We start from the raw sequence: 54,664 nt of genomic DNA on the forward strand, positions 1-54,664 counted from the left end.
AAAACACTTTTTTGTTGGTTCGGCAAGGGTTTCGGGATTTGAGAAGGAATCATCGCGATTTGCGTTAAAACACTTTTATGCCCAAAAAGGGAGATAGCGGGCATAGCGGCTAGAGGTTGATTCGGATTGGTCTGTCTTGATTAAGCCAGCTTCTTTGGTAGCTCCTATAATTAGAGAAACGGTTGCTGCCTGTGACTCACTTAGACTGAATCGATCGCGTAAGGTTTGGTTAGACATTCGTTTATTGCTGACATAGAGCAGACAGCAATGTTGGTAGCAGGCTCGAATTCGGTCTGTTTTGCTCATCTCAGCAAAATCCTGATGAGCAAATAGCACTGTTGTAGTGCGTGTGTCACCTACTCGAAAATCTGGTGCGGGTAGTTGAAACATCTCTGCTGCGCTGACAACTTTGTCAATGCCACTGCCTTTTTCTTCACATATACCGAAACGTCGCATTAGGTTGGCGAGTTGTTCGTTACGGGAGCGATTTTCATCAATAAATCGCTCCACCTTAATGGGCGGGATACCGGGATTAGATATCTCAATGCGATCGCCATACATCTCGATCGTCACCGAAGTTCCTGTAGCTAGAAAATCTTGATGCATCAAAGCATTAGCAATAAGTTCTCTTAGAGCCTGTTTCGGGAACATCTTTACTTCTTCCCGCACAACTTCCTCAATAAAGCGATTTTGCGGTGCTGCTGAGTGAACAAAATCGACTAATCCGTCAAAGCCAACAGCATATCCTCGGTTGTCTGTCTTGTCATCACGGGTTTGCAGCTTATTGATACCCTCATATATCACGATACGGGGTGCTTTACGAGCCAATGCAGGGGAAAAGGCATCCAGTTTTTTTGCCAAAAGGATGGCTGCTAGGTTTGTGATTGTCCAACCCTGTGCTGTTTGTTTGATTAAATGTTGGCTCTGCAATCTTTCAAGGACGGCATCGCGGCTAGTCGGATAGGGAATTTTTAGCAGTTCAAAGTACGTTTGAGTATCTAGTAGGGCAATTACATCGTCAGGGCTAGCGTTACATCGGGCTGGTTGGGAAAACCAATCTTGTTGATCTTCAGCAAAAATGCTCTTGAGTACATCTGGTGTCATCGGCACTAAATCTTCTCCCACTCTCATTAGGTAGGCTCCATCAAATGCCAATGGTTGTCCGACAGGACGGGTTGGCACTTCAAAAACCAACACTCGTCCATCAGGATGCTCCAATTCTGTAACATCTACCCGAAATCTAAGTTTGTCCACAATGCGAGCTTTGATCTCGTTGAGGGCGGTTAAACCTGATATTTCACTCCAACAATTCTGTCTCCAGGAATTTCACCTGCTTGCAGTTGCTCAATTAACGGTTGGAGATCTCTACGAATTGAACGATAACGTTTAGCCAGTTCTTGAAGATCCTTTTTAAACCGAGGAGTCAGAGCAATTTGGATCGCTGATGGTTCACTCTGCATCAATACCTTCCCATATTTCTGAAAGGGGTAGAGTTTGCCCGCTTAATGCTTCTCTGATGCCTTGATGAATGCCTTCAATCACAATTTCAGTGGGTGTTTCTTCATCAGATAATTCTCGCTCTAAGCCTAAGCGAAAGGAGTGAACTATATCATAAATTTCTGCTAGTTTGTCTTCGGGTATATTTTGCAGTTCTTGGATGATTTTATCAATTAGCATAAATCAATCCCTCGGTTTGTTAGTGAATCATCAATAAGTTTAGCTGCATTCATTATGGATCATCTTTAAAATATGATAGTCCGTTCATAATGGAATTTTGAATGTTTCTGTAATCATTCTCTTCAAAGAGATTTATAGTCAATAAACCGATAAATTGAGATTGCTGGTAGATCGGCATGGTGAGCTTTTGAGCCGATTCGGTTATGTGCTGCTTGTTATACCGAGTCGTCATGTCACAAAATTGAATGGCAGTTTAAGGTAACACGAGGGTGCGCTCACCACAACTTAACTTTGCTGTCAGAATGTCCTAACTGTGGGGCAAGGTTTAAGATTCCGGCGTTGTGGGTTGATGGGTGGTGTCAGAGATGTTTTATGAGATTTGGGGAGATAGTGCGGTGGCAGAAATCTGTATAAATTAAGTATAAAAATTTAGTAATACCAGTAATTTCTTAAAACTAAGAGTGATATTAACTTTCACACTCCAAGTATTGTTTAGCCCATTCTTTAGCCTTTGCTTGATACTGCTGATTTACCTCATTAATGTATCTTGCGGCAATTTTACGCATATTGTTCTTATCCGGAGCGGATTTAACGAATTCTTTAAAAGAGCCATTCCCTTTCAAAAATAATTCAATTGCAGATCTTAATTGAACATCATCTAATGTACAGAGTTCATAGTGTAAATAAGCAACTGTTGGTATTGGAAAATTAGTATCTTCAACTTGATTTACCATTACCCCTACATTACTAAAACAAAACTCTTTAAATCCTATCAAGTTTACAGTATCAAGATGCCCTTTCAGCAGTAGCATTCCCAATGCGATTTTCTCTAAATCTTCAGGACATGATGCTAACCATAAGGAGGGGAATCCCTTCCCCTCCTTGATATCTCTTAAATATCTACTAGCGTGTTCTGGAGATGGAATTGCCTGCTGTTGTGTTCCTGCTTTCCACATGGCAAGGCTTTTCACACCCCTGTAATACAATATTTCACTCACACCTTATAATGACTCCAAGTATTCACGTACAAATATACTCTCTTCATTTTTAAGCAAATTTTTGCCTTCTGCAAGTATTTCTTCTGCTATTTGCACTTCACCCAAAGCAAAACTTATCGCCTCTAATGCTGAATATCTGACTTCGGCTTCTGGATGTTTTAATAAAATCTTAATCATTGAAGCCGCATCTTGCGAATATAACTTACTTTCTAAAAGAGCGGCAAGAAGCCGTGCGATAGCTTGTAGACGAAACAAATCTAGCCTTGCTATAACTTGATGCAGTATTTTAATGTCTTCTTTTGACAAAGCTGCATGACCTTCAATTAGTGCATCTCGAATTTCTTCAACTCTGTCTTCAAAGTCACAAATATCTGTACTGGAAAACAGATACATAGACGTACTGTATTTCCATATTATTGACTCTAATCTATGTAGATTAGCAGTTCTTGCTGTCTTTACTATTTTATAGTGTTCAGGACTACTACCACTACTGGATGTAGGATTTAAATACTGACCACTCTTTGGAGCAAGTAACGTACTCATTGAAAAAGCTCCTTTGTTTTTTCTGTAATACTCTTGAAAAATATATCTTCTCTAAAACATTTTAGATTCACTTCAAAGATTTTTCCTATTTCTTCATCATCAGGAGCGAGATTAACTTCTTGAAAAACATCAATATCAAATATTAAAGGATAAGCTTTCTTACTTTCCTGATTTTCAAGCATCTGACCAATTGTTTGATTAATAATTGCTCTAGACGGCTGATATTGTGTATGACTTAAAACCAATTGCATAAAGTAGCCTTCAATTGCTACTGATAAATCACTTGGTATTTCTGGTAATGTTTTTATATATTGTTTTAATTCTATTCCTCCTTCTCTCGGTAGGGGTATATTTATTTGATTTACATAGCGTAAACCAAGACGCACTACTTTTAAAGGGGACGTAATTTCAACATATTTTTGCCATAGTTCATATGCTTCTCCATAAAAATCTTTCCAGCTTTGATAAGGTTTCAATTTACTAAACGTAAATCCCTGTAATTTAGCTTGAATTATTTTTTCTTGGTCATTAGAAATAAAAATATATCCTTCCGGTTGATTGGACATTGAAAATAACCGAGGATTTATTTCTTCCGGCTTTTCTAAATTTAATTCAAAACCTCCTTGAAGCGCTATTTTCTTTTGAATATTCGGGAAAGATTCTTTTATATCTTCTTGAAAAATCAAAAGTTCTTCATAATGAAAATCATCACGAAGATTGACTGTTATATCAAAAATAGCTTCAGTTATGGGTGGATTAGGAAATCTCATGTTTCATTAATTTAGAAACCGTTAAAAACTTATGACTAAAATTTTAGTAGCCATAAATAGTCTACATGACTTTAACGTTATTTTCCGTATCATAGCTGTATACTACATCAAACCTTTATAAGTATTTGTGGTTCTACCCCACAAACCCTTGTAACTTCATCTCCCTTTCCTCCCAATCAGGCCAATAAGCAGATATAAAGCACTTAAACAGCTTCTCGTGGGTAGATATGCTTAAATACTCAGTCAAACTGTTACTACACTACTTGAAGTATAGAGAAATACCTGTACTTAGCTGATTCATCCCACATTTATGCAACGCCAATTTGACAATACGGACACCAATTTGTCAACGCGGTCTAATAATTTGACAATTGACAACAATTAAAAATCGGGATGACTGGATTCGAACCAGCGACCCCTTCGTCCCGAACGAAGTGCGCTACCAAGCTGCGCTACATCCCGGCAATAAAATGCTAATATAAGCATATCACAGCAACTGAATAAATGACAAAACCAGATTGAAAAATTCCGTGCATGGCATCTCATAAACCTTGCTAACATAAATTGTGTATATCTAGAGTGGTAGAAACAAACTGTGACTGTAAAGCCAGACTGGTTGCGGGTAAAAGCGCCTCAGTGGGAGCGTGTCGGCAACGTTAAAGAAATTTTACGGGATTTAGCCCTCAATACGGTTTGTGAGGAAGCGTCCTGTCCGAACATTGGGGAGTGCTTTAACGCTGGTACAGCCACATTTTTAATTATGGGACCGGCTTGCACCCGTGCCTGTCCCTATTGCGATATTGACTTTGAGAAAAAACCCAAGCCTCTAGACCCGACAGAACCAAACCGACTTGCAGAAGCAGTACGGCGGATGAAACTCAATCATGTGGTCATCACCTCTGTTAACAGAGACGATTTACCGGATGGTGGCGCTTCGCAGTTTGTCCGTTGTATTGAAGCCATCCGCACTGTTTCTCCCCACACGACTATTGAAGTTTTAATCCCGGACTTGTGCGGAAATTGGGAAGCACTAGAGTTGATTCTTCAAGCACGACCGGAAGTTCTCAATCACAACACGGAAACAGTTCCTCGTTTATATCGTCGCGTCCGTCCCCAAGGAAACTACGAACGGACAATGGAATTGCTACAACGTTCTCGCGCCTATGCACCTGGGGTTTACACCAAGTCCGGGATTATGGTGGGTTTAGGCGAAACGGATGAAGAGATTCGCCAAGTCATGCGGGATTTACGGGTTGTGGATTGCGATATTTTGACGATTGGGCAATATCTCCAACCGACTCAAAAACACTTACAAGTCTCTCAATTTATCACCCCAGAGCAATTTGATTCTTGGAGAACCTTTGGTGAAGAACATGGGTTTTTACAAGTTGTTTCTTCTCCATTGACAAGAAGTTCTTATCATGCAGAACAGGTTAGAACTCTGATGGAGCAGTATCCAAGGTAAAAGGGTCAGTGGTTAGTAGGGGCGCAATGCAAGAGCGCCCGTACATAGTTAGTGGTTAGTAGGGGCGCAATGCAAGAGCGCCCGTACATAGTTAGTGGTTAGTGGTTAGTGGTACTCTTTGACAACCAACAACTAACAACTAACAAACAACAAATGACAAATGTTGCCATTTTGGGTGCGGGTGCTTGGGGGACAGTCCTAGCGACTCTGGTCAAAGCAAACGGTCATGAGGTGCGCCTGTGGTCGCGACAGGGTGCTGCAACCTTGGAACAGATCGTCCAAGATGCCGATCTGATTGTTTCTGCTATTTCTATGAAGGGTGTCAGAGACGTTACCTCTTCACTCCAGTCTGCTGTGGTTTCACCAAAAACTATTTTTGTCACGGCGACGAAGGGCTTAGACCCAAAAACCACTTGCACGCCTTCGCAAATTTGGCAAGAAACTTTCCCTAATCATCCTGTTGTTGTTCTCTCAGGACCGAATTTATCTAAAGAAATCGAACAAGCATTACCCGCCGCAACAGTTGTCGCAAGTCAAAATATGGCGGCGGTGGAATTCGTGCAATCTATTTTCTCTTCTAGCCGTTTCCGGGTTTATACCAATTCCGATCCTTTGGGTGTGGAATTGGGGGGAACCCTGAAAAATGTGATTGCGATCGCAGCCGGCGTTTGTGATGGTTTGCAATTAGGAACCAATGCCAAAGCTGCTTTGGTCACCCGTGGACTCACAGAAATGGTTCGGATTGGCATTCACTGGGGTGCAAAAATGGAAACTTTTTATGGTTTGTCTGGATTGGGCGATTTGTTAGCGACCTGTAACAGTCATTTAAGTAGAAATTATCAAGTAGGGTATCAATTAGCTGGCAATAAAACACTCGCAGAAATTCTTTCCCATTTACAAGGAACTGCAGAAGGAATTAACACGACTAACGTTTTAGTGGAACGAGCTAGACAGCACAATATTCCTATCCCAATTACCGAACAAGTTTATCGTTTGCTGGCTCGAGAGGTGACACCTCGGCAAGCATTAGAAGAGTTAATGTTGCGGAATGCTAAACCGGAATAGCTGAACTTTTTAACCACATAACTAATTATTTGTGAAGAGGAAATTAGCAAATCTTCAGGAAATTACTTAAGCACTCATGTAGATATGACTATGAAAACGACCTTTAGGACTTTATACCGATATATGGCTATACTTAGCACTCAAAGTAAAAAAACCAAATTATTAAGGTTGAAATCCTAAACAAGGAACTCGCTTTTTCTAGTCCTATTCTGAATTTTCATAGCTATTGGTAAAAGGGAGAAGCTCAGTAACCGAACCTTCGGAAGTACTGTGTCAAAAAAAACCAGTACGGTTTTTTTGAAAAAAAACCTAAAGGTCACCCCTAACCGTGTTATTTCTTCAAAGATCGCGGGAACAATAGCAACAGTTAATTAGCTGACCTAAATCTGTTGTTACCTGGAGCCATTGAGACGAACTTTATGCCAGCAACATTTTCTTACGCAGATGCCACCTACGAGTCAAAACAGTCCAGCCCAGAGTTTGACGCCGATCTCACGGTTGATGAGAGTGAATTGCCGATAGAGGAACTGGAAGAATTGGAAATGGCTGCTTCCGACCCTGTAAGTCTTGGCGCAAGTCCGAACCGTCGCAGTACAGACTTAGTACGTCTGTATCTTCAAGAAATTGGTCGGGTTCGCTTGTTAGGGCGCGATGAAGAAGTTTCAGAAGCTCAAAAAGTCCAGCGCTACCTGCGGATGCGAATCCTTCTTGCCAAAGTGGCGAAGGAAGGGGATGCAATTCTGACTCCATATCTTCGGATTATTGAAGTTCAAGAGCGATTGGTATCAGCACTGGGACATCGCCCTTCTTTGGAACGGTGGGCGCGTGAGGCTGGTGTAGATGTGTTTGAACTCAAGCAATCCTTAGGACAAGGAAAACGCCGTTGGGCTGAAGTTGCCAAAATTACAGTTGAAGAACTCGAGCAAATTCAGTTACAGGGTCTCCAAGCCAAAGAACACATGATCAAGGCGAACCTTCGCTTGGTGGTATCCGTTGCTAAAAAATATCAAAATCGCGGTTTGGAATTACTCGATTTAGTCCAAGAAGGAACTCTTGGCTTGGAAAGAGCTGTTGAAAAATTCGACCCTACTAAGGGTTACCGCTTCAGCACCTATGCTTATTGGTGGATTCGTCAGGGAATTACTCGGGCGATCGCAACTTCTAGCCGTACTATCCGCCTACCAGTCCACATTACAGAAAAACTAAACAAAATCAAGAAAGCTCAGCGCAAAATTGCTCAAGAAAAAGGTCGTACCCCAACCTTAGAAGATTTAGCACAAGAGCTAGATATGACACCTACCCAAGTTAGAGAAGTTTTACTAAGAGTTCCTCGTTCTGTCTCTTTAGAAACTAAAGTTGGTAAGGATAAAGACACGGAGTTAGGAGAATTACTCGAAACCGACGGCGTGACTCCAGAACAAATGTTGATGCGAGAATCTTTACAAAAAGATTTGCAACATCTTTTGGCAGATCTCACCAGTCGGGAACGGGATGTGATATTGATGCGTTTTGGTTTGTCAGACGGTCATCCTTACTCCTTAGCAGAAATTGGACGCGCCCTCGATTTATCACGCGAACGAGTTCGCCAAATTGAATCCAAAGCCTTGCAAAAACTACGTCAACCCAAGAGACGTAACATGATCCGCGACTACTTAGAATCTTTAAGTTAGGAATTGGGCAATGGGGAACTCGGGGTTCCCTCTGGGGACAAGGGGCAATGGGGATTGGTAATATAATTGATTGCCAAAGTATTACAAAAGACAGATGACAAAGAACAAATGACTGTTTGGCTCCCCAGTTCCACATTTCTGAATAGGTTGTGGCACATCATTATCATTTAGGCAAGCTCAAATTTCCCACAACTTTTCTGGATGTCTTTCCATGTGGAGTCGGCAATCAGTTAACTAATCGTCAGGGTACAATTACTCATACTCAATTGATTAACAAATGTTCTCAACAAGCAAGTTTTATTGCAAATTACTCCGAACATTTGCTATATTCTCAATTAATGAGTTTTATTGAGAAAAATAGCCATGACTGTCTACTCAGCAACCTCACTTAAGGCGGAACTAAATGAACGAGGCTGGCGTTTAACTCCCCAACGTGAAACAATTCTACACATTTTTCAAGACCTTCCGCAAGGAGAACACCTTAGTGCTGAAGATCTCTATGAAAGATTGGAAGTAAAAGGAGAAGGAATTAGTCTATCAACCATCTACCGCACTCTCAAGTTAATGGCGCGGATGGGTATACTCCGAGAGTTAGAACTTGGTGAAGGACACAAACATTACGAACTCAACCAGCCATACCCTCACCACCACCATCATCTTATATGTGTAAGGTGTAACATGACTATCGAGTTCAAGAACGATGCAATTTTAAAAGTTGGTGCAAAAACTGCTCAAAAAGAAGGTTATCACTTACTCGACTGTCAATTGACAATTCATGCAATTTGTCCCAAGTGCCAAAGGTCATTAATGCCCCTTTAGCACTCCGGTAGATATGTTCTGGAATTTTAGGTGACAGGCGCAAGCATGAAGACCGGCAAACACCCGAAGCGGATGTTAATTAAAAGCGTCCGCTTCTCACATCACTCAAGCTAATACCATAGAATTCTTGAGCTTGTTTAATCGCTTGCTTTGTTTCATTCCCCATAACACCATTCAGATTGCCTTTGTAGAAACCTCGCGATTGCAATCGTCTCTGTATTTCCAGAGTATCAAAGTCACTTTTAGCACTAGAGCTAACCAAATCGTGTAATTTAGCACGAGTTGTGGGACCAGCAATACCACTAGGTGCTAGGTAATTCTTGGCTTGAAATCTCTTAACAGCATCAGCCGTGTAAGGTCCAAAGTAACCGTTTGGTTCCCCCTGCAAATAGCCCGCTTTGATTAACTGTTCTTGCAGCACTCTGACAGCTTCTCCGCTATCATTTAGGCGTAGCTTGTCTTGACTTATACCTCGTCTGGTAGTCTCTTCACCAGTACCAATACCTGTTGGAGGTAATCTTCTTTGCGTAGCTGGTCCTACGATACCATCAACGTCTAATTTATAAGCTTCTTGGAAACGTTTTACTGCATCTTCAGTAATAGGACCATAAATTCCCGTTGAGTTACCGTAGTAAAAACCAGCAACGCGCAATCTTTCTTGCAAGGTTTTCACCTCTTCACCTTCATCTCCCCGTTGCAGGAGGTTGGTATCGCGACGCTTAGCGGCGACAGTTACCTCACCAGAAGGTTTTTCAGCTTGAGAATTTTCAACACTGGTTTTTTTAGCTTGTGAATTCTGGCGGCTAGGTTTTTTCGCTACAGAACTCTCAGCATTCGGTTTTCTAGCTTGGGGGGTATTCTGGCGGCTAGGTTTTTTGGCTGTAGAACTCTCAGCGCTGGGTTTTTCGGCTTGGGTATTCTCTTGTGTCACTTCCCAACCATCTAACTTTTGTATAGTCACTGGTCCTGCAACACCAGTAACTTCTAAACCAGCTGCTTTTTGGAAGCGCCGGACAGCTTGCTCTGTGGAAACATCATACACTTGTGTGATGGGAGCTTGATAAAAGCCTGTCTTTTTTAATTCGTTTTGTAAATTTCTGACAGAAGGACCCTTATCACCTTGTTGTAATGCTAAAGCACTACTGTACGCATTGAGCACAGACAAGATAAGGGCAAGAGGTAACATATACTTCCACGCCTTACCAGAGAGACGGTTCCAGTCAGGAACTGCTGCCTTGTCAAACAAACTGCTGACAGAGATAATTTCACTGGAAGGCAGATCTTCGTAGACAGAAGCTGCATACAGATACGCAAGATTCTCCATAATTTCTTTCTAAACCACCTATTTTTCTTCTTCTATGGCCGATCGCGGCTTGATGGACTAAGTGTGTTAAATTTTCCAGTGTTGATATACATACATCTTGCCATAAACCGCGCTGATACGCTTGTAGAAATACAATACGGCTGAAACGGTTATGCTTTGCTTGTCACGCTCTTGCCTTCAATCGAGTTAAACCGAATTTTGTTAAAAAATCCGTTTCATAATAGACTTGCGCTGCTAGCGAGGTATGGTTGTCTCTTACGATTACAATTAGAGTAGACCTTTATTACGTCGCACAATCTCCTGCACGACTTCTAATCCATAAGCCCAAGAGCGAACTATGAGAGTGGAGCCTGTTCTAAAAAAATTATCTCTTCTGATTGAGGGTTCCATCCTCTTAATTTTGCATTAATTACGATACATAGTCCCTAACAACCGTTTTAAACTGTTGGTTAGGATACAGTGGCAAATTTTCAAGCAACTGCAAAAACCCTCTCGCGCTAGATTGTAAACAATGTCTATTTCTTCTGATTTGAGCTTCTCTCGTACCATACGCAATAGTACATTTGTTCGGTTTGGGGAGTTGCTGTTGCAAATGGCTCAATCAGTGGGAAAGCCATCTCTACTTCTTACAGAATCCGCGCTTGTTGCGATCAATGTACCTTCGGAATGGCAAGCACAACGTTTTACTGTGTTGGTATCCCAACAGTTTAGTGCGCTTTTAGTAGGAACTTCTTTACAGGACACGGGGGATAAGGCACATCTGACAAGATCTTCACAGCCTATGACTTCCGCAACGTCTTTCTTATCCTCTTCTAGTGATTCTCTACTGAATTGTTATTTAACATTTAATTTAGAAGAAATTGTCTCTTTTCTAGCAAATTTGAAAGGTTTGTTCGACCGAGATTCCCAAACATATCAAACTTTGGAACAGTTCTGTCAACTTCCTATTGCTAATAATGATGCTACATTACAAAGCAAATTCACGTTATTCTTGTTAAGAGAGCTTTTGCCAAAAAATCAAGTGGAGACAGAATTAGCTGTAAATTCCCCTTATGTTTCTGTCTGTCAACCTGTGGAAAAAGCTCTGGAAAAACAAATAGCTCAAGAGAAGTTGTTAAATCAGGTAACAACTCAAATTCGTAAAAGTTTGGACTTACCAGTCATTATGTCTACGGCAGTTGCACAAGTTAGAGAATTTTTGGAATTAGACAGACTGGTGATATATAAATTTGAGTATTCTATTGCTAAAAGTCAAGAGACTATAACTCACGAACAACACTCTCCTTTGTCTCTCCCGAACTATACGCTTTTTTCAACTCCGCATTCTCTAAAGGAAGACTTGGAAAACAATACGGGTTGTGTGGTGTATGAAGTTCGCGCTCATGACGCTATTCCATCAGTTTTGCATTACATGGAAAAAACTTGTTTTATTCAACCAAATCAATGTTGGGAAAAGTACAAACAAGGTTATACGTTGTGTGTGGATGACGTAGAAAAAACATATGTTTTAGAAGAGTGTTTGTTAGAGTTTTTAAGAAATGCTAAAATCCGGGCAAAATTAGCTTCACCGATTGTTTTTGAAGAAAAACTTTGGGGCTTGCTGATTGCTCATCAATGCGATCGCCCTCGTTCTTGGAGTGAAAGTGAAAAAATTCTGTTGACATCTGTGGCGGAACAATTAGCGATCGCAATCTATCAATCCGAGTTAATGCGTTCTCTCACCAAAGAAAAACAAACTTTGGAAGAACGTGTTGTCGAGCGTACAGTCGCTTTACACGATGCTCTCGTTGCTGCAGAAGCTGCTAGTCGTTTAAGAAGTGAGTTCCTCGCCACTATGAGTCACGAACTACTGACACCTTTAACTTATGTTATTGGGATGTCTTCCACTTTACTACGTTGGTCTTTTGGTGAGTTAACAAAGCGTCAACGAGATTATTTACAGACAATCCATGATAGCGGCGAGCATTTATTAGAGATGATTAACGATATTCTCGAACTCTCTCAAATAGAAGCAGGTAAAGCAGTCCTAAATATAACAAGCTTTTCATTGATTGACGTAGCAGAATCTACAGTTAACAGATTAAAAGAAAAAGCAACTATCAAAAGAGTGAATTTGAAACTGGATTTGCAAATTAATGGAGAATGCGATCGCTTTACGGCTGATGCGAGGAGAATACAACAAATTCTGTGGAATTTGCTAACTAATGCCATCAAGTTTACACCAGAAGGAGGCAACGTTACATTACGCCTCTGGATAGAAGACGAAAATGCAGTCTTTCAAGTCGAGGATACAGGTATTGGTATTCCAGAAGATCAATTGTCACTCCTATTTGAGAAATTCCACCAACTCGATACACCTTACCGTCGCCGTTATGGAGGAACTGGATTGGGTTTAGCATTGACCAAACAGCTTGTAGAACTTCATCGAGGTCGCATTGAAGTAGAGTCAACCGTAGGCGTCGGTTCAATCTTCACTGTTTGGATACCTCCAGTAGTTAGTAGTTAGCTCTAACAAGCGAGGCGGAGCCTCTAGTAATGTATTCCCAGCCTCTGGCTGGGAACGAGAGACAAACGAATTATTCGCTGGTCACTGGTCACTGGTCACTGGTGAGTCCAGCGCTGCAGGCGGGTCTCCCGCCGTAGGCGACTGGCGAACCCGTAAGGGTCACTGGTTACTGGTGAGTCCAGCGCTGCAGGCGGGTCTCCCGCCGTAGGCGACTGGCGAACCCGTAAGGGTCACTGGTTTCCAGCGTCTCTAAGTTCGCCCGGACGCACGGTAAACTCCTGAGTTCGATCGCCCCGCATTACTATTAATTGCAAGGGCTGGTTGACTCGGCTTTTTTCTACCAAGTTTTGCAATTGTTCGGCAGAAGTTACTTTTTGTTCGTCAACTTGAGTGATGACATCACCTCGACGCAACCCAGCAGAGGCGGCTGGGCTGTTGGGTAGGACTTGCATAACTAACACGCCATTGACTTCCGGTACAGCCAAAGTGGAATTCGGATCGCTATTAATTTGTTTTGCCTGTTCTGGTGTCAAACTTACCATGCGAACACCAATATAAGGATGGGAGATTTTTTCACCACGCGCTAAGGTATCTTTAATTAACTTGGCTTTATCAATGGGAATCGCAAACCCAATTCCTTGAGCATCAGCACGAATAGCAGTATTGATACCGATAACTTCTCCTTGCTCGTTAACTAAGGGACCGCCAGAGTTACCGGGATTGATAGCAGCATCTGTTTGTATAAAATCTAACCGTTTATCAGGGATTCCAACTTGAGCGCTAGAGCGGTTTAAGGTGCTAATGATACCCAATGTTACAGTATTATCTAAACCTAATGGATTACCGACTGCTATTGCCCAATCTCCTACCTGCAAATCTTGAGAATTGCCCAAAGTCGCAACGGGGAGATTTTTTCCTTTAATTTTTACAACAGCTAAATCTGAGGGTTCATCTACCCCACGCACTTCTCCTTTAAGCTTGCGCCCGTCTTTCAAGGTGACGGTGACAGAATCAGCACCACTCACTACGTGAGCGTTTGTAATAATTATACCATTAGAATCAACGATAAAACCAGAGCCTTCACCTCTTTGTCGGTATTCTTGAGGTGCTCTAGAAAAATCGTCTCCAAAAAATTCTCGGAAGAAAGGGTCACCAAAAAATGGGTCAGGAGCACGCATTGTGATGGTACGCTCTGTATCGATGCGTACAACAGCGGGTCCAACTTTATTAACAGCTGTACTCACAAAACTACGAATAGCTGCTTTTTGAGATTCTACAGGAGGTGCGTTTTCTGGTGCGATCGCCCTTGGCGCAAGCCGTACCCGGCTTATCGCTTCTACTTCAGTAGTACTTGGTGTGGTAATACTGGAAAGAGACGATCGCCCTAGAATTGGCAGGTTAGGAAATGCCCACAAAGTTGTCAAAGTCAAGCCAATACTCAAGATTGCTACCAAAACATGGCTCGTCACTTGACGCCAAAGGGGTGAAAATCGTTGTTCTTCAGAAGATGATAATGACATATCTAATTTCTAATATCCCGCAAAACATGACTCATCGTCTCTAAAACCATTATTACCAGAAGAAAGGCAGAGGGTGAGGGCAAGCTATGTGCATAATCACTAGCTGGCGCTACCCATAAGTAAATGATGCTTTCTGACTCAGGAGGTTATAACCCGTGTTTGAATGATAATCTAAGTCAACCAAGAGCGCTCTTGGTTTCTGGCGAACGCGCCAACTCAAGTAGTTGCAATCATAGGGTAAGTTATGAGAAAACGTGAAGATCTTGTGCAAAAATTTTCAACGTTTCTGAGTTTTCGAGACAACAAAAGTAACCATAACCTCGTTTGGATAGTTGATTCTAGATTAGAACGTCATATGAAACAGCTAGTCCAGTTAGAACCAGAGGCGAAAGAAAAATTTTGGTCAATACACTTCTTGAAAATTTTGAAACAGGCATCTCAAGCACAGAATATTCAAAGTGTGGCAAATGACGAAGAGAAAATTCCAAGAAGATTTCAAAATAATTTGAAATCTGTCTCTTCATCTAACTCAATATCGCTGACTAATTTGCAGAAAGCGACTAATAAAAGCTCCATAACAAAGGAGTCCTCCACAACATATCAATTCCTCAGTCATCAAGGAGAAAACCCAAAGTCAAAATCTCATCTCGGCATTACAGATTCTCCTTCAAATGCCAGAAAACATTTGTCAGCTTACTTACAGGAAGCTTGCTTCTGGGCTGCTCAGAAAGCATATCATCGCTTTAAGCTACTTCAGCATAAATACTCATTAGAAGAATATTTTCAAATAGCAAATACTGGTGTAAACCCACCGGAAAAAATTTTTAAAAATTTTAATTTGGAATATTCACATACAAATATAGAAGGTTATGCAAAAACTGCTATTGTTCGATGGATTGGAAATACAATATATAAGCAAGATCTAGAAGCAAAAAGGGACAAATTTTCCGATCTCGGTCTTTTAAAAGATGTATCACATAAAGAAATCAGAGAAGCTTTAGTAGACAAAGGGCTGAATTCAGCACAAATTAATTTCCATTCCTTAGTTTGGCAATGCTTCGATGAAATTTTTCAACCTACTCAAAGCCAAGGAAGTTCTAGATTAGAAACTCTCAACGAACGGGATCTTCAACAAATAGTTAACTATTACAATTTTCTGCTGAAGAGAATAGATGTGTCGGCAGTGACAGTTTCAGAAGAAAAAGTGAAAGAAATGCTTGCAACTTGTATTCAATCTGCACGAGATTCTCGCACTAAACGTTTTATTCCTTTGGAGAATTCCGAGAATATATTTGATTTCAAACCAACTCCTTTAGATATTGCAATACAGGAAGAAGAAAGAGAGCAAGTACAGTCTCTTGTAGCAAAATTATTTGAAGAAATACCGGAAATAGGTCAAATTCTCCTAAAACTTTGGCAAGGATTAAATTTGACCCAAACGGAAATGGCAAGTGTTCTGGAAAAGACGTTTCCAGAATTACAAAAACAATATCAAGTAGCTCGTCATTTGGCAAGGTATAATAATGCTATCTTGAAAAATTTTGTAACAGAATGGAATCAAATTTATCCAAGTATTTTTCTATCTTCCGATAGAGACATTGAAAAAATTAAAGATTCTCTGAGCGAATGCTTACAATCTTACTGTAAGAAAAATTTATATACCAATTTAAATAGAATTTTAAAAAAGTACAATTGTAATAAAAGAGACTTAGCTATTAATCATAAATTAAATGTTGAAAAAGACAAAACTTCTGACTGTGAAGTACGCGATCGCATAGAAGAGGTTAGAAAATACTTGATAAAAACTTTTTGTCAAGAACTTGAAATAAGTATGAATATGGCAACGGGTTCTTTAAAAGTCGTTAGCCATAGAATAGCTTTTTTTGTAGATGAATGGTTACAAAACTTAGAGCAATAAATATGGTAAAAAATATGGTATTTACATTGAATGAGTTAACGATGGTTTATCCAGAGCAAATATGGATTGAGTTTTCTCCAGAAGAAAAAGAAAAAGCATGGTTAATTTCTGCTCGACACCTCTATTCTAATGCGTCTGCTCGGTGGACTGCATTTTTAAATTGTCTGTGTTTAAACACTTTGATTGAGTGGCTTCAAGATGACCCCGATTTCCAGGAAAAGCTCAAAGTTTGGCCGAGTCATGCCGATTTACCAAGTTTTTGGGAAGTGGTCAATGGCACTGCACTAACTCTAGATGAAACTCGGTTGGTAGTGCTTCCCTCTGATAAAAGCGATCTTCCAGAATTTCGGATTCCGCAAGAATGGGTGGATATTCCTAACTGGACGGCATATTATTATTTGCCCGTGCAGTTAAACTTAACAGAAAACTGGTTGCGAGTATGGGGTTATGCAACCTATGAACAAGTTAGAGCAGAAGCTGACTATGACGAAAGGGATCGAACTTACTCTGTCAATAGAGAAGGTTTAATTGAAGATTTGAATGTGTTATGGGTGGCGCGATCGCTGTATCCTAACAAGCAACCAGAAGGTAAACCATTGCTCGGGTTATCAACTCAACAAACTGAAAAACTACTGGCACAACTAAGTCAATACACGCCTTATTCACCTCGTCTTGATGTTCCCTTTGAGATGTGGGCGGCGTTGTTAGCATCAGCAGACAATCGGAAGGAATTATATCGACGACGCCTTGCTTGTTCTCAAGTCAATGTGGTAGGAGACGACAAAGTTGGAGCAAACAACTTAAGCCAATGGTTTCAACAAGTATTCGATAGAGGGTGGCAATCTGTGGAGTCAATGCTGTATCCAAAGCAGATGATATTGGCGGCTCAATTTAGAAGTGACTCTGGATTGCACAAGGTAAATGTCAAGGGAGCTAAATTAATCGATCTAGGGATGCACTTGCGAGGTCAAGCTGTTGTGCTGTTAGTTGGTCTCAATCGAGAGGAGGATGACAAAGTTAGTATTCGCGTACAAGTCTATCCAGCACATGAAGAAACTTACTTACCACCCAATCTCAAATTAGCCTTGCTTTCTGCTTCAGGGCAATCTCTTCAAGACGCAAAATCTCGATGTCAAGACAATTACATCCAGCTCAAACGATTTAGATTTCGCTCGGGAGCAAAATTTACGCTCCAAGTAGCCCTCGGTGATGTCAGCATAAGAGAAGATTTTGTGCTTGAACCACTGTCGGCAAATTGCCATGAGTAAGCTTGTTGTATTAAATTTAGGAAAAGGCGATCTGAAAAAGGGCTTTCCCACTGTCATAGTTCAGTTATGGGAAGATCTCGATCGCGTTCCAATGCAATTTACAGGTGCGTTACCAGCCGCACCCGAACTTATAGAATTATACAGAAGCTGGCAGTTGCTTTATAATTTGCTCTATGAATCCCTCTATCATCGCTTAGGTTGGCCCAGAAGTATTGATATTGATAAAGACATTGAAATTGATGAAGAAGATGTAACTAATGTTTCTACTGTTGAATTTTCTAACTTATGCGATGGATTACAAAAAAGAATTAATCTTTGGCTGCAATCAAAGTTATTTCGCAATATCGAGCAAAAATTACGCACAAAGTTAGCTTCAGATGACGAAATTCGAGTCATTATCGAAACAGAATCAGACTTAGTTCGGCGTCTTCCTTGGCATCTGTGGGATTTTTTTGAAGATTATCAAAATGCAGTTTTATGCTTAAGCGTACCAGAGTTTGAGCGCGTTCAACTATTAAGCGAACATCCAAAACCTCCAGTCAGAATTTTAGCAGTTTTAGGCAATAGTGAAGGAATCGATGTCAATCAAGACCGAGCCATGCTTGAGAAAATTCCAGGAGCCAAAACGGTTTTTCTGGTTGAACCGCAGCGTCAAGAATTAGACCGATGGCTTTGGCATAAAGAAGGCTGGGACATTCTTTTCTTTGCTGGTCATAGTTCGAGCCAATCTGATGGAGAAATAGGGCGAATTTATATTAATAAACGTGACAGTTTAACGATTCCTCAATTAAAAAATGCTTTAAAAGCAGCAATAGTGAGGGGTTTAAAGTTAGCAATTTTTAACTCCTGTGACGGATTGGGAATCGCTCAACAACTCGCTTCATTACACATACCTCAAATGATTGTGATGCGAGAGCCAGTAGCAGATAGAGTTGCTCAAGAATTTTTAAAGCATTTTTTAGAAGCCTATGCCTTTGGAGAACCGTTTTATCTGGCAGTGCGAGAAGCTCAAGGGAGGTTACAAGGTCTAGAAAATGAATTTCCTTGTGCGAGCTGGTTACCTGTAATTTGCCAAAATCCCACGGCAACACCTTTCATTTGGCCTCAAGTTCAAGAAAGTCGCGATCGCACTCTCTTACCAATCCGACAAAGTGTTTCTTTAGTCTTGAAAGTAAGTCTGTTGATAACATTGTTAATAATAGGTATGCGAGAGTTAGGAATATTTCAGTCGTGGGAACTACTAGCTTTTGATGCTTTGATGCGTCAGCGTCCCCAAGAAAAACCAGACCCGCGTATTCTTCTTGTTACTATTACTGAAGCTGATGTTCAATCTCAGCCTGCTAGCGAAAGACTTGGAGCATCAATATCAGATCGTTCCCTTGCTCAACTCGTAGCAAAACTAGAGCAATTTAAACCCCGTGCGATCGGTCTAGATATTTATCGCGAAAACCCTGTAAAACCCAAATATGCAGATTTAGCCAAGACAATGCGAACAAGCAGTAACTTTATTGCTATATGCAAAGTTGGCGAAGAAAACAGAAATCTAGGTATTGCACCACCTCCTGAAGTCGTCGCTAAAGAACGCTTGGGTTTTAGTGATGTTGTACTCGATCCGGATGGCATTCTTCGCCGTCAACTGTTGGCAATGGCTCCTCTAGGGTTGTGCAATACTGACAAGTCTTTGAGCTTTCAATTAGCAGCTCGTTACTTAGCTTACGAAGGTATTCGACCCAAACTAACTCCAGAAAAAAACTGGCAATTCGGTGGCGTTACTTTTCAAAACTTAAAAGAAAACAGTGGCGGCTATCGCGGAATAGATCGTCTCGGTCACCAAGCGATGCTCAACTGGCGTGCAACACCCTCGGTTGCTACGCAAGTGACTTTAAACGATGTCCTTAGTCATAAAGTGACTCCCGATTTAGTGGAAAATCGTGTTGTTCTCATTGGTACAACTGCTGAAAGTTTTCACGATTATTTGTCTACGCCCTATACTGCTGGTCGCTGGCCTCATGAACCCATGGCAGGGGTAGTCACTCAAGCACATATGGTGAGTCAAATTCTGAGTGCTGTATTAGATAACCGTCCATTAGTGTGGTTTTTACCTAAATGGGGCGAAATCGTCTGGATTTGGAGTTGGTCTGGGATTAGCGGTATTATTGCTTGCCGATTGCGATCGCCTTTATATGTAGGAATAGCCGGAATCATTGGTGTTGGTATCTTAAATGGGGTTTGCTTAACTTTTTTGATAAAAGGAGGTTGGATGCCATTAGTTCCGTCAGCATTGGCATTACTTGCTACAGGTGCAGGCGTGACAACTTATACTGAACTACGGAGCAAGAGATTGTAAAGGATGTTTGTAAAGTCTACCGTTGTATCAAGATCCCCCTAACCCCTCTTAAAAAGGCTATGGTGTACACACAAGTCTTTCAAAAATTAGGAATCCGTCTCGGTCTACACTAACGTTAGTCAGCGCTCGAGCTACTGATTGCTATATCTTCATGTATTTCTAATTTCTTAATGGGAGGATCTTAGGTCTTATTATGCAATGCATAAATAATCTTTTTTCAAATTGCTAGTAAACACAATCTATTCCAGTGAGCTTGAGTACTATTTTTACTATTTCTATTCCTTGAGCGCATAAGGGAACATCCCTACGAGTGCAAATATGCCTTCAGAATTCTATTCTGAAGCTACACAAACAAAGTTCACCTACGTGAACTTAATATTTAAGTCCGCCTATGCGGACTTAGTTTGTATAGCCGCGATTTCAATCGCGGGCGTGTTTGTTCCAAATTGGAATGCTCTCGTGCATAAAGCGATCGCGACCGTCCCTATTAATAGAACATAAGGAAAGAAGGCTTTTCCAATAATTAACCTTCAACAGTGAATGTTTTTCAAATTTTTACATTCATTCTGCTTTCTATCATTCCAAGAGGTATCACTATGAATTCCACAATTGCTCATCAATCGCAATTGAATACTACTTCTAATCCGTTAATATCTACACCTCCTCGCCAAAGAGGATTAGTCGCTACATGGATAGAAGTTAATGACAAATTGGTTTGCATTTGGAACGATCCAAACAGTGAGGAATTATCCAAGTCAGTTTAAAGCGATTATACTTATAACACACTTCTATCCGTGCGGAAGTTCTAGTTTTTGCAAATTCTGTTGATTTACCCTTAACTAGCTTAAGTTAAGTAGTATTACGATAGAAAAGATTACAGAATGTATATATTTTTCATGTTTTTTCAGAAAAAACATGAACTTTCACCAACATCTACTGACAAGTTTGCGGTTCGCGCACTTGCACGCAAAAACAAACACGACTACGACTAAGTTACTCATGCACAAGCTCAAACCCTTTTTCCTCATGACTTTGACATTACTTAGTTTCATAAGTTATTCCACTTCCATACTTGCACAACCTAGCGTAAAAGCGAGTAAAAATTCAAATACTTCAACAAGAGTACCTCCACCAACCCAAGATGATGGTTCGAGCCAAGGTAGACCTAGTAGAAGGACGGGAACGGGAAGCCGTGGCACTTGCCCTGCTGTAAGTACACCTCTAACTGCACTCGTACCTTCTAATAACATCACCTTGTCGGTTGAAGAAAACCCTACCTTCTGGTTTTTTGTACCTTATAAGTCTGAAGCTATAGATTCAGGAGAATTTTCGTTACAAGACGAAGCAAACAACGACGTTTACAGAACTCCTTTTACACTACCAAAGGGACAAGGCATAGTCAGCGTGACCGTTCCACCTGAGATCTCATTAGTACCAAACAAAAAGTATAAATGGTACTTTAAACTATATTGTAAAATGCCAAATTTACAAACTTCTCCCAAAGAATCAGATTTTGTTTACGGTTTAGTACAAAGAGTAACGCTCAGACCGCAAATAGAAAACCAACTTAAAGTAGCAACAGCACCACTTTCGCGCATTACCATTTATTCTCAAAATGCTATTTGGCACTCAGCCATAACTGAATTAGCAAAACTCCGGATTGCAGAGCCGCGAAACCCTACTGTTAATAACAATTGGGCTAACTTACTCAAATCGATTGGTTTGGAGAACTTAGCTAAAGAACCGATTGTAGGAGAAGTAAAAACCAAAAAGTAGGTTAGAGCCAGTTTCCTAATAACACATAAGGTGCCCAAAAATAAGGAATGTTGTATTTCTTTAAAAGCACGATTTGAGCGCGACGCAAAGCTTCTGCTTTCGTCGTCGTGGCGTTTTCTAACTCCTGGTAAAATTGGCTCATCAACTCGGCAGTGGATTGGTCATCTACCGACCACAATGTAGCTAATGTACTACGCGCTCCTGCTCGTACCGCGATTCCCGCAAGCCCCAATGTTGCTCGTCTGTCTCCGGCGGCGGTTTCACAAGCACTCAGGACTAGCAATTCAATAGCTTTAGACTCTCTTTGGTTTCTTCGTTGCAATAAATTATCGAAATCCTTAACTTTCAGAAGTGTCTCCCAAGTCAAAATAAATGTCTTATCAGCATTGGAAGAGAATTCTCCATGAGTTGCTAGGTGAACTACAATATATGCAGCTGAATCAACACCGCTTTGAAGGTTTGGTTTGGTAAAAACTTGATTTAATAGTTTTTTAGTTTTTGGCACAATCGCTTGAATTTTTGCTAATTCGAGCTTGACGTTTTCCAGAGGAGGAAACTCTTGACCGTTGATTGTGCGTTGCTCGCTCAATCCCCCCGCTAAAGCACTTAACTGAGTTTTTTGTAAGGGTTTGGGGTCAATAAGTTGTAAACCAGGAGCCAGGGTAATAGCGTACTTTTCTATTAAATACTTGTTTTGTTTTTCATCGTAAAGGGCAGCCATTGGAATATTTCTTAACGCACCATCTAGAACAAAGACTAGCGTTTTAATTTTTCTAGTTTCTAACTCTGCTTCTAGCGGTTGAATTAACCAACTATAGACTTCTTGTGATAATTTTTTAACATCATTCATCCTGTCAGGTTCTGGGAGATATTGCTGTAGTTTCTCTAAAGACTTTTCTATTTCTAGAGAAGATTTCTGAGTGGTGTAGTGCAGAAGTCCATTCTTCATGGGTAATTTAAGAATGACTTCTAATCGGTCTTTTAAAATAATTGGATAAATAACTGCTGCTCTTGTATCGGTTTTGTCAACGACTTCATCTATTTGTTTGGTTTGAGGTAATAAACAAGCTTCTCGAAAAAAGTTCTCGAGTTCGCTGAGCTGGAGTGCTTCTATAATCTCACGGGCTTGTTTTAAGTTTTTTTGACTGACTCCTTTTTGATTTTGCCCTTTCTGTAAAAGCAAGTCCACTAATTGTCGGTAAACTGGTTCTACATTATCTCGAAAGGAAAACTGAACATTGGGGTTGAGAGCGATTAAGTCATTGCGTAGAGATTTCAAAGTATTGACTGACTCGGTATAAGAAGCGATCGCTCCTTCAATATCTCCTTTCATTCTCAGTATATTTCCTAGCTGCCATTGCCACAGATAAATCATATCTACAGCAGAAACTGTCTGAGCTTGTGTCAGTGCTTGCTCTGTCAAAGTTTGAGCGTATTGTAGAGATTTTGTATCCAAAGTCTTTACAGCTCTATCTTGAGATTCAACATACAATCCCCCAAGTACACCAAGAGCATAAGCTTCTAAACGCTTATCTCCTAAGCTTTTTGCTCGTTGTATAGATGTTGCTACAAGCTGTGCAATTTCTTTCCAAGAAGGTGAATTGCTCGGTGTAGCTTGTTTTAAGCACATTAAATTCTGAGCTAAGTTGATTTGAGCGTTAATTGCGGTTTGGCTTAGAGGTATATTTGTGAGTTTGGATTGGATAGTAGGTAATAAACTTTCCGCTTGCGACCATTGTTGAAGTTCTAACAATACACTGAAGCGATTGATTTCTGCTTGAATTTGTGCAGTTGGAGAAGCAGACATAGTAGTAGCTTCCTGATAGTACCGTGCAGCCTGTTGATAGTGAGATGAGGCTGTGGCTGTGGCTTCAACAAAGGCTTCTTCTGCACGGCGTTGTCTTGAAGCGCGGCGCTGTCTCCGTTTTAGCGTGTCTGCATTCCCGCGATTCTGCTTCAAATTTTGTGTTTCTTCATTGGAGAGGGGTCTGATGACACAACGCAATGGTGTAGACTTTTCCTCTATGACAGTCTGTTGCTGCACTAGCGAAGTAACTCCATAAAAACCTCGTGCTTGATTTCCTAAAGCTCGTTCGATATTGCCTAAACTCAGAAGTGCAGCAGCTATTTCTGGGGAAGATTGTAATTTTTGAGCCACATCTCTACTTTGTTGTAATATCTTTCGAGAGGGTTCTAAATCGCCCACTAATTGAAAAACATCGCCAAGTCTACGCAATGCCATAGCTTTGACGGGGGAATCTGGTTCTTTTTGAAGGATTTTGTTGACTTGTTCTAGGGTTGTTTTAGACTGTCGGTAAAGCCCTAAGCTTTGTTGTGCAACGCTTTGATTGATTAAACAGCGCGTTCTTCCAACTTCATCTCCCACTCGGTTATAAGTATTAGCAGCCTCTTTCCAAGAGTCTAAAGCTTGTTCGGCTTTGCCTTGTTCTAATTGTACAGACCCTTGAATATCTAGAATTTGTGCTAAAACTGTCAAGCGCTCTTTGGAATTACTCGTTTTTTGGTTTACCTTGACTAATTCTAGACTTTGTGCTACTGCTTTGGATGAATTTTCTAACTGCCCTAGTTGTTTCAAAGCCAATGAAAGATTGCTGAGAGCGATCGCTTGTCCCAATCCATCGTTCTGAAGTTTGGAAGCATCAGCAGCTTGTTGTAAAACCGTTACTGCTTCAGAAAAATTGCCCGCTTCGTAAAGTTTTCGCCCCTGTTGGAGCAAGTCTCGCGCATTAGATAAATTTTTTTGATTTGAGTCTACAACATTAGGAGTGACTGGATTTGCGAGCGCGGGTTTTTCTGGTATGGTAGCTCCTACTTTTTGGTAGAGGCTTCCGGGAAGGGCTATCGTTCCCAAGGTGAGACAAAATGCGTTCGCGAAGCGGCTGCTTTGCAGCATCGCCCTTGGCGCAAGCCGTACCCGGCTTATCGCAAAGGCAAACAGATTTCTCGCAAACTTCTTTCTCAGGAGAAGCACGTTCGAGAGAGTCGCACGTAAGCGTCTGAGCTGTCTTGCCATCACATTTTCATACCTTTGCGTAATTCTACTAATCCAGTGAGTAGATAACAATGAATATAAATTAAAGCAGCTAATCTCATTTCTAAAAATAACGGAGAGGAAGTTTTATGTCTATCTGGGTATTAGTAGCGCTGATTTCTTACCTTTTGGGAACCTTGATTCAGTGGTCTGCACTCAAGCAGCAGTTTCAGGAACTTGACGAATACACTAATTTTCCCATAGTATGGGTCGCAAAAGTCGTCTTAACAACTGGTTGTTTTCTAGAAGCTTTAGCTTGGCCTTTTGAGCTACTTGACTCACCAACTGTTCCTGTAGAATAATCCTGGCACAACTAGGAGTATCTGAACAATGAAAGTTTGGGAAGTTCAATCTCGAAAAGGGCTTGATGCATTGACATTGGTTGATAGACCGGAACCTCAGCTTCAAGCGGGACAGATCCTTCTCAAAATACACGCTGCTTCACTGAATTATCGCGATTTGTTAACTGTCAAAGGAGCATATGGCTCTAAACAAAAACTCCCACTTGTTCCTTTCTCTGATGGTGCGGGGGAAGTGGTTGCTGTTGGTGAGGGAGTCACTAGAGTTAAAGTTGGCGATCGCGTTGCAACTATTTTCATGCAAGCTTGGATAGATGGGGAATTTTCAGCAGAAAAATCTCAGTCCGCGTTGGGCGGTGCTATTGATGGTATCTTAGCTGAGTATGTCGTACTCGACCAAAACGGTGTTGTTCGTTTTCCAGATTTTCTTTCTTATGAAGAAGCAGCAACGCTACCTTGTGCTGCAGTCACCGCATGGAATGCTCTTGTCACGGATGGTAAGTTAAAAGCTGGCGATACGATTTTGATACAAGGAACTGGTGGAGTTTCAATATTTGCGCTTCAGTTTGCTTTAGCAATGGGGGTTAAGGTTATTGGCACTTCTAGCAGCGATCGCAAGTTAGAAAAGTTGCTACAGTTGGGCGCATCGGAAGTTGTGAATTACAAGACTGTACCAGACTGGGATGAAAGAGTTTGGGAACTCACAGGTAAACTTGGAGTCGATCGCATTATTGAAGTTGGCGGGGCGGGAACCTTCAATAAATCCCTCCGTGCTGTCCGCTATGGAGGACATATTAGTTTGATTGGAGTCCTGACTGGGTTAAATGCTGATACCAGTACAGTCTCGATTCTACACAAAGGTATTTGCGTACAAGGCATTTATGTAGGCAGTCGCGAGATGTTTGAGGCAATGAATCGAGCTATTTCCTTGCATAATATACATCCAATAATCGACCGAGAGTTCCCCTTTGAAGAAGCACGGGAAGCTTTGGCTTATATGGAAAGTGGAGCGCATTTTGGCAAGATTGTTTTGAGAGTGGGGACTAGGGATTAGCGCTCGGGGACTGGGAAGGAGATATTTTCATACTTGCTCGTGGGATTTTTCCGTGATTAGCTGTCTTGAATATTGACTCCCTTTCCGTTCTAAAATTATCGCTCTTTGTAGGGTGGGCACTGCCCACCATTCGCTGTTGGTGGGCAGTGCCCACTCTACGTGTTTGGGTAATCATAAGAGCACGCCCAGGGAGTAATTATCCATTACCCGAAAGTTATGGTAGGGGCGCAAGGCATTGCGCCCTTACATCTTTGCTGTCTTGAATATTTAAAACATTTACCTCATTTATTGTAAAACGAAGTCATTATGAGTATGATTTAGAAAGAGCAGTTAAAAACTGCAAGCCCACTTCCTCAAGGTAATGGTAGGAATAAAACTAGCTATGGAAACCCTTGTTCTCGGCGCGATCAGCTGGGTACAGCTTGCGCTTCGCGATCGCAAGTTTAGGTGCAGGACTTGCTACTGTTATCGGTGCCTTGCCGATTTTACTACCAATAAATTTTACGCAAAGAGTGCAAGGAATCATGCTGGGGTTTGGGGGCGAAGTGATGTTAGCAGCAACATCATTTTCATTAATCCTACCTGGTACTGAGTCTGCCATAGCTCAAGGTTATCCCCAAGCAGGTGCTGCATTGATTATAGTGGCTGGGATTTTGCTGGGAGGATTGTTTCTGCAATTAACACATAAATTATTGCCCCACGAACATTTTTTTAAAGGGCAGGAAAATGTTGGGAGGAGTAACCTCAAACGAACTTGGTTGTTTATTGCTGCAATTACCATTCATAACTTTCCTGAAGGATTAGCAGTGGGAGTTAATTTTGGTAATAATAATATTAAAGATGGTATTCCCGTTGCCTTGGGCATTGGGTTACAAAATATTCCGGAAGGCTTGGTAGTCGCATTATCTTTAGTTGCTGAGAAATATTCAGCAGGTTATGCTTTATGGATTTCACTACTGACAGGTTTAGTAGAACCAATTGGTGGTGCGATCGGTGCTGGTGTGGTGAGTATCGCCAATTTTATCTTACCTTGGGCAATGGCATTTGCAGCAGGCACAATGTTGTTTGTCATCAGTGATGAAATTATTCCTGAGTCTCATCGTAAGGGATTGGAGCAAGAGGGAACTATTGGCGTGATGTTGGGCTTTGTTATCATGATGTTTTTGGATATTGCACTTGGGTAGATAGTTGTTAGTTGTTAGTTGTTAGTACAAATGACAAATGGCAAATGACAAATGGCAAACTTACTTAAAAAGGATCGAAATTATGAATCTTCTTCGTTTTGAACACATAAATATTTCTTGTAAAGATATAAATGCAACTCAAAAGTTCTATCAATCTCTATTCCCCGATTGGTATGTACGTGCTGAAGGTGTATTCAATGGTAGGTACTGGAGGCATTTAGGTAATAATCAATTTTATATTGCTCTTAATGATGAAGCAAATCAAGAGCGCGTACACGTACCTTACGAAAAGATTGGTATCAATCATGTTGGTTTTGTGATTCGAGATGGTGAAGTTATGAAAAAGTTGCTTGATGAGGAAGGCATTGAATACTACACAATGACAGCACCTGAAACTAAGCATAGAATTTATGTCAATGACCCAGATGGCAATGAAATTGAATTAGTTGAATACAACCTTGAGTATGCGTTGAAGTGATTGGCTGATTTTTGTGTGGGTTGGATTTGCTACATGGAAAGCTAACAACTGTATACGTTAGGTTTCGTTCCTTAACCCAACCTACACAAAGTCTTCGTTTCGATTGTCTGGTTGAGGAAATGGTTTACTAAAGGAGAAGGCAATAGAGGTTGAACTGTAAAGGCACAAATGCTCTAGCCGCTCTTTAGCTTCAGATTCTGCCTTAAAATACAAAGCAAACAGTAGAATCAAATACCATGAACATCATACTGAAACCAAAGCAAGAAAAATTTATCCAAGCCAAGTTGCAAACAGGCAAGTATCGCAATGCTGAAGAATTGTTAGAGCTTGCTTTCAGGCTACTTGATGAATATGAGCAAGCTGATGATGACTGGATAAATTCTGTAAGAGAAAAAATTGATGCAGCGCTCGCTTCGGAGCGAACACACTCACCCATCGACGGAAAAACTTTTGTTAACCAAATTCTGTCACATTTTCAGCAAGTACGTGAGGCGCAAGAATGAATCGTCGCTATTTGATTAACATTCTGGTAACCCAAGATCTCAAAGAAATTGTTGACTACTTTACCATTAATAATGTCGAGGCTGGAGAACAATTTTTCCGCAAATTCGAGCGTCGCTGCGAGTAATTAATAAATTTTCCTAACATGGGTAGGAGCTATGCAGAAATCCGTCCTGATTTACGTGGTTTACTGTTAGATAGGTATATTATTTTTTACAGAGTTTTGGATGATGGCGTTGAAATTCTTCGAGTAATTAATGCTCGCCGAGATTTACCATCTATTTTTAAAGACCAAGAAAGATGAGTTGAAAAGACAAATTTCTCGTTTAGCGTGTGGATGCTGTACTACGTAATATTATCGTTTCGATTTCAGGTTGGGGAAATGGTTTGCCGAAGGAGAAAGCAATCGGGGTTGAACCATAAAGTCGCAAATGCTCTAGTCGCTCTTTGGCTTCAGCAACTGTGGGAGTGTGTCCCGCCGGAACCCACCATAATGCTAGGATGGGTTGCTCGACTTTTTCAAACCAACGACGGCGATCGCGCATTATATTTCCATGAGCACCACGATATACGTAGTTTGAGAGGGCTTCTAGAGATTTCCAAACTGTGAGAGTAATTAAAATTCTCTCGTCATCAAAAGCACGGATACTAGTGGCATCATTTGCACCTTCACTTCGTAAACGCCATACAAAACCAGGATCGGCATCGGCGATCGCGTTAATACTTTCAATTTGTGCGACGAACTCTGCCATTTCTGGAGAATCTAGTGGCGCACGTAGAGTTGCGGTGTTTACTTGGGCAAGGTGATAGCGTTCTGTATTCATAGTTTTTGCATTCTTTTGCGATGCACATATAATGTATTTTTTGCTACTTTCTCATTTGTCTACTATCTAAATATAGATTTAAATAGTGAAAATACATATTTATATATATTTCCTGAGATAGAGTGCAGTTAAGACAGACTAACATCACAGGTTTAAATTTGGCATCTGATAATTCTTCATTTTTGTTCTTAATACTTCACATTTAAGTACCCAACTTAAAACGTGATTATTAATACAACAAGGGATTCAGGAAATGTTCTATGTTAACTAAACCCTTTACTTTTGTACGAACGGCGGGTTATCCGCTCAACAACCACCAGATCGACGGAAATTGCCTGCTATTGTCATAGTCTAAACTCCAGTAATGACATCCGGTTGAACATACGCAAATCAACCCTACTTAGTAACTTCCCCCGGTCTGGTGATTTATTTGTGTAATTCTCTTTTATTTCCTTTACATCCCAATTGCCTTTGCGTTTCCTAAGAAATTTGTAACTATATATTATGTAAGTCGAGTTTTTGACCTTTTATTGTGCTTTCATCTGAACTGTCTACAATTAACGCTCTCAAACAACCAACAAGTTCTGCATGGGTGGAACAGGCTGTTGCAAATCTAGACACTATTCTCCTCGATCACTCCCAATGCGAGCGAAAAGCAGCAGGAGTTGCCTTGAACATGATATTTCGCTATCCTTCTAATGCCAAAATGGTACGAGAGTTAACCAAAATTGCTCGTGAAGAATTAGAACATTTTGAACTTGTCAATCAATGGTTGGAAAAACGGGGTATTCCTTTGCGTCCATTGCAGCCACCGCCTTATGGTGCGGGTTTAAAATCGCAAATTCGCTCGCAAGAACCAGAAAGGTTTTTAGACTCTCTGCTAATCAGTGGTTTAATTGAAGCTCGTAGTCACGAACGTTTGGGATTGCTAGCAGTTCACTGCTCGGAACCGGAATTAGCAAAATTTTACCGCAGCCTAATGGCATCTGAAGCTCGTCACTATGGTACTTATTGGGTACTTGCGGATACTTACTTCGATCGCGAACTGGTCAGACAAAGACTAGATGAATTAGCATTTGTGGAAAGTGAATTATTGGCGACTTTACACCGAGAACCGCGAATTCATAGTTAATACTATTTTGGATTTTAGATGCGTGGATTTTGGATTGAGAAATTCGTTTAGACTTGATTTGAGTCAAACATCTGTCGCATTTTTCATTCAAATTGGTATATAGCAATCCTATTTGATTTGTGAAATCAATGAAAAAATATTATCAAGATTTTGTAGTTCGTCATTGGGAGGAGCGCGATCGCACTTCTGCTACAAATATTATTAGATCTGTACTAGCAGATTATGGTTTGAATTGGGAACCTAATGGAGCCGATCGAGATGTAGTGCAGGTAGAAGAATGTTATGTGGCGGTTGGGGGTGAGTTCTGGGTTATCGAGCATCAAAACCAAGTTGTAGGAACTGCAGCTTATTACCCTATTAAGCGAGGGGAAAAAGCTGTAGAAATTCGTAAGATGTATCTTTTACCAAAAGCTAGAGGTTTTGGACTAGGGAAATATTTGTTACAACAGTTAGAGGCTGCAATTATTTCTCGTGGCTTTCAAGAAATTTGGATTGAAACTGCTAGTGTTTTAGTAGAGGCTGTTCGACTTTATGAAAATAATGGGTATGAAAAAGCATCAGGTGTAGAAACAGCTCGTTGCGATCGGGTGTATGTTAAGAAATTAACAGTGACCACCTGACCAGTGACCAATGACCATTTTCAAGCCAAAGGTAAGAGAATTTGGAATTCTGTACCTTTACCAAGTTCTGAATGCAAATTTAATTCACCACCATGTCTTGCTTTAACAATTCGATAGCTGACTGATAAATTAGTTTCTTTATCAGCACGTTTTGCTATGGAAAAAGAATCTATAATTTGTTGCTGTAATTCTTGAGACATTCCTGGACTATTATCAGCAATACAAATAGATACCCAACGAGAATCTAGTGTATCTGATAGGTTAACTTTGCGCGAAATGACTTGAGTTGTAATTTCAATTTTTGGCTTTTGAGCCGTGGCTGTAGTTTCTAAATGCATTTGCTGTCTCACTGCTTCATTTAGCAGTGTATCCACAGATTGGCTCAGTATGTTCATAAATACTTGATTTAATTGCCCAATAAAGCAAGATATGGGTGGGAGATGACCGTAATTTCTAACTATTTCGATTTCTCCAGTAATTCTGCTATTGATTAATAATATTATGCTGTCTAAATTGGCGTGTATATCGGCAGGTTTTGGATACACTTCATCAATATGACAAAAATTTTGTAATCCAGTTACCAACTTTTTTAATCTTTCTGCTCCAGCACGGATACTAGCGATCGCTCTTGATAAATCTTGTTGTAAAAAATCTAATTCAACTTCTTGTTTTAGCTGAATTATTTCTTCTGATAGAGGAAAATCTTCTTTTTCATAAGCTGCAACCAACTTCATTAAGTCTTGACTATAGTTTCCAACGTGAGCTAAGTTACCCCAAATAAAATTTAAAGGGTCTAGAATTTCGTGCGCCACCCCATCTACTAAACGACCTAAGTTCGCCATTTTATCATTTTGAACCATCAAGGCTTGACTGCGCTCATACCGTACTTGAGTTTCTATTCCCCGGATTTGCCAAGAAGCAACATTTAATTCTTGTACATCCAATAACCTATAGATATCGGGTGGTGTATGTACAACTACAGGTTCTCCCAAGAGTTCAGCAGAACGTCTTAATGCCAGTTGTATTGCTGCTAATATTGGAGTAGTCTCTGCCAGTAACAAAATTTCTGTGCGAGCATAACTGTAAAGAACACTCAGTGGTTGCTGAAGAAATAACTCCTGTCCGTATGGGCGAATTAAAAATTCTAACAATCGCCGCCGTGAAATCATTCCCATATACTTACCCTCCTCTACTAAAATGACTCCTGGGAGAAGAGGATATTTGTCAAAATATAAAGCAACTTCAGCACCAGTGCAATTTGTCTCCACACAAAAGTTGTATGCTGGCAGTTCTTTAAGAGTTGACTCTAAACCTAAGTCACTTTGACTGCTACCAGATAAAAATGGTGGCGATATTTGCGAACTGGATTCTTGAGACACTAGCAACCCCGATCTAAAAGATAAAGCAAATATTAATACATAATTATTTGTTGATGTCAATTATAAGTATATTATTTGTAACACCTCTTACCTTAGAGGATGTTTTAAAAGTCCTTTCATCAGTAGCAAAATATTCAAGATCCCCCTAAATCCCCCTTAAAAAGGGGGACTTTGCTTCTAGTTCCCCCCTTGAAAAGGGGGGCTAGGGGGGATCTATAAGTGCCTAAAATCACAGTAAACAACTTTTCAAACAACCTCTTAATGTAGTCTTCTCTAAAAGAAGTGAAAAACAATCGTAACTGAATAAATTACTATTAAATTTATAACTTTATAATCTTTAAATTAAATGTTTCTACGTAACTAGCTGAACTATGTACGTCAAGTACCTTCTGCCATACTACTTGCTATAGCCTGTGAAACCCGTCCACCGCAGTGGCTCCTCTACCTCTAGACTTCTGCCTTCATGTACTAGTCATCAGGAGCTTCAACCATTCCCATAAGGGCGTTAAAAAATTCCCATGCATCTTCTGTTGTTGTCGTCACTGCCAATGATGGTGATTCCAAGGGGAATTCATCAATCACGGGTGCTTCGTCGATCTCGACTACAACTCTATACTCTCCTGGAGGCATATCGTAGGGTAACTGTACCGTAAGTTTGCCATCAGGACTAACGTTGGCAATTGTTTCAATGCTTTTCATTGATTTATCTTACATTTTTTTGAGAATTAAGACCATAAGTTCGTTTGAATTAGTTAGTAGGGGCGCAAGGCATATGCCCTTACTAGTTTGGAGGTTGTTAGAAGGGAAAATTTTAAGAAATTTGTTCCATTTTGGTCTTGAAGTTTTATATTTTTTGTGGGTAATTATACATACATCTTTTGGGAGAGGTTACCAAAACAAGTCCTTGCTTGGATTTGGTCCTAGCGAAGATGTTGTCTTTATGTTTAGAAAAAGTAAATCCTTGATAAAAATTCCTGAAAGATAATATAACATCAAGGAAAATTACTTGATTGATGAGAATAAATAATCAAAACTCTACTACTTATGGAGGTAACGAGGGAGAATTGGAACCATTTATCGAACTTAACAATCATCTAAAAGTACTGTTTTTTCTAGTAGACGGAGTTAAGTATAAATCCCTATGCTAAAATGTCTACTACTTAAGACTTATGCAATTCACGTTCTGACGCAAGAGATAAGAGTACAGTTAGCATTTAATTATCTTGTTTTTTAGCTCCTGTTTTTTGGTCAACAACCACCCATTGTCTCCTCTGAACGCTAAAATGACTTTTCACACCCCTAGAACTCAACACCGCTTTGATAAGCGACACCCATGAATCAATTGAACAATGGTTTCACTTTATTTCTTAGTCTGCTAGTCGAGGCAATTCCTTTTCTGTTATTGGGAGTTTTGTTCTCTAGTTTGTTGCTGTTTTTTGTAGATGAGCGCAAATTGGCGGAGAAAATGCCTAAAAATCCAGTCTTGGGCGCTTTAGTTGGCAGTTTAGTGGGATTTATGTTCCCTGTTTGTGAGTGTGGCAACGTACCAGTGGCGCGGCGATTGCTGATGCAGGGAGTCCCTACACCAGTGGCAATTGGTTTTTTGCTTGCAGCACCAACTATTAACCCTGTTGTCATATGGGCAACTTGGACTGCATTTCGAGACCAACCGGAAATAGTGGTGTTAAGAGTTTTATTCTCCTTAGCTATTGCAGTTATTATTGGGACAGTCTTTAGCGTTCAAAAAGACTTAACTCTGATAGTTCAACCTTCAATAGCTCGTTATCTAAAATTTAATCCCCCAAAATCTTCTAAATCCAAACGAAGCACGCAAGACAAAAAGAATAACTTATTGCAGCAGGGAATGGGAGTTCCCACTGTATTACAATCAGGAACTTATATGTTAGGAGGGCAATCAGGGCAAACCATACGGATGGATGCTACTGCTTTGCAAGGTGTTATGGCAGCGTCTAGTCCGAGCAAACCTTTGATGGATAAGTTACGGTTGTTGGTAGACAATTGCATACAGGAACTGCGCGAACTAGGGGCAATTTTGGTTATGGGAAGCGCCATTGCGGCGGCTGTTCAAGTACTAGTACCTCGCGATCTTATTATCAGCTTGGGTTCCGGTCCGATTAGCTCAATTGCTGCCATGCTTATCCTAGCTGGAGTTGTATCGATTTGTTCAACTGTTGATTCATTTTTTGCCTTGTCTTTTGCCTCAACTTTTACCAGTGGATCTTTATTGGCTTTTCTGGTATTTGGACCAATGATTGATATCAAAGGTGTTGGTTTAATGTTATCAGTCTTTAAACCCAAGGCTGTTCTGTATTTATTTGCTCTTGCAGCACAACTCACATTTTTACTTACCCTTTTTGTGAACTTACACGTCTTTTAAAACAGTGACCAGTGACCCTCCGGGTTCGCCAGTCGCCTACGAAAGGAGACCTTTCTACAGCGCTGGACTCACCAGTTCCCTACGAAAGGAGACCTTTCTGCAGGACTGGACTCACCAGTGACCAGTGACCAATGACCAAAAAATAATGGCTTCTCAAAATCGAAAACCAAAATTCAAAAATCTACTACCCTGGCTGGATGTTTTAGCACTGACAGCTTGGGGAGTTTTAATTCTAAAATATTGGTTGACTAACAAACTCGTCTTATTAATTCACCCCGATTACTTTTGGTTGGCAGTAACGGGTGCTGTAGGACTACTTGTTCTTAGTTTCTTCAAAGTAGGACAACTGTTGCAACGGCGACGAGGTGAGGTAACTCCCGATATGCAACACTTTACTGTTTTTCCACCTGGATTTGGTAGTATTTTACTGTTGATTGTAGCTATTCTGGGATTGGTCATAACACCTCGTGTCTTTGCTAGTCAAACAGCGCTTCAACGAGGTGTGACGGATTTTGTAGGAACTTCACGCATTCAACCCCAGTCTTTCCGTGCTTCTGTTCGTCCGGAAGACCGAACTTTAGTAGATTGGGTACGCACGCTTAATGTTTATCCGGAACCTGATGCTTACACGGGACAAAGAGCTAAAGTACAAGGCTTTGTGATTCATCCACCAGACCTTGGTAAAAAACATTTATTTATAGCGCGATTCGTACTGACTTGCTGTGCTGCAGATGCTTATCCTATAGGATTACCCGTAAAATTGAAAGAACCTCGCGATAAGTATCCACCTGATACCTGGTTGGAAATTGAAGGGCAAATGGTAACAGAAACTATAAAAGATAAGCGTCAACTGACTATTGCGGCTTCCTCTTTAAGAAAAATCTCTCAACCTAAAAATCCTTATAGTTATTAATGACTACCAAAACTTTTTTACATCCTATAGATCGTGTTGCAATATCATTTCTGTTGATCCTTAGCTTGCTGACAGGGTTGCTGATCTTACAAGGTGATGCGGTTAAACCTAGCATCAGGCATTTTAGTTGGGAAAATCAAAAGATTGGTGCAGATGATTCTTCTTTTACCCTCACTTTTAGTCGTCCTATGGACACAAAAACTGTTGAGGAAAATTTGAAGATCGATCCACCTTTAGCAGGTAAAGTGAGTTGGGCAGGGCGGCGAATGGTTTATACGTTGCTCACACCAGCGCCATATGGAACTAACTATAATGTTAAGTTGCAAGGTGCAAGAGATAAATTTTCAGAAAAAGAAGGAAAGAACAGGCTAATACAACCTTTTACAGGGACTTTTCGCACTAGAGACCGGGTTATCCTCTATATAGGATCTGATAAAGAAGATAAAGGGCGGTTGGTTCTTTACAACTTAACTCAAGAGCAAAAAAAAGTCTTGACGCCTAAAGACTTAGTTGTGATGGACTATAAGCCATTTCCTGATGGAGAAAAAATTTTATTTTCAGCTCGTTCTGTTAAAAATCAGGATTTAACCTCGTCTCAAATATACACTGTAACCACAGGTATTTCTGCAATTTCTAATAAAAAAGCAGAACCACCCAATAAAATAGATTTGATTTTAGATAACAAAGAGTATCAAAATCTGAAATTTGACTTATCTCCAGACGGTCAAACTATTGTTGTCCAACGAGGTAAAAAAGATGACCCTGGTGACTTTGGATTGTGGTTTCTGTCTGTCAACCAAAAAAATGATGGCGATAATTCTGAGGAACCAGCTCTGAAACGCTTGCAAAGTCAACCTGTAGGAGACTTTGTTATTACACCAGATAGTAAAGCTGTGGCAGTAGCACAAGGGCAAGGTGCAGCGATCTTACCATTAACATCGGATGCGAGCAAACCTTTAGATTTCTTACCACAGTTTGGTTTGGTGCAAGCTTTTTCTAAGGATGGTTCTCAAGCAGTAATGGTTAAGTTTAATACGGACTACACAAAAGATTTGTTTTTGGTGACTAACCAAGGCATTCAGAGACAGTTACTCCGCACTCCCGGATCGATTCTTAGTTGCGAGTTTGATACTGCTTCACCTACTTTGTATTGTTTGCTCACACAAATACTACCAGGAGGTTTGTATCAGGAGCAACCATACTTAGTTGCCATCGATCTTAAAAGCGGGCAGCAGAAACCTCTGATGATACTTCCTGCGGAACAACGGAACGTAGAAATGAGTTTAGCACCCGATGGTTTGGGATTACTATTTGACCAAATCGTTCCACAATCAACTGCTACAGGTTCTTCACCGGCAAATCTATTGACAACTGATGATGGTCAAGCAATATCTACTAGCAGTTTGTGGCTGATGCCGTTACTACCTATCTCTGACCCTTCTGCATCTGCTGACATTAAGCCAGAACAGCTTCCTCTAGCGGGTTTTCATCCCCATTGGTTGCCATAAACAAACTTTCGCGTGACTCTTGCCGAATTAAACCAGCCATTGCAGCTTCTTGTAAACTCATAAAAGCGTTTAAATCTTCCAAATCGTATTTTGTTCTTAGCAGTTGCCGTAGTTGTTCTTCTGTCGCAATACTAAGAAAACCAGTCATCATCACTTGTCTAACCAAATCGCGAATCAATATCATACACACACCAATAGGGAGTTTAAAAACAACCATGCCCAGAGCTGATGCGTTGGTCTAAGTATTTCTCACAAGCTGTTGGGCGGTTTTACGAAAATTTTAACGAATCTTTATATAATTTGCACAAATAATTTTTATTTTTGAAATTTTTATCGTCAAAACGCTAGATAAGGCAGACAACAGAAGACTTTGAGTTAGTACTCAGTTAATAGTACCGCCTTTTGCCTTCTGCCTTCAGGACATTCCATTTTGGTAAAAGCCTGCAAGAATAGAATTCTAGGGCTATACAAACAAAGTCCACCTACGTGGACTTTAGATTTAGTCTGCGTAGGCAGACTTAGCTTGTATAGACGCGATTACGAACATCGTAGGCGTGTTTTTTCCAATAAGGATGCTTCCTCTGCCTTATACCTTCTGCCTGCTTAAAAAAGACTCAAAAACTTTACTTCACCAATTGCCACCCGAACAAATATCTAAACTGGAATATTTTTTCTCCGAGCTTCTGAAAAAAATTGACTTTCTCTTTAGGTTCATCATTCAAGTAACTGGGCAAAGAATCAGCCATTTTCTCAATCAAGCTTGCCAAGAGCAAAACACTTTCTTCATTGCTGATCTCTGGATCTAAGTGCTGCTTCACTGCCAGCAAGTACTTGTTCAATACACTCATTAAGACACTGTAATTGTCTGAGGACTGAAACAATACAGTTGTCATTTCTTGGTTGAAATCTGTAACATTTCCATTTTCTAACGATAAGTATATATTCTTTGATTCAGTTGTCATACTACAATCTTCCCCTACTCAAAAAATGTTCTTCTAAAAAAAATAGATGTCAAATAATAAACAAACAGTTAGCTTGTTTTTCCAAGTTGACTATTGTCTTTACATTGATATCCTTTAGTAATTTTCTACCACCTTATAGTAAAGATTATCAAGTGAATTACTGAACTTTGCTAAGACTTTACAATGCTTATACAGTACTATATCCAAAAGCCGTAATTTAACTATTATCGTCAATGAGCAGCGAGCTTAGTAATACTCTTCCTTTACAGAAAATTCATATTTTCTCCATATATAGTAAACCTAAATTATTTATATAAATTTACAGTAACGTAGGGTGGGCAATGCCGCACAAATAAAGCTTTTGTGCGGCATTGCCCTACCTACGTGTATTTCAAAAATCAAATAGGATTGCTATATTTATCCTATCTAATAAGTAAAAACCCTGTTAGGCAAAAGAATTTGACAACCCAGGGTTTTAAATAGATTGTTGTTGCAGCATTTAATGAGTTATCGGACAGCTACAAAGTAATTACGCAAAATTTCTGAAACCTTTACAAAACTTTACAATACTCTTGATTAAGAAAACTCTTATTTAAGATTAATTTGAACAAAGAATGCGACAAATAGTTGGTCTAAATCAATGCGGCAGACTAATGGTGGAGAAATGCTGCAAACAGTCAAACAAAGCGGAGTTTTAGCTTCATATATAGCAATTCCCACTTTCATGACGTACAGAATATGAATTAACCGCAGATGCACGCACCCTCGACGCTGATGCATTTGTACCTCAGCAAACTAGGAAACGCTATACCACCCGTGGATTTGAATTAAAGTACTGACGGGTCGATGCCCATTTCTCGTAACTTCTGTGCCATGCGTTCAGCTTTTTGTCGCTCTTGTTCTGCTCGTTGTCGCTCTTGTTCTGCTCCACAATGACATTAGGATACTTACCTTCTTCTTCCCAAACAACCCAACTTGTACGCGGTTTGCGCTCAGTACCTAAAACTACAAAGAAGTCCGGACCGCGAAATTGTTCTGATTTGCGCTGACGCGGGCTATAGTAAATGGTGAGATTGCCACAAGCATAAAAATCTTGCCGTTCGCGAAGCGGCTGCCTTGCAGCATCGCGCCACCACCATTCCAAACATTGAATCAGCAGCATCATTTGCCGCAGGTGCAGTTCACTTTCCTAGGGCGGTTCATCACTGAGTAAATCACTTGGTGGAAATATAACATCTTCTGACTGTAATTCTTCTGAGATATTTAAGTCTTGAGCAAAAGACATGGCATTGAGGAATCAACACGAGTAAAGAAATGCGGTAAGTACAGTCTAACTAATAAAGAACGGGCAAGGATGCCCCTACCACATTCTGGAGGTCAGAGGTCATTTATAAAGTAAATCTTAAATTGCCAAATGTATTGTGTGGTTTGGGTAGAACCGAAATGACACCCAATAATTCGATGAAATGTTGGGTTTCGTTCCTCAACCCAACCTACTTGGAAATGTCCAAACACAATTGCCTGAAATGGTCGCCCCGTTGTTCAAAATTGGCATATTGGTCGAAACTCGCACAAGCGGGAGATAACAGTACAACTGCTGCTTGATACTGTTTTGCCAATTCTGCCGATCTGGAAACAGCCCTATCCATTGTTTCTACAATCTCGTAGCTGTAATACCCTTCTTGTTGCAAACGCTGAGCGAATCCAGGAGCTGCATTACCAATCAGTAATACAAAGGCAGCTTTGGCTTTGATTTTTGCCAAAAAACCTGTATCGTCACCAGCTTTAGCTTCTCCACCAGCAATTAAAATAAGCGGGCTGTTCGCTGAGGCTAAACCCACTTCAGCCGCATCATAGTTAGTTGCTTTGCTATCGTTGATAAAACTAATACCTTCCCAAGTACAGATATGTTCGAGACGATGGGGAACGCCGGGAAATTCACGAATAGCTCGAGCGATCGCATCTTTCTCAATTCCTGCTAACCTTGCTACAGCAACGGACATTAACAGATTTTGCAGGTTGTGTTCTCCTACCATTCGTAGCGTCGATGCGTCTACTATGCGTTCATCTTCTGAAGACGCACCACCTTTTGTTTCTACAACCCAACCATCTTCAATATAGTAACCTTTAGAGTTCAATAAACTCTCTTTTCCGGCGATACTTGTCCAATAAGCACTCGACCAATCTTTTTCTCCCACTTGTCTTAAGTAGGGAGCGTCGCCATTGAACACTTGTAACTGAGATTGCTGTAGCAAATGAGCTTTTATGTTGTAGTAGTTTTCTAAAGTTTTATGACGACTGAGGTGATCTGGCGTAAAAGTTGTCCAAACTCCGATTTTAGGTGCCACTGAAGGCGATGATTCTATTTGATAACTGCTAAGTTCTGCTATTACCCAATCCAGGCGATTGGCGATTGGGGAACTCGGGGTCCCCTCTGGGGATAAGGGGTAATGGCGATTGGGGATTGGCGATTGGGGATTGGCGATTGGGGATTGGCGATTGGGGATTAGAGTTTCTTCTCCACTCTTCTTAAAAGACAGAGCAACTTCACAAGCTGCGTAGCCAATGTTACCGCAAGCGGGCGCGTTTAAGCCTGCCGTTTGAAAAATTGCGGCAATTAAGGATGTTGTCGTCGTTTTACCGTTAGTACCCGTGACTGCAATCCAGGGGATCGATCGCAAGTGTCTCCAAGCAAGCTCCATTTCACCAATAGTTTCTATCCCCATTTCTCGTGCCTTCAGTAATGGAGGTATATCCCAAGGCACGCCGGGACTGACAACGATTAACTCGAGTAAATTTGATGAATCGAGTTCTAGAGAATAGCCCAGTTTTACGACTATTTGCTCTGCGGCAAGCTCTTGTTGTTGTCGGAGAAGGTCGGGGGAAGTATTGCGATCGCCTAGCTCTACTTCCCAACCCTCCCGTTTCAACAATCTTGCCGCTGCAACACCGGACTTTCCTAATCCAATTACATGAGCTCTTGGCATAGACTGTGGCAGGTATCCCTGGTCAAGCTCTCATATACTAACGTTAATCAGCAATCTTTACGCAATTTTTTCAGAAAATTGTGCTATAAGTTTTTGACAACAGAACCAAAATCTGCCAGGACACGAGCGTGATTTCGGAGTAAACCCAGTAAATTTAAGCGATTTTGTTTGATTTGAGGATCGGGGTCTATAACCAATACGCTGTCGGGACCGTCAAAAAAGGTGCTGACTGTGGGAGCTATTTTCTCTAGCGCTGTGACTAACTGCCTGTAATCGCGTGACTCTTTAGCAGCTTGCGTTTGAGGAACTAAGTCTACAATGCTGTTGTAGAATGCTTCTTCTGAAGGTTTTTGGAAAAGGGAAGTGTTAACTACAGTTGTGGGGTCTAGCTGTTGCGTATCCAAATCCCCCTGTGTTGCTAAACGAGCCGAGCGATTGACTGTTTCATAAATGTTATCTAACGTCCCATCATTCCGGATTTCTTGAAGGAATAAAGCGCGCTCGCGAACATCTAATAAATCCTTCAATGACCTTTCTGCATATTCTGGGTCATTTTCTCCCAATACAGCATTCACCAAGTCATAATCGATTTGCTTCTCTTCTTGTAATAACGTTCTAATCCGTTGTAAGAAGAACTCTTCCAAAGTCGTCACTAACTGCTGTTGGTCTTTGTTATGTACCTTAACAAAATCTCCAGCAATTTGTTGTAGTAACTGTTGTAAATTAATTGGTAAGTTGGCTGCCCACGTAATATTAACAACAGCATTTGCCGCTCGTCGTAAGGCAAAAGGATCGGACGAACCCGTAGGAATCATGCCTAATCCAAAGATACTGACTAAAGTATCAAGTCTATCTGCCAAACCAACAATTTGACCTGTTAAAGTTTGGGGTAAAATATCATTTGCCCCTCTAGGTAAATAATGTTCAAAAATAGCTGTTGCTACTTCTTCTGATTCTCCGCTCGCCGCCGCATACTTTTGTCCCATGATTCCCTGTAACTCAGGAAATTCATATACCATTTGAGTCACCAGGTCTGCTTTGCAAAGTAAGGCTGCCCTTAAAATATTTTCTTTTTCCGTTTCCTTTAACTGCAGTTGTGCTGTAATTTGTTCTGCAATTCTACTAATTCTGTCTACTTTCGCACGTAAAGAACCTAAATCCTCTTGAAATGTGACTTTTTCCAACTGAGGCAAGAAGTTTTCTAATGGTTTTTCTAAATCCGAGTTGTAGAAAAATCGACCGTCATACAAGCGAGCACGAATCACTCTTTCATTCCCATTAGCGATAATTTCTGATTTTTCAGGATTGCCATTGGAAACAGTAATAAAATCTGGCAACAATTCCTTAGCATCGCTTGTCTTAAAAACAGGAAAATAGCGCTGATGACTTACCATAACAGTGGTAATCACCTCAGTTGGCAGGTTTAAAAATTCAGATTCAAATTTACCAACAACAGCCGAAGGAAATTCTACAAGATTTGTGACTTCCTCTAACAAATCTGGGTAAACTTCTGCATAGCCATCTAACTTTTGTGCTGACTCTTTGACTTGCTGTGTAATCGTGTTTTTCCGTTCTTCAGTATCTACAACAACATAAGCAGAACGCAAGACGTTAACGTAGTCAGTGGCTGTAGTCACTGTCACTGGTTGCGGATGCAAAACGCGATGACCTTGTGAAATGCGATCGCTTGTTATTGACTCAGAACCATTCTCTAACTTAATTGGTAAAACTGTCTCATCTAACAAAGCGATTAACCAGCGAATGGGTCGAGAAAACTTTTGATCTCCATCGCCCCAGCGCATCAACCGCTTACCCTCTAAACTCCAAATCCACTCCGGTACAAGTTCTGTCAAAATTTCTGTAATTGGGCGACCGGGAATAACTTTCTGTACAAAGACAAAATCCCCCTTATCTGTAGCGCGAAGTTCCAATGCATCAAGTTCCACACCTTGTTTTTTGGCAAAACCTTGGGCTGCGGGTGTTGGTTTTCCATCTTTGAATGCAGCTTGAGCTGGTGGACCTTTAATTTCCTCCTCTCTATCTGGTTGCTGAGATGGTAAACCTTTGATGAGAACAGCCAATCGGCGGGGAGTCCCGTAAACTTCCACAGAATCGTAAGAAAGACTGTTGGTTGAGAGTGTTTTTGGAATGCGCGATCGCCATTGAGTCAAAGCATCGCTCAAAAAACTTGCAGGTAGTTCTTCTGTACCAACTTCTAATAAAAACGTCTTCATACTCTTATTTTCAATACTTTCTGTCATTATTCTTACTTTTCTACACAAATAATTAGTATGGTCTATCAGTATATCGCAAGAAATTTTGTATCTCTTCTTACTTTTGCGTTACACAATGATTATCCACCCAATATACTATCAGATCCCCGACTTCTTGAAGAAGTCGGGGATCTAGCAACACCGCGTACCCTCGTTCCTAGTCTAAGCCGAATGGCAAGCTTGAAAAGGCAGAGGGCAGATGGCAGAAAATGAATTGGCAAACCGCTTAACTCCTATTTTCTATCCTTATTCCTGCGGGATCGAACTGATTTTGAACGTGTAAGCGGGTGATTTTTCCATTGCTTCTAAGTTTGGTAATGTGACAACTAAATGCTCGTTGTCCTGCTGCCATTGAAGTTCCTCTTCCATCCCGAGCATCTCGATCGCGGCATCCTTTGGTAAAGTTAAACCTTGGATCGCAATCGTGTTACCAATGGGTGTATCGAGCAAAATAGCGTACAAGTTGTCTTTGTTTGTCGTATAGCGGACTTCTATACCTTCAGAGGTCACATCTTCTGCACGTATCCAGGGGCGAGAGCCAAAAATTGCCTCTCCATTTACACTTAACCACTGACCCAAACCTTGCAGACGTTCCATTTGCAACTGGGAAATGGAGCCATCAGCACTTGAACCGATGTTAAGCAGCAAGTTGCCATTTTTACTAACAATATCAACGAACAAATCAACCAGTTTGTCTACCGAAATCGTGTTCTCGTCATTGTCGTTTTGGTTGTAAGCGAAGGAGTAACCCAAACCCCGCGTACTTTCCCACTTTTTCGGTTGAATTTGGGTGAAGTTAGTGTATTCTGGTGTCGAGAAGTCGTAGTGCAAGCCTAAGCGCCCACCCAGATCGAAGCGATCGTTCACGACACCTGATGGTACTTTATTGTAGAAGTAAGCAATAACGTCATTTGCGTTTCCAATAACCGGATAACCAAGATCGTTCCATAAGATTGATGGGTGATAGCGATCGATCAGTTCGCGCCAATGAGCGTTAGCGTATTCAGCGTAAGCAGGATCTTGGACAATCGCCTGACTTAAGGTGTCAAAGTTTGTTACTGTCGTATCTTGGATAGACCAGTCAATGCCACTGGAGTAGTACAAACCCATGTACATACCTTCGTTACGCACTGCTTGTGTCAGTTCACCTACAATGTCACGAGCCGCTATGCGTTCTGGATTTTTAATGGTTTTGCTAGGCCACAGTAGAAAGCCATCATGATGTTTGGTTGTTAGTACGACATACTTTGCACCTATTTTGGAAAAGAGTTTTGCCCATTCAGATGGATTCCACTTTGTAATAGCTGCGTTAAATGTTGGGATAAATTCATCGTAAGTAGAGTTTTCACCGTAGGTTGCACGATGATAGTTGTAGGTATCGCTACCCTCAAGCTTCATGGAGTTGTAGTACCATTCAGCATATGGATTGTTTTGAAACCAATATTCCCATCCATATTTTGCCAGCACATCGTTAAGTTCACCACTTAGTGGTGCCCAAGCAGGTACGGAGTAAAGCCCCCAGTGAATAAAGATACCAAGTTTGGCATCTTTGAACCAGTCTGGTACTTCGTGTTGTGAAAGCGACTCAGTTGTCGGCTCGTAAGGATGCTCTTTTGCAAAGACAGTAGAAGTAGCCAGTTTCATCATCATAATTATTGTCAGTGCAACTAGCAGCAAACGTACAAAATGGTTGAACATAATCAATGTTTATTACGCTTTTCTTAATGTATAATGAAACTTCGATAAGCAAATAGCTTAATACAGTCAGATAACGTCACTGGTCACTGCTTCCATCTAATTTATATAGACGAACGTCCTATCAAACAGTAACCAGTGACCAGTGACCAGTGATGAAGACTGATTATCGGCATATTCATGCGCTACACAAAAGGTGTCCCAACATATGACAGGGTGCGTTGACAGCAGTCATGCTGTTGTGGCTCTCATTCTCCTACCTATCGATAATCATTTAACCTGAGAAATGCATAATTACTGTATACTAAAATTTACAGCGTAAAGAAATGACTCCTTTCCCGCCAGAAGATTACCTACAGGCGCAAGTAGGGCTAGAGTTCACCAACAAAAATTGGTAATTTTAGAGCGGAAAGCAAGTAGTAGCTCGTTACACTGCTGAAGTCTTCATATTGCCAACGTTCTCTAAACATGACGAAAAGGCACGGGTATTATCCCTACTCAAATAAGTATTAATACTTAAAGCAAGAGTTAGGAATGAATGGCAGCAGTTTTGTATTAAACAACGATCGCTGCTTTCGGTACGTTAATTTAGCTTTATTTGCTCAAACAGTCATTTATGTCTGCCGACTACTACACTTACCACATTTACGTTCCTGACTCGCAGCTTGTACGAGTTACAAAGTCTCCTCCCGACAATCAACGTCCTACAGAAGCGGCTGGCAAATTTCGTAGCGATCGCTTGACAGATAAAATTAAAGAATTCATTTAGGAGGTTCTCAACAACAACAATTTTTTGAGGCTTTAATGGACACTTTTCGCAGTGAAAAAGATTTGGAAATGATGCTGAGCTATGAGTTAGATTAGAAATTAAATCAAATGACTGGGGGAAACAATTACCGACAAATTGTATTTAATTTAATTGAGTATGCTGAAGAACAAGAACAGCTAAGACAACTTTTAGAATTTGCTAAAAAAGCCAAACTAGGTCATTCTAAATTAAGAAATTTCTCTTTGTAATTGATAGATATATAGATATAGTAAAATGAGACTAAAGCAAGAACTTCATGAAGCTCTAATGGACGCTTTTCGCAGTATAAAAGATTTGGAAATGATGCTGGACTATGAGTTGGATTGGAAATTAAATCAAATGGCTGGGGGAAACAATTACAAGGAAATTGTATATAGTTTAATTGACAAAGCTGAAGCTCAAGGACAGCTAAGACAACTTTTAGAAGCTGCAATTGCAAAGAATCCTTTAAATCCTAAATTAATAAAGCTGAAAAAATCTTATTTAAATCCTATTACAGAAGATGAAATAAAAAATTTGAAATCGATTCTTGAAGGAAGAAATTTTCGTACAGTTAAATCTTCTTTTTTAGAAATTTTGCCAGAAGGTGCGAAAGAAGACAATGTAGAATTAAATGAAGTGAAAAGCACAGATGATATCATAAACATTCTATGTGAAAATTATTCAAACACTAGTAGTAATGTTCCTAGGATTATAAAACTTGTAGAACATATAGTTAATAATAGCGATACCGATAAATCACAAAAATTAGTCAATTGGTTAAATCAAGTGTCCTCAAGATTGGGAATAGAAATTTCTAATGTTCAGTCTCAACCAGTTGAATCCAATTATAATTTATTATTCTTCGTCTATCCAGAAAGTAAATTCTTTCGCATAGAAACTGCATATACTCAAAATGAAATTACAAAGACTTTAGATTATTTACAAGACACCAATAGCTCATCAGTCTCAGTTAATAATAAACAAAGAAAAGGTATTTTATGTTCTTCCTTTCAAGAAATTCCTAAAGTATTAGATAAAATCATTAAATACTTTATAGAAAAACATTCCGCAGAGGATTCTCTTATATAAATCTATTTGCCATATCAATATCTTTATGAGGATATAGATAATTGGGAGATTACAAATGATAGAGATGAGCCTATTGCACTTTTACAAGATTTTAAGGTAGTTTTACATTCAAGCGATCGCATTACAGGAGTACATAATTACAGAAATTTAAACCTAGGTTGGAAAAGATTTAAGGAGATTTTAGCTAAACTAGATAAACAGCCGAATCAAAACATTATTCATCAATATATTGAATCGGTAAATGAAAATATAAAGCGGGATGAATTAACGAAAAAACTAAAAAGTAAAATAGGAATAAAGTTAACTAAGCCCCTATTAAATAACAGTACGGACAAACAAGAATTTATACTAACGGTTTTAGGAGGAGGAGTCCCATTTGCTTTCTGGATAAAATGTAAACCTTCTCGTTCTCGAAAGTTAGAGAAAATTGATTGTTACTTAACATTAGATTATTTAAATAACAATTTACAAAACTTAATTGAATAAATCTGTCATCTTCGTAGAAAAGCGTACTGTGAAACAAAGAAAAGTAAACCTTTAGAATATTATTTAGGATTTTGGTGTGACGATCCTGAAAAAATAAAAATAATAAAGCAACTCTCAATTTAAGTCAACTAAATTTTAAAACCAATGGCAAGAGTCAAGCAAACCAAGAAAACTACGACGGAAGAATGGCGCTATTTTTATGGTGATGGGAACTCACATCCTGATGTTAGTATTGAAAAACTTCCCGAACCTCCTCCTTGGCGCACGTTTCAGAATCTTGAAATGGTGGATGAGGAAGAAATTGACGCACGTTGGAAGACAATTCAAGCATTAGCTGACTCGCCGGAAAATGAGCGAGGTAGAAAAAAAGGAGCAAATTTCCGTGTTTATACGGCTACTAAAGATGGGACAGAAGAACCAACTCAGGAGTGGAAAGATGTTGTCAATGGGGTGAATGCAGCGTTATACTTACGCAGACCTCTATTAGTGACTGGAAATCCAGGGACGGGAAAAACTTCTTTAGCTTATGCGATCGCTTACGAACTCAAACTAGGTCCGGTTCTCACTTGGTCAATTACAGCCCGGTCTACTTTACAAGATGGACTCTATCGTTATGATGCCATAGCCAGACTACAAGACTCACAGCTAACGAAAGAACAAAACCAAGAAAAACAAGACCAAAATATTGGTAATTATATTCAATTGGGAGCGGTGGGAACAGCCTTTTTACCTTCCCGCTTTCCCAGAGTCCTATTGATAGACGAAATTGATAAAAGTGACATTAATTTGCCTAACGACCTTTTGCATCTTTTTGAAGAGGGAATGTTTGAAATTCCCGAACTCGTTCGCCAGGTTGAAGATTCAGATGAAACAGAGAATCGCACTACAGCTAACCCAGTTGAAGATTCAGATGAAACAGAGAATTGCAGTATAGCTCAACCAGTCAAAGTTCGCACGCAAGACTCAGGAATAAAAGCTTCTATTTATGAAGGACGGGTACAGTGTGCTGCATTTCCGATTGTGATTATGACCAGTAACGGAGAACGGGAATTTCCACCAGCGTTTTTGCGGAGGTGTCTGCGGGTAAAAATGCCAGACCCCAAAGAAGAAGCCCTCAAAACTATTGTGAAAGCTCACTTTGGCGAAGACAATTTTAAAAAAGCTGCACCCGAAATTGACAAACTTGTGGCAGAATTTCTTGAGGAAGGCGGCGATTGAGACAGATGCAAAAAGACTACAGTCAAGGTAGAATAACATTTAAAGACGTATCTCGCTCCATAAAAAGTTGGATAGCCCACTTAAAGCACGGAGACACTTGGCAGTTACGTCAAAAGATATTCACATCTCTTGTTTATACAAGAGAGTGAAGATGGGACAGACACTTCCGGATGCTGCGTGGCGGTTCGTGGATCAACAATCCTGAAAATTGCCGTTCGGCGTATCGTAACAACAACGACCCGGACAACAGGAACGACAACATCGGTATTCGAGTTGTGGTTTCCGGAGCGAGCGCTCTTCACTTGTCAGAACTGATGGATGGGAATCGTCGGGCGCACATAGAAGAGTCCAGAGCTGTTCCAGTGATGTTAGCAATAGCATCCAAAAATCAAAACAGGTCGAGTAGCTTGGTAAGCTTCGCTGAACAGTTGCTCGATCCATTTTAGGAAATTACAGCCATTTTCAGGTAAATAGACCACAGCCGTAGGGGCGCAAGGCATTGCGCCCCTACCAACGGTGTGGTTCATTTAGGTAAAAACTGCTGTAATAGCTCTCTCTTCTTACCTCTGCGTACTCTGCGTCTCGGCGGTTAAATAAATTACTTTTAAACCTTCTAGGCGCTGAGAGCGTAGAGAAAGAAGATGAGGAATTGCCACCTGAATCAAAATTTTGTGAGCCAGGAGAAGCGATCGCTGGTCGCTGGTTACCGATCACTGGTCACTGTTGATCTGCCAAATTTTGATTGTTTTATCGGAACTACCGCTAGTAATAAATTGACCATTTGGACTTATGGCAATGGAATTCACGACTGCTGAATGTCCGGAAAAAGTTTGTAACAGTTCTCCCGTTTGCAAACACCACATATTAATACTTGTGTCTGCACCAGCACTGAGGATACTTTTTCCATCAGGAGTAATGGCTACCGATTTTACCTCATCGGAATGCCCACTTAAAGTGTGGAGGACTTGACCGCTATCCAGATGCCAAATTTTTACAGCTGTATCAGCACTACCACTGACAAGAAGTAACCCATCTGAACTCATCGCTACCGAATTGACAGCGCCTGAATGTCCGCTAAAGGTGTGCAATGGGTCTCCTGTACGTGGATTCCACAATCTAATTTTGTGGTCGCTGCTACCACTTGCTAAAATCGTGCCATCGGAACTAATGACAGCATCGTACACTACAGATGAATGCCAAAGAGTACAAATGCGATCGCCTGTTTGCAAGTTCCAAATTTTAATCTTATTACTACCTGTAGCTAATATTTGTCCATCAGGGCTAATAGCTATACAGTTAACTGGTTTTTGATGTCCTAGCAGAGTGTGTATGAGTTTACCAGTTGGAAGATACCAAACTTTAACGTTACTTTTAGGATGTTCGCAACTACCAACAGCCAAAAAATTACCATCAGAGCTAACCGCAACAGATGCAACTTCTCCAATATTCCCTGTTAACGTGCGAATAACTTTGCCAGTGGAAAGATTCCATACCTTAATAGTTTTATCTGCAGAGCCACTCACTACAGTTAGTCCATCAGAACTAATAGCAACTGATGTAATTTTGTCAGAATGCCCTGTTAAAGTATAGCTCAGATAATAAGCAGATTCCTGTTTTCGTCGTGCTTTCAGGTTAGCTATTGTATTCAAAAGCTCTTCAACATAAGTCATACTTGCTTTATCGCCAAGCAGAGCAAAACATTGTTTTAACTTGCTAAGATATTCTTCATCTTCTACCCTCACAGCCAATCGCATTTCTTCTATAGGATGAATTCCTAGCTGAGGAGAAACTTGACGCAATCTCAACCAAGCATTGATGGAATAGTCAAGTTGTTGCTTTGCCAAACTGCGATCGCTTAAATGAGATAAACTTTGAGCGAGTTGCAAAGCTAATTCAGGAACCCAGTAATCGCGTTCGCTCTCTAAAGCTTGGTAAAGTTGCTTGTAACCTGTTGCGATCGCTTGTAGCGTTGTCACATCAAGATTATCTTCCAGTAAGCTGGGTAGTAATTCTGGTAATAGAGGAGAAACGTCATGATAAATTAAGTGGTAAGAATCAGTCACCCAACTTGCTGCTAGAATGTGACAAGTAACTAAAACCTGGCAAAGGTTTTCAATATCTTGACGATTCACGTGGTATTTTAAAGACAATTTACTGACGTCAATTCCTTTCGCTTTCCATCTTTCCTCCTTTTCCAAAATTTCTAAGTTAGCAGCATTATCTTGACCGAGAATATGAATTTCCTCCAAATCTTCTCCCATCGCTATCAGTTCATCTCTAATACTTCTCCACTCCAAAGCGCGGTTTTTAGCCGAGCGATAAACAATTTCTTTTAACGGTAGTTGAGCAATTGTTTTATAATAATAGTTGTCTTGTCCAATCCCCCAGTAACCAATACGAAAATTGAGGTAATCTCCACTAGCCTCAGACTCTAAAATTAAAATAGGCTCTGTTTTCAACATTCCATATAAAGCTTTAATACTAGATTCGCTGTGAAAACGTTTGCTATCCCAAGCCCCTGCTAAAAACTCTGTAGGTCTGACAGGATCGTGAAGCGAGTAATAGTTGTTAAGAAAATCTCTCAATCCTTCCGCTAATTTTAACTCCATATTTGAAATATCTTCTTCCCTGCGATCGTACTTGTCAAACTTAATTTTCGGAGGAGCAAGGAAGATTTTTAGTGGAGTGCGTCTATTCTCAGAATGCGATTCTAAAATTTGTGAAGGTGATAAGCGTAAAGGCCAACTGTCAAAAATTTTATTAACTTCAGGTAGCTTAAGCGCTGTTTCACGCTGATACGTTGCTATCTGTAATTGTGCTTTATGATTATAGACTGCTAACTGCTGTTGTTGAATTTTTTCTTGCTCGGCTTCTCTTCCAAAACTAATGCTTTGACTGACATTGCTAACAGTCTCAATAACTTGTTTAATTTCTTCTGGCTGAGGAAATTTCGTTATAGAGGAACTAGCTTCGTTTCTTTTTTCTACAAAATTTGCAATAACAGGTGCAAACTCTAGTACGAGTTGAATGAGTAACTTTAATCCTGGCTCCATAAACAGATGCCTGTAAGATAAATACTATTGAATACTGACTAATACTAATTCAATGATAGCTTTATTGTTTTCCGGAGATTTCTTTGTAAATTTTATGACTTTGTAGCTACGGGGTCTTCTATGAGCTATTACGGAGAACCTTACGGTGATGACTTTGTGCCACTTGAAGGAAACGAAAGCCACTCACTAGCCTTGGGATCGCAATTTGAGTCGCCAATATAACATTTGGTCTGTTTCTGAATTCGTGTGAATATTGCTGCTACAATTACGAGAGTTGTCAGTAATAGCAATATATTTTCAACAGGGGTTCTTTTTCCTACAGTCATAGCTTTTAGGTTCTATCAGTGAAGCGATGATAAATGAAGTTAAAGCTATGTTCTGTTACGTGCTGACTATGAAAACAAGGTATACGTGGTATTTTAGCTAAAAATTATACTAAAAGAGACGATTTTGGGCAGTACTGTGCACACTGCCACAGTAAGTAACTTAACGCTCCTACTGCTGAGTACATATGCTTACTATTCTAGAATCGCTTGTAAGCTGTGTAGGGTAGGAATCTATAGAATTGGCGACAGAAAACAAGCTCCTTCCATCGCATTCTAACGGGGCTAACTTTTTCTAGTTAAGTACTTAACTGGAAAGTGAGGAGACGTGGTGTAGGGCAATGGGCGACAGCACGGCGAGCATTTCTTACACTGAAATTACGTAGACAGTTACCTTGACAAGGCATTCTCTCTTCAACAGTTTCATATTCTTCTCGTAAAAAGTTTAGATGTGTAGTGCTCAACCACTGGTTCATTCCATGTATTGCTTCATTTGACCAAACAATTGCTACAGCATATGCCTGAGTATTTGCGTAATCTATCTTTCGTTCCTTTTGGAGCTTATTCACATCTTTCGTGACTTCCGTGTATTGCTTATGTGGCATTGTTACACGTCCCATCGTTGCCGATTGAAATAAGGTTTTTCTGGTAAAGAAGCGGTTGTGTTTGTTGGATTCATGATTTATTTCTCGAGTTGTCTAATAAAGCAACGGCACTTCGCCAGACTTCAGGATCGCCAAGCCTTACCGCTCGCTAAGCAAAGCTTAACGCCTAAAGGCGTATCGGCTCCGACGTTCTCTAGTAGTAAAGCTAACATAGTAATTCTTTCTTCGTCCGTCCAAAATAATTTTCCTTGTATCATTTCTATCTTTTCAGGTGCCAGTTCGTAACAACTGCGGGCTGACTCACCACTTCCTCGCACGCCCCTCATTTCTAATATTCCAATTTAAGTTTGACATAACTCTTTTCCTATACTAAGAACTACTATTACGGAACTCGTTTTCCTTGAGGTGCTTGTACTGTTTATCTTTCGACTCAAAGTATTTTTCAACGGTTGTTTTTGTAGCAATAGCACTTTCCAACTCATCACCACCAGATACTAGTAAACGTTCTCTCACCCGTTTACGAATGTCAGAAACAATTTTCCCGTTGACGAGGCGAGTTTTTGACCAATCTAGAATTGGTGGTGGATATAAACCGTGTTCGATGTATTTGCCTTGCAGAATTTCCGGTAAACTATAGCCTAACAACTCTGATATCCAGTGGTAGATAAAGCGCAAATCTGAGTCTTTCTCCTCAATATTTTTATTAGGATTATAAATACGAAAAGTTTCACTTAAAGGGTTAGTAATACCTGATTGCATTTGCCACTGCCAATTATCAATTGCCAAATCTCCATCCACCAAATAATTCATGTAGTGGCGTGCGCCGTGATGCCAGGAGATACCGCAATTGATGGTTAAGAAAGTAGCACACATTGCCCGCATACGGAAATTCATCCAGCCCATCGTTCTTAGCTGACGCATACTAGCATCGACCATTGGAAAACCAGTTAAACCCTCACACCACGCATGAAATAAATCTTGTTGCTGTTGGTTGAGTTCATCGGGTCTATAGTACTCGTCAAACTCTGGGTAACGATTGGTATGAGCAATTTCGGGATGAAAGTATAACCGTTGAGTAAAACTATCGTGCCACCGCAATCGGTCGCGAAATGCCTTTAAGGAAAATTCCGCCTTTGGTTGGTCAGCCAGTTCTGCTGCTCGCGCTTTCGTGCGTTGGTAGACTGTCCGGACTGATATTGTACCAAAAGTAAGGTGTGGTGATAGATGGGACGTTGCTTTTTGTTGTGTCAACCAGGGGCGTGAGAGTTTCCAGTGATAGCCGTGAAATCTTTTAGTGAGGAATGAGTTCAGTGTTGCAACAGCCTGTGTTTCTCCACCCTTAAAGTAAACTCGCTTTGTTTCGTAGAAATGACTGTACTTTTGTTTGAGTTCGGTGAAGGTGAGTTGGGGTAGATTGAACGATAACTGTGGGGTGTTAATGCGAATTGGCGTTGAGTGTGAAGATTGTCTGACATAAGTGTAGTACTCGTCAAACCACTGGTCGCTTCGGGCATCATCTGTCTGTAAGAAGTTGTTGAGACCAATGTGGCACTCCAGATTCAGTTGTTGGTAGAAGTTAGCGATCGCTCTATCGCGGCTCACTCCATACTCAACTTGCACGTCTCGGTTAAAGTAGAGCTTGGGTTTGTGTCCAAGTTGAATTAACTGTTGAGTAAGTTGTTGCAATATATCTACTGAATTCCCCTCGAATAAATACAGTTGACTGCCCAATGAACGTAAGTTTTTCTCTAAATTTTCTAAAGACTCAAATAAAAATCTGACCCGTGCTTTTCCTATCTCTGGTTGCTGGTAAAACCAGGGGTCGATGATAAAGCAGGGTAGGACAAGAGCGTTGTTGGCAGATGCCCTGGCAACGCTTTCATTATCGTTCAACCGCAAGTCTCGTCGAAACCAAAGAATGTGCATACATTAGTACTATCACTCCACCTCTATTTTGGCATTTTTCAGGTGGTGTGGGACGGCGTTAGCTGGGGGGTTTCCCCCACTTGCTGTCTGTCATGAGTAGAAGGTTAACGCCTATTATGTTCCCAGACGAGAGCGAATACGATCGCTTAGATGATGGCGATCGCCTAATATTTCTAACAAAGGGCCATGAACGTCAAATTTAACCATACTTACCGACGCGACCAAAATATTCACCCGATAGCGATAGCG

Annotated in this window: 50 protein-coding genes, 1 tRNA gene and 3 pseudogenes; 28 read left to right on the forward strand and 26 right to left on the reverse strand. The window is 40.5% G+C overall.

The features are described 5' to 3' along the window. Nucleotides 1-75: 75 nt before the first annotated feature. From ACKTT2_RS16645 to ACKTT2_RS16675, 7 genes are all read right to left on the reverse strand, one after another. Nucleotides 76-1,254 (reverse strand): ATP-binding protein, encoded by a 1,179-nt coding sequence (locus ACKTT2_RS16645; protein WP_407888824.1) that lies wholly within the window; start codon nt 1,252-1,254, stop codon nt 76-78. Nucleotides 1,255-1,283: 29 nt separating this feature from the next. Further along, nucleotides 1,284-1,460, reverse strand: a complete 177-nt coding sequence (locus ACKTT2_RS16650) for a type II toxin-antitoxin system RelE/ParE family toxin (protein ID WP_407888826.1) — start codon at nt 1,458-1,460, stop codon at nt 1,284-1,286. After that, complete coding sequence (locus ACKTT2_RS16655; RefSeq protein WP_407888828.1) at nt 1,450-1,677, reverse strand: hypothetical protein; 228 nt, start codon at nt 1,675-1,677, stop codon at nt 1,450-1,452. Before ACKTT2_RS16655 ends, ACKTT2_RS16650 begins: the two co-directional genes overlap by 11 nt. 467 nt (nt 1,678-2,144) lie before the next feature. Next, nucleotides 2,145-2,675, reverse strand: coding sequence for a hypothetical protein (locus ACKTT2_RS16660; protein WP_407888830.1), 531 nt, complete (start codon nt 2,673-2,675; stop codon nt 2,145-2,147). A gap of 3 nt (nt 2,676-2,678) precedes the next feature. Then, a complete protein-coding gene (locus ACKTT2_RS16665; protein ID WP_407888832.1) occupies nt 2,679-3,218 on the reverse strand; it encodes a hypothetical protein in 540 nt (179 codons plus the stop codon). Then, nucleotides 3,215-3,988 carry a TIGR04255 family protein gene (locus ACKTT2_RS16670; RefSeq protein WP_407888834.1) on the reverse strand — a complete coding sequence of 258 codons (774 nt, stop codon included), beginning with the start codon at nt 3,986-3,988 and terminating at the stop codon, nt 3,215-3,217. The genes ACKTT2_RS16665 and ACKTT2_RS16670 overlap by 4 nt, the downstream gene beginning before the upstream one ends. Nucleotides 3,989-4,376: 388 nt before the next feature. Then, a tRNA-Pro gene (locus ACKTT2_RS16675) sits at nt 4,377-4,450 on the reverse strand. Between the two features lie 133 nt (nt 4,451-4,583). Between ACKTT2_RS16675 and lipA the strand changes: the two genes are divergently transcribed. From lipA to ACKTT2_RS16695, 4 genes are all read left to right on the forward strand, one after another. Beyond that, a complete protein-coding gene (gene lipA / locus ACKTT2_RS16680) occupies nt 4,584-5,453 on the forward strand; it encodes a lipoyl synthase (RefSeq protein ID WP_407888836.1) in 870 nt (289 codons plus the stop codon). A gap of 153 nt (nt 5,454-5,606) precedes the next feature. After that, nucleotides 5,607-6,518, forward strand: coding sequence for an NAD(P)H-dependent glycerol-3-phosphate dehydrogenase (locus ACKTT2_RS16685; protein WP_407888838.1), 912 nt, complete (start codon nt 5,607-5,609; stop codon nt 6,516-6,518). A 419-nt stretch (nt 6,519-6,937) separates the two neighbouring features. Further along, the gene (sigC, locus tag ACKTT2_RS16690; protein ID WP_407888840.1) at nt 6,938-8,188 is read left to right on the forward strand and encodes an RNA polymerase sigma factor SigC; all 1,251 of its coding nucleotides are present in this window, start codon (nt 6,938-6,940) and stop codon (nt 8,186-8,188) included. 363 nt (nt 8,189-8,551) lie between these two features. Beyond that, a complete protein-coding gene (locus tag ACKTT2_RS16695) occupies nt 8,552-9,007 on the forward strand; it encodes a Fur family transcriptional regulator (RefSeq protein WP_407888842.1) in 456 nt (151 codons plus the stop codon). Nucleotides 9,008-9,086: 79 nt separating this feature from the next. Here ACKTT2_RS16695 and ACKTT2_RS16700 read toward each other — a convergent pair whose 3' ends face one another. After that, nucleotides 9,087-10,331 (reverse strand): peptidoglycan-binding protein, encoded by a 1,245-nt coding sequence (locus ACKTT2_RS16700; RefSeq protein WP_407888844.1) that lies wholly within the window; start codon nt 10,329-10,331, stop codon nt 9,087-9,089. A 511-nt stretch (nt 10,332-10,842) separates the two neighbouring features. Between ACKTT2_RS16700 and ACKTT2_RS16705 the strand changes: the two genes are divergently transcribed. Beyond that, entirely contained in the window at nt 10,843-12,837 is a 1,995-nt protein-coding gene (locus ACKTT2_RS16705; RefSeq protein ID WP_407888846.1) for a GAF domain-containing sensor histidine kinase, read from the forward strand. Between the two features lie 230 nt (nt 12,838-13,067). Here ACKTT2_RS16705 and ACKTT2_RS16710 read toward each other — a convergent pair whose 3' ends face one another. Next, entirely contained in the window at nt 13,068-14,357 is a 1,290-nt protein-coding gene (locus tag ACKTT2_RS16710; RefSeq protein WP_407888848.1) for an HhoA/HhoB/HtrA family serine endopeptidase, read from the reverse strand. 424 nt (nt 14,358-14,781) lie between these two features. Between ACKTT2_RS16710 and ACKTT2_RS16715 the strand changes: the two genes are divergently transcribed. The 5 genes from ACKTT2_RS16715 to ACKTT2_RS16735 all read left to right on the forward strand — a co-directional run bounded on the left by ACKTT2_RS16715 (nt 14,782) and on the right by ACKTT2_RS16735 (nt 21,666). Continuing rightward, on the forward strand, nt 14,782-16,275 hold the full coding sequence (locus ACKTT2_RS16715; RefSeq protein WP_407888850.1) for a sigma-70 family RNA polymerase sigma factor: 1,494 nt from the start codon (nt 14,782-14,784) through the stop codon (nt 16,273-16,275). Between the two features lie 14 nt (nt 16,276-16,289). Continuing rightward, nucleotides 16,290-17,543 (forward strand): DUF1822 family protein, encoded by a 1,254-nt coding sequence (locus ACKTT2_RS16720; protein ID WP_407888852.1) that lies wholly within the window; start codon nt 16,290-16,292, stop codon nt 17,541-17,543. Then, entirely contained in the window at nt 17,536-19,890 is a 2,355-nt protein-coding gene (locus ACKTT2_RS16725) for a CHASE2 domain-containing protein (RefSeq protein ID WP_407888854.1), read from the forward strand. Before ACKTT2_RS16720 ends, ACKTT2_RS16725 begins: the two co-directional genes overlap by 8 nt. A gap of 596 nt (nt 19,891-20,486) precedes the next feature. Continuing rightward, nucleotides 20,487-20,654: a hypothetical protein gene (locus ACKTT2_RS16730; RefSeq protein WP_407888856.1), complete on the forward strand. Its 168-nt coding sequence runs from the start codon at nt 20,487-20,489 to the stop codon at nt 20,652-20,654. A gap of 151 nt (nt 20,655-20,805) precedes the next feature. After that, a complete protein-coding gene (locus tag ACKTT2_RS16735; protein WP_407888858.1) occupies nt 20,806-21,666 on the forward strand; it encodes a DUF928 domain-containing protein in 861 nt (286 codons plus the stop codon). A 1-nt stretch (nt 21,667) separates the two neighbouring features. Here the strand turns inward: ACKTT2_RS16735 and ACKTT2_RS16740 are convergent, their stop codons facing one another. Continuing rightward, nucleotides 21,668-24,700 (reverse strand): CHAT domain-containing protein, encoded by a 3,033-nt coding sequence (locus ACKTT2_RS16740; RefSeq protein WP_407888860.1) that lies wholly within the window; start codon nt 24,698-24,700, stop codon nt 21,668-21,670. A 107-nt stretch (nt 24,701-24,807) separates the two neighbouring features. On the opposite strand from ACKTT2_RS16740, the gene ACKTT2_RS16745 reads away from it, so the two are divergent. The 7 genes from ACKTT2_RS16745 to ACKTT2_RS16775 all read left to right on the forward strand — a co-directional run bounded on the left by ACKTT2_RS16745 (nt 24,808) and on the right by ACKTT2_RS16775 (nt 28,538). Beyond that, nucleotides 24,808-25,020 (forward strand): hypothetical protein, encoded by a 213-nt coding sequence (locus tag ACKTT2_RS16745; protein ID WP_407888862.1) that lies wholly within the window; start codon nt 24,808-24,810, stop codon nt 25,018-25,020. Nucleotides 25,021-25,048: 28 nt separating this feature from the next. Next, nucleotides 25,049-26,071: a zinc-dependent alcohol dehydrogenase family protein gene (locus ACKTT2_RS16750; RefSeq protein ID WP_407888864.1), complete on the forward strand. Its 1,023-nt coding sequence runs from the start codon at nt 25,049-25,051 to the stop codon at nt 26,069-26,071. Nucleotides 26,072-26,463: 392 nt separating this feature from the next. Beyond that, the gene (locus ACKTT2_RS16755; RefSeq protein ID WP_407888866.1) at nt 26,464-27,255 is read left to right on the forward strand and encodes a ZIP family metal transporter; all 792 of its coding nucleotides are present in this window, start codon (nt 26,464-26,466) and stop codon (nt 27,253-27,255) included. Between the two features lie 82 nt (nt 27,256-27,337). Continuing rightward, nucleotides 27,338-27,733, forward strand: coding sequence for a VOC family protein (locus ACKTT2_RS16760; protein ID WP_407888868.1), 396 nt, complete (start codon nt 27,338-27,340; stop codon nt 27,731-27,733). Between the two features lie 236 nt (nt 27,734-27,969). Next, nucleotides 27,970-28,236, forward strand: coding sequence for a ribbon-helix-helix domain-containing protein (locus ACKTT2_RS16765; RefSeq protein WP_407888871.1), 267 nt, complete (start codon nt 27,970-27,972; stop codon nt 28,234-28,236). Further along, nucleotides 28,233-28,361, forward strand: a complete 129-nt coding sequence (locus tag ACKTT2_RS16770) for a hypothetical protein (RefSeq protein ID WP_407888873.1) — start codon at nt 28,233-28,235, stop codon at nt 28,359-28,361. The genes ACKTT2_RS16765 and ACKTT2_RS16770 overlap by 4 nt, the downstream gene beginning before the upstream one ends. 3 nt (nt 28,362-28,364) lie before the next feature. Then, entirely contained in the window at nt 28,365-28,538 is a 174-nt protein-coding gene (locus ACKTT2_RS16775; protein WP_407888923.1) for a type II toxin-antitoxin system RelE/ParE family toxin, read from the forward strand. A 22-nt stretch (nt 28,539-28,560) separates the two neighbouring features. Here ACKTT2_RS16775 and ACKTT2_RS16780 read toward each other — a convergent pair whose 3' ends face one another. Continuing rightward, the gene (locus tag ACKTT2_RS16780) at nt 28,561-29,058 is read right to left on the reverse strand and encodes a DUF3291 domain-containing protein (protein ID WP_407888875.1); all 498 of its coding nucleotides are present in this window, start codon (nt 29,056-29,058) and stop codon (nt 28,561-28,563) included. Between the two features lie 532 nt (nt 29,059-29,590). Here ACKTT2_RS16780 and ACKTT2_RS16785 point away from each other — a divergent pair. Then, nucleotides 29,591-30,190, forward strand: coding sequence for a MiaE family protein (locus tag ACKTT2_RS16785; protein ID WP_407888877.1), 600 nt, complete (start codon nt 29,591-29,593; stop codon nt 30,188-30,190). Between the two features lie 128 nt (nt 30,191-30,318). Next, nucleotides 30,319-30,810: a GNAT family N-acetyltransferase gene (locus ACKTT2_RS16790; RefSeq protein ID WP_407888879.1), complete on the forward strand. Its 492-nt coding sequence runs from the start codon at nt 30,319-30,321 to the stop codon at nt 30,808-30,810. Between the two features lie 20 nt (nt 30,811-30,830). On the opposite strand, the gene ACKTT2_RS16795 is transcribed toward ACKTT2_RS16790, so the two are convergent. Together ACKTT2_RS16795 and ACKTT2_RS16800 are read right to left on the reverse strand one after the other, a co-directional pair. After that, on the reverse strand, nt 30,831-32,189 hold the full coding sequence (locus ACKTT2_RS16795; protein WP_407888883.1) for a sensor histidine kinase: 1,359 nt from the start codon (nt 32,187-32,189) through the stop codon (nt 30,831-30,833). Between the two features lie 468 nt (nt 32,190-32,657). Continuing rightward, nucleotides 32,658-32,888: a hypothetical protein gene (locus ACKTT2_RS16800; RefSeq protein ID WP_407888887.1), complete on the reverse strand. Its 231-nt coding sequence runs from the start codon at nt 32,886-32,888 to the stop codon at nt 32,658-32,660. 634 nt (nt 32,889-33,522) lie between these two features. On the opposite strand from ACKTT2_RS16800, the gene ACKTT2_RS16805 reads away from it, so the two are divergent. The 3 genes from ACKTT2_RS16805 to ACKTT2_RS16815 all read left to right on the forward strand — a co-directional run bounded on the left by ACKTT2_RS16805 (nt 33,523) and on the right by ACKTT2_RS16815 (nt 37,008). Continuing rightward, entirely contained in the window at nt 33,523-34,587 is a 1,065-nt protein-coding gene (locus tag ACKTT2_RS16805) for a permease (protein WP_407888889.1), read from the forward strand. Between the two features lie 145 nt (nt 34,588-34,732). Then, on the forward strand, nt 34,733-35,500 hold the full coding sequence (locus ACKTT2_RS16810) for a TIGR03943 family putative permease subunit (protein WP_407888891.1): 768 nt from the start codon (nt 34,733-34,735) through the stop codon (nt 35,498-35,500). After that, the gene (locus ACKTT2_RS16815; protein WP_407888893.1) at nt 35,500-37,008 is read left to right on the forward strand and encodes an Ig-like domain-containing protein; all 1,509 of its coding nucleotides are present in this window, start codon (nt 35,500-35,502) and stop codon (nt 37,006-37,008) included. The genes ACKTT2_RS16810 and ACKTT2_RS16815 overlap by 1 nt, the downstream gene beginning before the upstream one ends. Here the strand turns inward: ACKTT2_RS16815 and ACKTT2_RS16820 are convergent. The 7 genes and pseudogenes from ACKTT2_RS16820 to ACKTT2_RS16850 form a co-directional block, all read right to left on the reverse strand. Then, nucleotides 36,956-37,192, reverse strand: a complete 237-nt coding sequence (locus ACKTT2_RS16820) for a hypothetical protein (RefSeq protein ID WP_407888925.1) — start codon at nt 37,190-37,192, stop codon at nt 36,956-36,958. The two genes, ACKTT2_RS16815 and ACKTT2_RS16820, sit on opposite strands and share 53 nt — an antisense overlap. Nucleotides 37,193-37,631: 439 nt before the next feature. After that, complete coding sequence (locus ACKTT2_RS16825; protein ID WP_407888895.1) at nt 37,632-37,970, reverse strand: hypothetical protein; 339 nt, start codon at nt 37,968-37,970, stop codon at nt 37,632-37,634. 588 nt (nt 37,971-38,558) lie between these two features. Continuing rightward, entirely contained in the window at nt 38,559-38,750 is a 192-nt protein-coding gene (locus tag ACKTT2_RS16830) for a hypothetical protein (RefSeq protein WP_407888897.1), read from the reverse strand. A 37-nt stretch (nt 38,751-38,787) separates the two neighbouring features. Next, nucleotides 38,788-39,255 (reverse strand): annotated as a pseudogene (locus ACKTT2_RS16835) (Uma2 family endonuclease); the annotation flags it as partial. Nucleotides 39,256-39,463: 208 nt separating this feature from the next. Further along, nucleotides 39,464-40,957: a UDP-N-acetylmuramoyl-L-alanine--D-glutamate ligase gene (gene murD / locus ACKTT2_RS16840; protein WP_407888899.1), complete on the reverse strand. Its 1,494-nt coding sequence runs from the start codon at nt 40,955-40,957 to the stop codon at nt 39,464-39,466. An 83-nt stretch (nt 40,958-41,040) separates the two neighbouring features. Then, nucleotides 41,041-43,191: a glycine--tRNA ligase subunit beta gene (glyS, locus tag ACKTT2_RS16845; protein WP_407888927.1), complete on the reverse strand. Its 2,151-nt coding sequence runs from the start codon at nt 43,189-43,191 to the stop codon at nt 41,041-41,043. 285 nt (nt 43,192-43,476) lie between these two features. Further along, nucleotides 43,477-44,928 (reverse strand): alpha-L-fucosidase, encoded by a 1,452-nt coding sequence (locus tag ACKTT2_RS16850; protein WP_407888901.1) that lies wholly within the window; start codon nt 44,926-44,928, stop codon nt 43,477-43,479. A gap of 613 nt (nt 44,929-45,541) precedes the next feature. Here ACKTT2_RS16850 and ACKTT2_RS16855 point away from each other — a divergent pair. The 6 genes and pseudogenes from ACKTT2_RS16855 (at nt 45,542) to ACKTT2_RS16880 (ending at nt 48,954) form a co-directional block, all read left to right on the forward strand. Then, complete coding sequence (locus tag ACKTT2_RS16855; protein WP_407888903.1) at nt 45,542-45,694, forward strand: hypothetical protein; 153 nt, start codon at nt 45,542-45,544, stop codon at nt 45,692-45,694. 35 nt (nt 45,695-45,729) lie between these two features. Then, nucleotides 45,730-45,942: pseudogene (locus ACKTT2_RS16860) on the forward strand (effector-associated domain EAD1-containing protein). 25 nt (nt 45,943-45,967) lie between these two features. Beyond that, a complete protein-coding gene (locus ACKTT2_RS16865) occupies nt 45,968-46,804 on the forward strand; it encodes an effector-associated domain EAD1-containing protein (RefSeq protein WP_407888905.1) in 837 nt (278 codons plus the stop codon). Between the two features lie 6 nt (nt 46,805-46,810). Then, complete coding sequence (locus ACKTT2_RS16870) at nt 46,811-47,290, forward strand: VMAP-C domain-containing protein (protein ID WP_407888907.1); 480 nt, start codon at nt 46,811-46,813, stop codon at nt 47,288-47,290. A 144-nt stretch (nt 47,291-47,434) separates the two neighbouring features. After that, nucleotides 47,435-48,508 carry an AAA family ATPase gene (locus ACKTT2_RS16875; RefSeq protein ID WP_407888909.1) on the forward strand — a complete coding sequence of 358 codons (1,074 nt, stop codon included), beginning with the start codon at nt 47,435-47,437 and terminating at the stop codon, nt 48,506-48,508. A gap of 170 nt (nt 48,509-48,678) precedes the next feature. Next, the gene (locus ACKTT2_RS16880; RefSeq protein ID WP_407888911.1) at nt 48,679-48,954 is read left to right on the forward strand and encodes an SUMF1/EgtB/PvdO family nonheme iron enzyme; all 276 of its coding nucleotides are present in this window, start codon (nt 48,679-48,681) and stop codon (nt 48,952-48,954) included. 61 nt (nt 48,955-49,015) lie between these two features. Here ACKTT2_RS16880 and ACKTT2_RS16885 read toward each other — a convergent pair whose 3' ends face one another. The 6 genes and pseudogenes from ACKTT2_RS16885 to ACKTT2_RS16910 form a co-directional block, all read right to left on the reverse strand. Beyond that, a complete protein-coding gene (locus tag ACKTT2_RS16885; protein ID WP_407888913.1) occupies nt 49,016-49,222 on the reverse strand; it encodes a hypothetical protein in 207 nt (68 codons plus the stop codon). Next, nucleotides 49,219-51,561 (reverse strand): WD40 repeat domain-containing protein, encoded by a 2,343-nt coding sequence (locus ACKTT2_RS16890; protein WP_407888915.1) that lies wholly within the window; start codon nt 51,559-51,561, stop codon nt 49,219-49,221. The genes ACKTT2_RS16885 and ACKTT2_RS16890 overlap by 4 nt, the downstream gene beginning before the upstream one ends. Nucleotides 51,562-52,183: 622 nt before the next feature. Then, on the reverse strand, nt 52,184-52,489 hold the full coding sequence (locus ACKTT2_RS16895; RefSeq protein WP_407888917.1) for a hypothetical protein: 306 nt from the start codon (nt 52,487-52,489) through the stop codon (nt 52,184-52,186). Nucleotides 52,490-52,611: 122 nt separating this feature from the next. Then, entirely contained in the window at nt 52,612-52,815 is a 204-nt protein-coding gene (locus tag ACKTT2_RS16900) for a hypothetical protein (RefSeq protein ID WP_407888919.1), read from the reverse strand. 43 nt (nt 52,816-52,858) lie between these two features. After that, nucleotides 52,859-54,415: an FAD-binding domain-containing protein gene (locus tag ACKTT2_RS16905; RefSeq protein ID WP_407888921.1), complete on the reverse strand. Its 1,557-nt coding sequence runs from the start codon at nt 54,413-54,415 to the stop codon at nt 52,859-52,861. A 114-nt stretch (nt 54,416-54,529) separates the two neighbouring features. Further along, nucleotides 54,530-54,664: pseudogene (locus ACKTT2_RS16910) on the reverse strand (histidine phosphatase family protein); the annotation flags it as partial.

The organism is Scytonema hankhaensis NUACC26, from assembly GCF_045865695.1.
Lineage (GTDB): Bacteria > Cyanobacteriota > Cyanobacteriia > Cyanobacteriales > Nostocaceae > Scytonema.

Excerpts from the sequence above, each read along its gene's own strand:
- ACKTT2_RS16685 (WP_407888838.1), top strand. The coding sequence starts at position 5,607 with ATGACAAATGTTGCCATTTTGGGTGCGGGTGCTTGGGGGACAGTCCTA.
- ACKTT2_RS16865 (WP_407888905.1), top strand. The coding sequence starts at position 45,968 with ATGAGACTAAAGCAAGAACTTCATGAAGCTCTAATGGACGCTTTTCGC.
- ACKTT2_RS16800 (WP_407888887.1), bottom strand. The coding sequence starts at position 32,888 with ATGAAAAGCATTGAAACAATTGCCAACGTTAGTCCTGATGGCAAACTT.
- ACKTT2_RS16705 (WP_407888846.1), top strand. The coding sequence starts at position 10,843 with ATGTCTATTTCTTCTGATTTGAGCTTCTCTCGTACCATACGCAATAGT.
- ACKTT2_RS16905 (WP_407888921.1), bottom strand. The coding sequence starts at position 54,415 with ATGCACATTCTTTGGTTTCGACGAGACTTGCGGTTGAACGATAATGAA.
- ACKTT2_RS16875 (WP_407888909.1), top strand. The coding sequence starts at position 47,435 with ATGGCAAGAGTCAAGCAAACCAAGAAAACTACGACGGAAGAATGGCGC.
- ACKTT2_RS16780 (WP_407888875.1), bottom strand. The coding sequence starts at position 29,058 with ATGAATACAGAACGCTATCACCTTGCCCAAGTAAACACCGCAACTCTA.
- ACKTT2_RS16720 (WP_407888852.1), top strand. The coding sequence starts at position 16,290 with ATGGTATTTACATTGAATGAGTTAACGATGGTTTATCCAGAGCAAATA.
- ACKTT2_RS16815 (WP_407888893.1), top strand. The coding sequence starts at position 35,500 with ATGACTACCAAAACTTTTTTACATCCTATAGATCGTGTTGCAATATCA.
- ACKTT2_RS16730 (WP_407888856.1), top strand. The coding sequence starts at position 20,487 with ATGAATTCCACAATTGCTCATCAATCGCAATTGAATACTACTTCTAAT.
- ACKTT2_RS16740 (WP_407888860.1), bottom strand. The coding sequence starts at position 24,700 with ATGGCAAGACAGCTCAGACGCTTACGTGCGACTCTCTCGAACGTGCTT.
- ACKTT2_RS16750 (WP_407888864.1), top strand. The coding sequence starts at position 25,049 with ATGAAAGTTTGGGAAGTTCAATCTCGAAAAGGGCTTGATGCATTGACA.
- ACKTT2_RS16745 (WP_407888862.1), top strand. The coding sequence starts at position 24,808 with ATGTCTATCTGGGTATTAGTAGCGCTGATTTCTTACCTTTTGGGAACC.
- ACKTT2_RS16810 (WP_407888891.1), top strand. The coding sequence starts at position 34,733 with ATGGCTTCTCAAAATCGAAAACCAAAATTCAAAAATCTACTACCCTGG.
- ACKTT2_RS16770 (WP_407888873.1), top strand. The coding sequence starts at position 28,233 with ATGAATCGTCGCTATTTGATTAACATTCTGGTAACCCAAGATCTCAAA.
- ACKTT2_RS16820 (WP_407888925.1), bottom strand. The coding sequence starts at position 37,192 with ATGATATTGATTCGCGATTTGGTTAGACAAGTGATGATGACTGGTTTT.
- murD (WP_407888899.1), bottom strand. The coding sequence starts at position 40,957 with ATGCCAAGAGCTCATGTAATTGGATTAGGAAAGTCCGGTGTTGCAGCG.
- ACKTT2_RS16790 (WP_407888879.1), top strand. The coding sequence starts at position 30,319 with ATGAAAAAATATTATCAAGATTTTGTAGTTCGTCATTGGGAGGAGCGC.
- ACKTT2_RS16735 (WP_407888858.1), top strand. The coding sequence starts at position 20,806 with ATGAACTTTCACCAACATCTACTGACAAGTTTGCGGTTCGCGCACTTG.
- ACKTT2_RS16765 (WP_407888871.1), top strand. The coding sequence starts at position 27,970 with ATGAACATCATACTGAAACCAAAGCAAGAAAAATTTATCCAAGCCAAG.
- ACKTT2_RS16700 (WP_407888844.1), bottom strand. The coding sequence starts at position 10,331 with ATGGAGAATCTTGCGTATCTGTATGCAGCTTCTGTCTACGAAGATCTG.
- ACKTT2_RS16670 (WP_407888834.1), bottom strand. The coding sequence starts at position 3,988 with ATGAGATTTCCTAATCCACCCATAACTGAAGCTATTTTTGATATAACA.
- ACKTT2_RS16830 (WP_407888897.1), bottom strand. The coding sequence starts at position 38,750 with ATGCATCAGCGTCGAGGGTGCGTGCATCTGCGGTTAATTCATATTCTG.
- ACKTT2_RS16825 (WP_407888895.1), bottom strand. The coding sequence starts at position 37,970 with ATGACAACTGAATCAAAGAATATATACTTATCGTTAGAAAATGGAAAT.
- ACKTT2_RS16665 (WP_407888832.1), bottom strand. The coding sequence starts at position 3,218 with ATGAGTACGTTACTTGCTCCAAAGAGTGGTCAGTATTTAAATCCTACA.
- sigC (WP_407888840.1), top strand. The coding sequence starts at position 6,938 with ATGCCAGCAACATTTTCTTACGCAGATGCCACCTACGAGTCAAAACAG.
- ACKTT2_RS16805 (WP_407888889.1), top strand. The coding sequence starts at position 33,523 with ATGAATCAATTGAACAATGGTTTCACTTTATTTCTTAGTCTGCTAGTC.
- ACKTT2_RS16710 (WP_407888848.1), bottom strand. The coding sequence starts at position 14,357 with ATGTCATTATCATCTTCTGAAGAACAACGATTTTCACCCCTTTGGCGT.
- ACKTT2_RS16880 (WP_407888911.1), top strand. The coding sequence starts at position 48,679 with ATGCTGCGTGGCGGTTCGTGGATCAACAATCCTGAAAATTGCCGTTCG.
- ACKTT2_RS16760 (WP_407888868.1), top strand. The coding sequence starts at position 27,338 with ATGAATCTTCTTCGTTTTGAACACATAAATATTTCTTGTAAAGATATA.
- ACKTT2_RS16650 (WP_407888826.1), bottom strand. The coding sequence starts at position 1,460 with ATGCAGAGTGAACCATCAGCGATCCAAATTGCTCTGACTCCTCGGTTT.
- ACKTT2_RS16895 (WP_407888917.1), bottom strand. The coding sequence starts at position 52,489 with ATGCCACATAAGCAATACACGGAAGTCACGAAAGATGTGAATAAGCTC.
- ACKTT2_RS16725 (WP_407888854.1), top strand. The coding sequence starts at position 17,536 with ATGAGTAAGCTTGTTGTATTAAATTTAGGAAAAGGCGATCTGAAAAAG.
- ACKTT2_RS16890 (WP_407888915.1), bottom strand. The coding sequence starts at position 51,561 with ATGGAGCCAGGATTAAAGTTACTCATTCAACTCGTACTAGAGTTTGCA.
- ACKTT2_RS16900 (WP_407888919.1), bottom strand. The coding sequence starts at position 52,815 with ATGAGGGGCGTGCGAGGAAGTGGTGAGTCAGCCCGCAGTTGTTACGAA.
- ACKTT2_RS16850 (WP_407888901.1), bottom strand. The coding sequence starts at position 44,928 with ATGTTCAACCATTTTGTACGTTTGCTGCTAGTTGCACTGACAATAATT.
- ACKTT2_RS16655 (WP_407888828.1), bottom strand. The coding sequence starts at position 1,677 with ATGCTAATTGATAAAATCATCCAAGAACTGCAAAATATACCCGAAGAC.
- glyS (WP_407888927.1), bottom strand. The coding sequence starts at position 43,191 with ATGAAGACGTTTTTATTAGAAGTTGGTACAGAAGAACTACCTGCAAGT.
- ACKTT2_RS16855 (WP_407888903.1), top strand. The coding sequence starts at position 45,542 with ATGTCTGCCGACTACTACACTTACCACATTTACGTTCCTGACTCGCAG.
- ACKTT2_RS16695 (WP_407888842.1), top strand. The coding sequence starts at position 8,552 with ATGACTGTCTACTCAGCAACCTCACTTAAGGCGGAACTAAATGAACGA.